This window comes from Salinispora pacifica CNR114, from assembly GCF_000514775.1.
In the GTDB taxonomy this organism is placed as follows: Bacteria; Actinomycetota; Actinomycetes; order Mycobacteriales; family Micromonosporaceae; genus Micromonospora; species Micromonospora pacifica.
Genome location: NZ_AZWO01000038.1, coordinates 1 through 50,409 on the forward strand (window position 1 = coordinate 1; position 50,409 = coordinate 50,409).

Below are 50,409 nucleotides of genomic sequence, written 5' to 3' on the forward strand. Positions count from 1 at the left end.
CAACAGCTGGAACATCGCCGCCGGCGCGTCCTGGTACGCCTCCAGCGCCGCCGTGCCCACCTGGATCACCGACTTCCGCGCCGACATCCCCAAGATCGACGTACCCAGCCTGATCCTGCACGGCACCGCCGACAACATCCTGCCCATCGACGCCACCGCCCGCGAACTGCGCAAGCAGCTACCCAACGCCGACTACGTCGAAATCGACGGCGCACCCCACGGCCTGCTCTGGACCCACGCCGACGACGTCAACCAGGCCCTGCTGACCTTCCTCGCCAAGTAGCGCCACAGCCGAGGCCGGCTCCGGCCGCTCCCTACTCGCCTGAAAGAGATCCGCTGATGTCCACGACCACCGCCCCCACCGTTGCGCCCACACCCACTCCCGGCAGCGTCGGCGGCATCCTGCAGCAGACCCTCATCGACCTACTCGACCTCGTCCTCCAGGCCAAACAAGCCCACTGGAACGTGACCGGGCCTCGGTTCCTGCCCCTACACCAGCAACTCGACGCCCTCGCCGACGCGGCACGTGAACACGCCGACACCATCGCCGAACGCGCCGCCGCCATCGGCACACCACCCGACGCACGCGCCACCACCATCGCCGCCACCAGCCGGCTACCCCAGTTGGACAACGGCGTACTACCGGACGACACCGTGATCGACAAGATCGGCGAGCTCCTCACCACCACCGGCACCGGAATCCGCCAAGCAATCGAGGCCACCGCCGACGACCCCGTCACCCAGGACCTACTCATCACCGCCGGCCACACCATCGAACACCAAGCCTGGCTCCTGCGCGCCCAGCGATAGCACGTCGACCGCTGCTCATCTCCGCGGTTGCGAGTTGAGTCGGGCAGCCTGCCGCGTGAGGTGGTCGCGCTCGGGGAGGCTCGGCGCCGAGCGGGCAGCCTCGGCGTAGAGCCGGGCTGCGGTTACCGGGTCGCCCGCCCGCTCGTGCAGGTACGCCGCGACGGCGGCGTACCTGGGCAGGGCGGGGTCAAGCCCTGCCAGGGCGGCCAGGCCGGTCCTCGGGCCGTCCGCCTCCCCGAGCGCGACCGCCCGATTAAGCCGGGCCACCGGGCTGTCGGTGAGGCGCACCAGCTCGTCGTACCACTCGACGATCTGCCGCCAGTCGGTCTCCTCGACCGTCCGGGCGTCGGCGTGCAGTGCGGCGATGGCGGCCTGAGCCTGGAACTCTCCCAGCCGGTCGCGGGCGAGGGCGTTCTGGAGCACCTCGACCCCCTCGGCGATCAGGTGGCGGTTCCACCGGCTGCGGTCCTGCTCGGCAAGGGGCACGAGCCGGCCGTCCGGGCTGGTACGCACCGGACGCCGCGCGTGGTGCAGCAGCATCAGCGCCAGCAGGCCCGCGACCTCCTCGTGGTCAATCTGGGCGGCTAGTTGACGAGTGAGCCGGATCGCCTCGGCGGCCAGGTCGACATCCCCGGAATGGCCCTCGTTGAAGACGAGGTAGAGCACCCGCAACACGGTGGCGACATCACCGGGCTGGTTGAGGCGGACGCCCGAGACCTTCCGCTTGGCCCGGCTGATCCGCTGAGCCATGGTCGCCTCCGGTACGAGGTAGGCCCGCGCGATCTGGCGCGTGGTCAGACCACCGACCGCGCGCAGCGTGAGCGCGACGGATGAGGCCGGTGTCAGGCAGGGGTGCGCGCAGAGGAAATACAGCTGCAGCGTGTCGTCCACCGCCTCGACCGGCCCGGGTACGGGCTCACCCTCGACGCGTACCTCGCGCTGCCGCCGGGAGGTGTCGGCGCGGGCGGCGTCGAGGAACCTACGCCAGGCCACGGTGATCAACCAGCCCCGGGGGTCCCGCGGCGGACTCTCCGGCCACCCGCGCACCGCCTCGACCAGGGCATCCTGCACGGCATCCTCGGCCGACGCGAAATCCGCACCACGCCGGACGAGAACCCCGATCACCGCTGGTACGAGGTCCCGCAGCAGTTCCCCGTTCACTCCGGCACAGCCGCCGGCACACCGTAGAACGGTCGGACCTCCAGCCACTCGTGGATCGGCCTACCGCCCGGCCCGGGGGCGGCCGAAAGCTCCCCCGCCAGCTCCACCGCGCGGTCCCACGACTCCACGTCGACGACGTACCACCCAGCGACCAGGTCCTTGGTCTCGACGAACGGCCCGTCGGTCACCGGCGGCCGCCCCTCGCCGTCGTACCGCACGAACGCGCCGTCCGGCGACAGTGCTTGGGCGTCAACGAGCTCGCCCGTCTCCTCCAGCCGCGCCCCGAAGTCGTGCATGAACCGCATGTGCGCGTCGACCTCGTCCGGTGTCCACTGGTCCATCGGTGCCCAGTCCACGGCGGGTGCCGGGCCACCCCGGTAGTGCTTGAGCAGCAGGTACTTGGCCATCAGCTTCTCCTGACGAGGCGACATCTCCGACAACAGCTCCGCGCGGGAGCGGGCAGAACTCCACGCCCCCGCGCGGACACTACTGCGAATCGATCGATCCGGCCTCCTGCCGCACGGGACCGGCAACCACCTCTTGCCGGCCAGCAGACGGTCGGTTCAGGCCGCCGGGCACCGCGCACCGGGGGCGGGCAACGTCAGGTCGACGAGGTAGCGGTCCACCGCGGCCTTCGTGCAGTCGGTGCGCTGGTAGATGCCGTGGCCCCAGCCCTCGTACGTCACCAGGCGCCCATGCCGGCCAAGGTGCTGGGCGACGTTGGTGGCCCAGTTGTAGCCGGTACGGGGGTCGTGCAGGGCGTTGAGCAACAACAGCGGAGTACGGGTCCGTACCTGCGGTACGTGCGGCGGGTTCCGGACCGGCGACGGCCAGCCGAGGCAGGTCTGCACCGCCAACAGCCCGCTGCCGTACCGGATGTCCGGCCCGGCGGCCGCGGCCTCCCGGACCAGGCCGGCGTACTCGGTGTAGTCGCGGACCGGGACGGGCCAATCCGCGCAGAAGGCGGCAGCGGAGAGTGAAAGATTCACCTCGGGGGGCGGGGTGCCGCCCTCCATGTCGCTCACGGCGACCGCCAGCTCCGACCAGCGCGGGCCGGCAAGCAGCCCGAGCGCCACGGCGGTGACGTCGAAGGCGGTACGCGGCGCGTACTCGCCCCGATCCGCGCGGGCCAGCACCTCGGCCCAGACCGCCCGGACGTCCCGGCCGTGCAGCACGCACTCGGTTGACCGGTCACACCAGGAGACGAACTCGTCGAACGAGTCCTGCAGCGCGGCTGCCTGGGTGCGGACGAAGGGGCGCAGTCCCAGGCTGTGGTCGAACACGCCCTCCAGCACGACGGCTCGCACCCGGTGCGGGTACTGCTCGGCGTACTGCTGACCCAGCAGGGTGCCGTAGGAACTGCCGTGGAAGGAGATCTGGCGCTCGCCCAGTGCGCGCCGCAACGCCTCCAGATCCCGCACCGTGCTGAGCGTGTCGGCGTGGTCGAAGACCGGGCTGGTTGGCCGGCACCGCTCCCAGAACGCCTGGTTGTAGGCCACCATGGCATCGAAGTCCGCCTGGCTGCCCAGCGGAATCGGCGGTTTGGGCAGCGTCGGGTCCGGGCTGCAATCCGGCGCGGCGCTGCGGGCCACCGTGCGCGGGTCGAAGCTGACCACGTCGAACCGGTCGAGCAACTCGTCGCTGAACCGCACACCTTTGCGGATCTTGTCCACTCCGGAGTCTGCCGGGCCGCCCGGCCCGAACACCAGCGTGCCCACCCGTTGCTGCGACTCCCGCGCTGGCCGGCGCGCGACGGAGAGCTCAAACGTCGGGCCATGCGGGCGGGACCAGTCCACCGGCAGCCGGAGCTGGGCACACTCCACCGTGCCTTCCGGGGCGGACGCTGGTGGCTCTTCCTGGCATTCACCCCAGGAAAGGGTGGGTGTCGCGGGGGTCGGATCGGCCCGGGCCGGCGCGGACACTCCGGCGACCAGGGTGAGCGCGGCGACCGCGGTGGTCAGGGTACGGCTGGGCATGGCGCCTCCTTCAGAACTATCATGCCGTCCATACTCGACTACCGATTCATCCTCGGCTATGGGTGTAACTCCGGATAGGACCCAGAGCTACACCCCTTAGGGGCCACCCCGCTCCGGCGGGCCCGCACTCCGCGGAAGCCGGCGGGCCGTCACGGCTCCAGGGTGAGCGTCTGCGCCGCCTCCGCCTCGATACTGGTTTCCTCCCAGCGCATCGGCAGGGTCTCCCCGGTACGCCACAGCTCCAGCTGGTCGTCGTAGTTGCGGTGGAAGGCATGGCCGGAGTTGCCGGTCAGCTGGATCCACCGGGAGGCGTCCAGGTCCGCCAAGTCAACGATCATCCTCATGGACGGAACGGCCTTGACCTCGTACCCGTCGGCGGCGTCCCAGCCGGTGGCGTTGACGATCGCGCTGCCGCCGGAGACGCCGACCGGGTCCGTGTTGAAGAGCCACTCGACGATCCCCACACCCGAGGTGCCGAAGGACTGGTTTCGCACGGTCAACGTGTGCATCCGGCCCCAACGCCAGTCGGCCGGCTCGTCGCCCTGGTCGCGGGAGAGTTCACTCGCCGCCGCTTCGGCCGCCGCGCGCAGCAGGTCGTCGCGGCCCTCGACGGCCTCGGTCTCCGGCCGGTCCCACCACGGCGAGTCGGGCTGGCTGAGCAGACCCCGCACCACCTCGTACGACTGGTCGTTGCCGTCGAGCCGGTAGTCCGCGGGCAGCTCGTCGAAGGTCGCCAGGAGCAGGTGCCGCCAGACGGCGTTGTAGTACGCCGCCGCGGCGGAGCGGCGCCCGTCCTCGGTGCCCGGCTCCCCCTCCGCCGGCTGCTGGTAGTCCCACTCCGTCCACAGCTCGGTGGCGGACCGGACCAGATCCGAGGCATCGGCGGCAACAGCCGCCTGGACCGCCGGGACGAGCGTCGGCGCGAAGCCGTTGCGGTTGTCGAACTGCATGGCCTGCACGTCCGCGACGGTGATCGCCCCGGCCTCCCGGGCCGAGCTGATCAACTCGTGGATGCGCTGGCTGCGGTAGCCGTAGTGCCAGTCGGTGGTGAGCAGGTGCGGGTACGAGGGGCCGATGACGGCCTCGTTGGCGGTGACCAGGTAGCCGGCGGGCGGGTTGAGGACATTCGGTAACTCCGCGAAGGGAAGGAAACCCTGCCAGTCGTATGCCGAGTCCCACCCGGGTGCCATCCATCGCCCGTCTCCGGTGCCCCGCACCGGGATCTGGCCGGGAGCCTGGTAGCCGATGTTGCCGTCGGTGTCGGCGTAGACCAGGTTCTGCGCGGGCACCTCGAACAGCGCCGCCGCGGCGCGGAAGTCGGTCCAGTTCGTCGCGGTGTTCAGTTTGAAGATGGCGTCGGCGGTCCGGCCCGGCGCAAGCGCGGTCCAGCTCAGCGCGATGGCGTAGCCGTCACGCTGCGCGCCGTCGGTGGGCGCCGACTCGTCGGTGGGCGCCGGCTCGTCGGGGCGCAGCTGCGGGGTGGCGGCGACCGATGCCGGCGAACCCGCCGGGTCGACCGGCGGCGCGAGACCGATCTCGCGTAGTTCGGCCGACGCGTCGGAGAGCAGGGGGCCGTGCCCGGAGGCCCGTACGGTGATCGACACATCCTCGCCGCCGGCGACCTTGATGGTTTCGGTGCGGGTCGTCAACGGCTGCCACGCTCCGTCGACCTGCACCCGGTCGCCGTCCACCCGCTCCAGGTAGAGATCGGTGACGTCGGGGCTCAGGTTGGTGAAGCCCCAAGCGATGTGGGCGTTGTGCCCGATGACCACGCCCGGTATGCCGGAGAAGCTGAAACCGGAGACATTGATGTCGCACGCACAGTGCAGGCCGTTCTGGTACCAGATGCCGGGCATGCTGGGACCGAGGTGCGGATCGTTGGCGAGGATCGGCTTCCCGGTGTTGGTCAGATCGCCGGCGATAACCCACGAGTTGGAGCCGATGCCCCGACCGGTGCCCACCATGGTCGGCAGCCGGGAGAGCCCGCTGGCCAGCGCGGTGGCCAGCTCCGTGGCAGCCGTGCCAGCGGTGGGGTCAGCCGGTTCCGCGACGCCGGCTGGTCGGGCGGTGGCTGGTTCGGCCGGGTTCGCGGGGAGCACGCCCCCGCCCGTTCCGGCAGTCTCGGTCCCGGCGGGAGCCGAGCGGTCATCCGGATCCGGGGAGGCCGGGTCGGCTTCCTGGTCGAAGGCACCGTCCACGATGCCGCCCGCGACGACGATCGGCTGGTGCCGGTCGAAGGGATACCCCGGATACAACTCCTCGACCTGCTGGCGGGTCAGGCCCGCGGCGAGGAGCGCCGCACGGGCGAGCTCGTCTCTCATGTTGCCGCGCAGGTCCCACGCCATCGCCTTCAGCCAGGCGAGACTGTCCACCGGGTGCCACGCCTCGATCGCGTAGCCCGAATTCTGCAGGCCGAGTACGGCGTACTCCAGACTCGCCCGGCTCCCGTCGTGCCCGTCAAGCCAGGCGTTCACCCCGTCGGCGTACACCTGTAGGTAGCGCTTGGTTTCCGCCCCGAGGAGGTCCCACTCCTGCTCGGCGACCCGACGCCACCCCATCGTCCGGAGGTAGACGTCGGTCTCCACCTGGCTCTCGCCGAAGAGTTCGGCGAGCCGGCCCGCGGTGAGATGGCGGCGGAAGTCCATCTCCCAGAACCGATCCTGCGCGTGGAGGTAGCCCTGGGCACGAAACAGGTCCTCGGCGGTCTCCGCGTACACCTGCGGGATGCCGTGCTCGTCGCGGTGCACGGTGACCGGTGCGGTGAGCCCGGGCAGCCGAAGCGCACCGTCGTGCTGCGGGAACGCTCGCCGCACCGTCCACACGGCGGTGAGGGTGAGCACGAGGGCCAGTGCGGTGAAAACCGCCACGGTCCAGAGCGCGATCTTACGTATCCGGGGCGAAAGAATACGTGCAGGATTCACGCCGAAATCCTAGAGGTTCGATGCGCCATTAGGTGATCTTGAAGCTCGGGTAACGTATTCCCGGCAGCAATTGACGCGTACGAGTGGCGGGAGCGGCTGATGAATCCGACGATCGCCCTCCTTCCCAGCGCGCTGCTCGGACCCGCCGTCTGGCAGCCGGTGCGGGAACGACTCCGCGCCGCCGGCCGGGAGGTCATCGTCGCCGGGGAGCCGGGGGCGAGTGGGACCTCCGTGGCCGACATCCTGCGGTGGTACCTGGACAGCCTGCCCACCGGCCGCGACTACGTGCTGGTACCGCAGAGCAACGCCGGCCTCTACGTCCCGGCCATCACCGCGCAGCGCTCGGTGACCGGGCTTGTCTTCGTGGACGCGATCCTCCCGCCCGAGCAGGGCACCACCCCGGTGGCACCGCAGGGCCTCCGGGAAATGCTGCAGACCCGGGCCGGGCCGGACGGTGAACTGCCGGTCTGGACCTCCTGGTGGCCACCGGAGGAGGTCGCCGCCCTCTTCCCCTCCGAGCAGGTCAGGGCGGAGGTGTCCGCACAGCAACAGCGCTTTCCGCTCAGCTACTTCGCGCAGCGGGTAACCGTCGCCCCCGGCTGGTCCGACCGTCCCGCCGGCTATCTCGCCTTCGGCGACGCGTACCGAGCCGAACGGGTCACGGCGGAGAGCTGGGGCTGGCGTTCGGCCCGGCTCGACGGTGGACACCTGCACATGCTGAACGCGCCGGGCGAGGTCGCCGCCGCGCTCGCCCGGCTGCTCTGACCAGCTCCGACGCCCACCACGTCACGGCGCGCTCCGGGCGGCGGCAGCGGTCTGGCGGGGTAGCGACACGGCAGTGTCGTAGCCGGCGGCTTGCAAAGTGAACAGCTCGGCGTACCGACCGCCGGCCGCGAGCAGGTCGTCGTGGGTGCCGGCCTCGACGAGCCGGCCGTGGTGCAGGACGTAGATGCGATCCGCGTGGCGGACGTTTGCCAGCCGGTGGGTGATGAGGATGGTGATCCCGTGGCCCTGCCGGTCGCGGATGGCCTGGAACAGGGCGTCCTCCGCGCGCGGGTCGAGTGCCGAGGAGGGCTCGTCCATGATGAGCAGGTCGGCGTCCCGCAGGAAGCCCCGGGCGGCCGTGATGCGTTGCCACTGCCCACCGGAGAGGTCCTGACCGCCGGCGAAGGTCCGGTCGAGCAGGGTCTCGTAGCCGTGCGGCAGTTCTTTGATCATGTGGTGGGCGACGGCACGATTGGCGGCGGCCTCGATGCGATCGGACCGCGGGGTGGTGGTGAGGTCACCGATGGCGATGTTCGTGGCGGCGGTGAACGGCCACTTGTGGTACTCCTGCGTCACCACCGCGATCCGGGCCCGTAGCGCTTCGGTGTCCCAGTCGTCGGTGGGCCGACCGTTGTAGCGGATGGTCCCGCCGGTGGGCGTCCGCAGGGTGGCGATCATTGTGGCGAGGGTCGACTTGCCGGAGCCGTTCTCCCCCACGAACGCCACCGTCTGCCCCGCCGCGATACTCAGGCTGACCTGTTCAACGGCGGCGGCGTCCCGGTCGGGGTAGCGCAGGCTGACCGCATCCACCGCGACCGCGCGCAACCGCTGCGGCACCAGGCGATCAGCGGCACCGGTACGGGGCTCGGGCAGGCGATCAGCGGCACCGGTACGGGGCTCGGGCAGGTAGTCGGCGGCGCGGGTCATGAAACCGGTGTAGTCGCGGAAGTGCTGGCCCTCGGTGTAGGCGCGGTCCATCTGGAAGGTGACCACCGCCAGGGATCGCTGTGCGGACTGCACGGCGATGACGCCGGTGGCCGCGGCGGCGAGGGGGATGTGCCCCTCGACCAGTAGGAAGCCGAGCAGGACGTAGACCACGGCGGTGGCGATCCCACCGATCATCGCGCCGACGGTGGTGGTCGTGGTGACCCGACGGGCCAGAGCGAGCTGGATCCCGGTCTCGACCCCCATCACCCGGTCGTACTGGTCGAGCAGGAAGGACCGCAGCCCGTAGGTGCGCAGCTCGGGGGCGGAGTCGCGTTCGGCCATCAACCGATGCAGCAGCCACAACCGACGCCGCCGCACCGACCCCGCCGCGTACGTCTGGTAGCGCAGGTGCCCGGCGCGCAGCGACGCCCACCCGTTCGGCACCGTGGCCACCAGCAGCGCGACCAGCAGCAGCGGGTGGATCACCACGACGGCGACCGCGACGGCGAGCACGCCGGTAAGGCCGGCGAGCAGGTTTATCGACGCCTGCACCAGGCCGGTGGTGGAGTCCGCGCCCCGGGAGGCCCGCTCCATATCGTCGGCGAAGGCGTCCGCGTCGAACGCCTCCAGCCGGACGGCCGTGGTCACCTCGAACAGGCCCCGTTCCACCTCCCGGTCGACCTTCGGGCTCAGACCGTTCTGGGCGTACCCCATCGCGGTGGCCATGCCGGCCCGCAACGCGGTCACCGCCGCCAGGGCGACCAGGGCGGGCAGCGCGGCGAGCACCTTGTCGGCGGTCGGGCCCCCGGCGAACAACTCCACCAGGACCCGCTGCGCGGCGAGGAGCCCGAAGGCGGCCAGCACTCCGGCGCCCACCGTGGTGCCCGCCACGATCGAGGTGCGGAGCCGGTCGGCCCGCCAGCTCACGGCCAGCGCCGCGCCCACCAGTCGGGGCAGCTCGGAGAAGACCGCGAAGAGACCGGCCTGCGCCCGCGCTCGCACCCCGGTCTCCCACCACATCTGGCGCAACTCCGGTAAGGCCGAGTCCCGCGCACCCTCGGCATCGGGGCGCAGGTCTCGCTGGGTCGGCTTTGGCTGGTCGGACGGGCGATCGGGCAGGTTGGTTGTCGACATGCGGGAAACGTAGGACTGGCCCGGGGGACACGCCCGCAGCACCGCGCGCCGACAATGTCGGTAGCGGCGACACCGATTCCGACATCACCCGAACGCGTCGGCGACACCGGGCGGAAGTGTCACCAGCGACAGCTACGGTGTTCGCTCATCGTGACCGCGACCCGGGGGTGGCAGCGATGCGCGACACCGACGACACCAGGACCGCCCGCCGCGCCCTCGGCCGTCGCCTCGCCGAGCTGCGCCGGGCCGCCGGGCAGACCCAGCACAGCCTCGCTCGGCTCGTCCAGTACGGACGCAGTTCCGTGGCGAACACCGAGACCGGTCGCCAGCACCCGGAACGGCCCTTCTGGGCCCGCTGCGACGAGGCGCTGCGCACCGGCGGGGTGCTCACCGCCGAATATGACCGCATCGCGTACCGGGAGCACCGCCACCGCGCGGTCCCGGCGCGCGGTGGCGGTGCCGCCCCGACCAGCGGCCCCCCAGCCACGTGGCGGGAGGCCGTGGACGACACCGAAGGCTGCTCACCGGCCGCTCTGGTGGACCGGCTCTGTCTCCTGCGCCACGATGTGGACCGCGCGATCGTCGCGCTGACCTGGCTCGGCTACCACCCCACCGCGACGATCAACCACTCCGGGTCGCCGGCGGAGATGAACGAGGACTGGTCCGCGACATCGTCGTAGGGGAAGCCGTAGGAGAGGCCGTCGATGGACTGCTCGTGCCAGAACTTCGCGTAGTAGTTCGCCGGTGCCTGCTGGTAGAAGAGGTGCGGGTCCTCCCACTGCGACCGGGGCAGGTGGGCGACGTGCCGGTTCAGCGCAGCACATCCGTCCGGGTTACTCGCCAGCGGCCCGGAGCACCCGAAGATCTGGGCGGTGGTGGCGGGGATCCCGACCGACGATGCGTACCCGCTCAGGTAGTCGGCGTACTGTCCGCCCGAGCGGAACTGGGGCGTGTTGCCGGGGGACGGCACACGATACGGCGCCTCGATTGTGGCGAGGTGCTTGAACTCGGCTGGCATCGCGTCCGAGAACCGCTGGAACGTCGTGTCACGACCCTCGGTGAAGATCGTCTCGGTCTCGCCGACGGCTCGGTCGTATCCGCCACCGGCGCGCAGCCGCATCGCCAGTGGGAGCCCGAACGCGTCCACTCGGGTGGTGTTGCCGTTGAAGCGGTCCGCGGCCACGGTGAACTCGACGAAGTCCCGGTATTGGCTGGTCGGTGAGCCGAGGTGGAAGTACATCCGGCCGGCCGAGTTCGCCGGCATGTCGAGGTACGGCTGTTCCGCGATGGAGCGGGTCTGGCCGCCGAAGCTCCAGTACACCTGGCTGTCGGGGTAACGGCCGTTGGTCCGGTTCAGGATCTTGACTGTGAGGACGTTCTGGGCGGGCGGGATCGTGCTGGTGTCACCCCAGAAGTCGTCGCTCGGCGGTGGTGGTTCCGACCCCGTCGTCCGCACCACGAACTCCCAGAGCGAGTAGCCGTACGGGGTGTTGCGGGCGGTGCCGTACATCCGCACGTACCGTCCCGCGCCGGAGACATCGAGCGTCTGCACACCGCCGGCGCCGGTCGTGGTGGCGTAGCGGGTGGTCCACGGTCCAGCCGGACTGTCGGCGGTCTGGAGCTCGAACGCCCGCGCGGCGGCCGCCTCCCACCTCAGGACGACCTGGCAGATGGTCCGGACCGCACCGAGGTCGACCCGCAGCCACTGTGGGTCGGCGAAGGCGCTCGACCAGCGGGTGGCGGTGTTGCCGTCCACGGCCGCCGTGGCCGGGGTGGTGGCGGACTCGACCGAGGAGGCCGTCACGTCCCGACCGAGTGCGGCATTACCCGTGCAGGTGGAGCCGCTGGTGCCGTAGACCTCGAACTCCCACAGGGAGTAACCCCACGCGGTGCCCCGGGCGGTGCCGTAGAGCCGGATGTGGCGTCCGGTGCCGCTGACCGTGAGGTTCTGGGTGTCACCTGTCCCGGCGGCCGTCTGATAGATCGTCTGCCAGGGGCCGGCGGGGTTGGCCGAAACCTGGATCTGGAAGGCACTCCCGTAGGCGGCCTCCCACCGCAGGGTTACCTGACTGATCGTGGCGGTGCCGCCCAGGTCAACCTGGAGCCACTGCGGGTCGCTGAACTCGCTCGACCAGCGGGTGTCCGGGTCGCCGTCAGTGGCGGCGGTGGCCGGAGTGTCTCCGAGTTCGACTGAGGAGGCGGTGGTCGGCTTGCCCTGGGAGAGCAGGACGGCTGCGGCCTGGGCCCGCTGGGCGGGAAGCGTCAGGACGGTGGCGAGCAGGATGAGCGGGACCGCGAACGCCAGCGCGCGGCGGTAGCGCGGCCGGTGGGAGATCAGGCGAGCTGTCGGCATGATGGGCTCCCGGACGGGTGGTGGTGGCAGAGAGCGCTCTCAGCGTTATCGACAGCCTCGAATTAGTCAAGCGGCCTGAGCTGCGCGGTCACCAGATGGTCCGTCTCCGAACCGCCGAGCACCTGCTGCCGTACGTCGGTGAAGCCGGCCTCGCGCAGCAGCCCGACGAGTTCGTCGTGGTCGTAGGCCCGGCCGCCCTGGGTGTGGAAGAGGTTCAGGCTGAACATCCGGACGAACGCCGTACCCAGCCCGGCAGTCGGCTGCTCCGGTGCCGTGGCGAGCGGTTCAAGCAGGGCCACCCGGCCGCCGGGACGGAGCGCGGCGGCGACCCGACGCAGCAGGGTCAGCGTCTCAGCCGCCTGATAACCGTGCACGACATTGAAGAGCAACACCAGATCGTGACCGGTACCAAAGTCGACCTCGAAGAGGTCACCCGCCCGGAGCGTGCACCGGTCGGTCAGGCCGGCGGCGGCGACGGTCTCCGCCCCCTGGGTCAGCGCACCAGCCAGGTCCACCACGGTGGCCCGCAGCTGCGGATGTGCGGTGAGGAAGGCAACCGGATAGCTGGCATGCCCGCCACCGACGTCAAGCAGGCTACGCGCGTCGGCCGGCACCGGCAGCAGTTCGACGATCTCCGCACTGAGCCCCTCGGCGAGTCGACGCAGCATGGTCTGGAAGTCCGCCAGGACCTCCGGTCGCTGCTCCAGCCAGGCGTAGAAGTCACCGGTCGGAGTGCCGGAGCAGATCGACGACTCCAGGTCGTGCCACCAACCGGTGAGCAGCGCCGACCAGAAGGCGAGCACCGGCGCGAAGCTGTCCGGGACGGCCCGCAGGAGCCAGCGGGTCGTGTTGGCGCTGTTGGCGTACCCACCCTCGGCGCGGATCAGGTAGCCGAAGCTGGTCAACGCGTCGAGCAGGATCCGCAGACCGAGCGGATCCGTGGCAGTACGGACGGCGAGCCGCTCGACCGGGAGCGGGCCGCCGGCCAACTCCTCGAAGACGCCCAGCCGGAGCGCGGCGCCGGCACTACGGAAGGAGACCGCGTCGAGCAGGTCGAGAAACGCGGCGGGGGCGGCGTCGGAGGCGTGGAACTGCCGCGCCTCCTCCGGGCTCAACGGCACCGGCATGGCAGGGCTCCTTCAGGTGGCGGGTTGACGGTCGGCGGATACAGCCCCGGGACCCGAGGCGTCGTCAGGGGGATCGTCAGGCCCCGGGGGGTCGGGGGGATCGTCAGGCCCCGGGGTGTCGTCGGGGAGCGCGTCGGGTAGATCGTCGGCGGCGCGCAGCACCGGCCGGGTCCAGGCGAGCGCGGCGAGGAGCACCATCGCCACCCCGGTGACCGCGAAGAGCAGCGCGATACCGCGGCCCTCCCCGGTGCCGATCACCTGGCCGACCGAATCGGCGAGCGCCCCCTCCGAGCGCAGCAGCGGCTCGAAGAGGCCATCGGCGATCGGCCCGGCCAGCACGTACGCCAGCGGCACACTGGCGTCACCGATCACCCGGGCGGTAGCGAGCACGCGGCCCAACACAGAGGGCTCGGTCTTGGTCTGGATCAGGGTCATGGTGGAGCTGTTCACGATCGGCAGGGTGAAGAGGAAGAGCGGGGCCACCACCCCGATCAGCCAGGCGGACGGGGCCGCCGCGTGCAGCGCGAGAGCCACTCCCCCGAGCGCGAGTCCACCGCAGACAGCGGTGACCCGACGGGTCGGCCCGCCCCACACCCCCATCACCAGGCTGCCGGCGAAGAGACCGGCGCCCCCCGCGGACATCAGCAGGCCGAGGGTGTCCGCCGTGGCGAACGAGAGGATCAGTGGTTGTACCAGGACCCCGGCGATGCCGAAGAGAAAGTTGAAGGCGCCGAAGACCAGCATGAGCGCAAGCAGGCTCGGCCGTTGCCGCAGATAATGCCAGCCGGCGGCGGCTGTCCGCAGTACCGCCTCGGCAGGACCGGGTGCGGCCGGGTGGGTCACCTCGGCGGGCAGCCGGACCAACAGCAGGGTCGCGGCCGCGACCACGAACGTACCCAGGTCGATCGCCATCACCCCGCCGATCCCGACGGTCACCACCAGTACCCCGGCGATCAGTGGTGCGGCGATCTGTACCGCCCGGGAGACCTGCATAAGCCCGTTGAACCGGCCCAACTGCCGCTTACCGACCAACGCCGGGGTCATCGCCTGGTAGGCGACCTGATGCACGGTGGACGCGGTGGCGCTCACCGCGGTCCCCAGGTAGATGTGCCAGACCTGGAGGGCATCGGCGACGACCAGCGCGGCGAGTGCCGCCGTACCGGCGGCAGCCACGGTGTCGGCGACCAGCATCAGGCTACGGCGGTCCCGACGGTCGGCCAGCGACCCGGCGAACGGCGCGAACAGGACCGCCGGCAGGGTGGCGGCGAGAAAGATCAGCGAGAACTGGGTGACCGAACCGGTGCGCTGATAGACCCAGACCCCGAGGACGAACGCGGTGAGGCTAGACCCGATCAGGGAGACGAGCTGGCCGAGCCAGATCGCGACCCACCGGGCGGTGGGCGCCGTACGCTCAGCCATGGCCCCTCCCGGGCGGTGGGGCGAGGAAGCCGGCGGCCACGAACGCCGACAGGTAGGTGTGCAGCAGCCCCTCATCGGCCGGCGGGCAGGTGATCCCGGCCGCCGCGAGCGTCGCCTCGGTGCCGGTGCAGTCGAAGTCCGGCTGCGTCCGGACCGGGGTGTCCACCTCGAAGAGCGGGGCGAGCCGGGCCAGCGCGGCGTCCGGCCGGTCCAGCAGCGCCGCCCGCCAGCGGGGGTACGGCACCGAGGTCACCGGGTAGCCGAAGCTGGCCAGCGCGGCGGCGAGGGCCGCGTACGACATGGTCTGGTTGTTGTAGTAGTGGTGGTCCGTCGTCGCGCCCGCCCGGGTCAGGTGCCCGATGCCGGCCCCGACGTAGTTGACCGGCGCGAGGTCGGCGGGGTCGTCGATCTCCGGTACGGCGCCGAGCTGCACGCAGGTCTTCAGCAGCCGACTGAAGTAGTCGTCGGTGTTACCGAGGCCGCTGCCGGCGTCCCCGGTGATCCGGGCGGGCCGGTGCACGCTGACCGGCAGCCCCCGCTCCCGGGCGGCCCGGACCAACGCGTCGGCCACCCACTTGCTGGCGTTGTAGCCGTCGGCGAGCCCGTCGCAGTCGCCCGGGATGTCGCCCTCACGCACCAGGGTGCCGCGGTGTGCCGGGGTGACGAAGACCCCGAGGGTGGAGACGAGGTGGACTGCGCTCGGGCGGCCGGCGCTGGCCAGCCGGAGCACCTCCACCGTGCCGCCGACGTTGGCCGGGCGCAGCGTCGAGTACGGCGCGACGAAGTTGACCACGCCGCCGTTGTGCACGATCGCGTCCAGTCCCTCGCCCAGCTCGGCGAAGTAGGCGCCGCTCAGGCCGAGTCGGGGTGCACCGAGGTCGCCGGGGACGCCGATCAGCCGGGCGTCGTACTCCGGCCGCCAGAGGCCGTACCGGCGCAGGTTGCCGCGGACCCGGTCTAGCGCGGCGGTCGGGGTGTCCGCCCGGACCAGACAGTGCACGGTGGCGGAGCTGTGGGCGAGCCAGTCCGCGAGCAGGTACGCCCCGAGGAAGCCGGTCGCCCCGGTGCAGAGCACCGACCGTGCCGGCGCAGCCGACCTCCCGGACGGTACGGCCAGGTCGGCGGGGAGTCGGGCCTCGGCGCGGAGCAGGTCGACGTCACCGTCCCGGGTGGGCCCGACTCCGTCGAGAACGGCGGCGAGACCGGCGAGGTCGGCGGTGGAGAAGAGCGCCCGCAGGGGCAGCTCCACCCCGAGCGCGGCCCGGATCCGGGTCGCCAGACTCGCCGCGAGCAGCGAGTGTCCACCGAGGTCGAAGAAGTTGTCGTGCCGGCCCACCGGGTCGGTGTCGAGCAGCTCGGCCCAGATGCCGGCGAGCGTCAGCTCGGTCGGGGTGGTCGGTGGCTCGTGCGCCACCCGGTCGATCTCCTCCGGTCGGGGCAGGGCGGCCAGGTCGAGCTTGCCGTGCCGGTTGGTGGGCAGGTCGGGCACCCGGATCAAGGCGGCGGGGACGAGGTACTCCGGCAGCCGGCGGCGCAGCGTGACCCGGGCCTGGGGGTCAACCGGGGTCGCGTCGTCGGCGACCAGGTAGGCGACGAGCCGGGGGCCGGTCGGGGCGTGGTCAACGACCACGGCGGTACGGCGCATCCCGGGCAGGGCGGCGCAGGCCGCCTCGACCTCGCCGAGCTCAATCCGATGGCCCCGGATCTTGACCTGCTGGTCGCTCCGGCCGAGGAACTCGAGGCTGCCGTCGGCACGGTGCCGGCCGAGGTCGCCGGTGCGGTATAGCCGCGACCCGGCGGGGCCGTACGGGTTCGGGACGAAGCGGTCCGCGGTCGCACCGGGATTGTCGAGGTATCCGCGGGCGGGGGCCGTGCCGCCGATCCAGACCTCACCGGCGAGGCCGATCGGCACCGGCCGCAGATCGGGATCGAGGACGTGCACCTGAACGTTGGGCACCGGGCGGCCGATCGGCAGCCGGGTCAGTCCGGGCAGGTCGGCCGCGTCCACGGTGGCGTGGGTGGTGGCGCAGACGGTCGCCTCGGTCGGGCCGTAGTGGTTGTGCAGCGTGACTCGGCCAGCGGTGAGTTCCGCCCAACGGCGCACCGTCGCCAGGTCCACGGGTTCCCCGCCGACCATCATGGCCCGCAACGCGCCGACGTCGAGCGCACCGGGCCGCGCGGCGAGGTCGGTGACCCAGCGGGCCCAGAGCGGCGCGGCGGTGTCGACCAGGGTGAGGCCGTGCGCCCGGCACAGCTCGACCAGGCCCGTGCCGGTGATCGCGGCCGGCTGCCGGTGCACCACGATCGTGGCCCCGCTGACCAGGGCCGGGAAGAGATCACCGACGGCGGCGTCGAAGCTCAGTGGGGGCAGCATGAGCAGCCGGTCACCGGGACCGATGCGGTGCAGGTCGACGAAGGCCAGGGCCAGGTTGACGGCGGTGCGGTGGCTGACCATCACCCCCTTCGGCGTGCCGGTGGAGCCGGAGGTGTGGATGACGTAGGCGAGCTGGTCCGGGTGAACCGGCCGGGGAGCAGCAGGTGGCGGCTTGCCGGTCGGGCCCACGTCGGCCGGTTGACCATCAGGACCAACAGCGAGCACGATGCCGACGTACGGCGGGTCGTCGTGCGTGTCCGGCCCGGCGGCCAGGGTGGCGGCGAGCTCGGCATCGGCCAGGCAGACCGGGGCGCCGGCGGCGGTGAGCAGGGCACGCAGCCGGGCTGGGGGGTGGCTGGGGTCCACCGGCAGGTACCCGGCGCCGGCCTTGAGGATCGCCAGGATGCCGGTGACGGCCGCTCGACCGGCGGCCAAGGCGAGCCCCACCGGCTGGTCGGGACGGACCCCACAGCGGCGTAGGTACGCGGCGAGCCGGTCCGCGTCGGCGTCCAGCCGGCCGTAGGTCAGGGCCGGCCGGTCCGGCTCGCCCGGGCTGATGTCCAGCAGGGCGGGCGCGTCCGGGTCGGTCGCCGCCCGTACGCTCACCAGCTCGTGTAGCCCCAGCCCATCCGGGTACGCCCGGTCGGTGTTGTTCCAGGAGGCCAGGTCACGTCGCTCGGCGGGGCCGACCAACTCCAGCGCGGAGAGTGGCAGTTGCGGCCTGGTGGCCAACGCCCACAGCACGGACCGGAACCGGTCGACGAACCGGGCGATGGTCACCTGGTCGAAGAGGTCGGTGTTGTAGTCGACCAGGGCGTTGAGGCCGGCCGGGGACTCGTACACCGCGACGGTGAGCTCCATCCGGGCGGTCTCCCGCAGCACCGGCACCGGACGGACGACGAGACCCGCCCGAGGACCGGCGGCACTGGCTTGGTTCAGCACCAGCATCACCTGGAACAGTGGGTTGCGGCTCGGGTCGCGGGGCAGCCGCACGGTCTCGATGATCCGCTCGAAGGGCAGCTCGGCGTGCGTCAGGGACTCCACACAGGTACGCCGGACCCGGGCCAGCGCCTCGGCCAGCGTCGGGTCCCCGGACAGGTCGGTGCGCAGCGGCAGGCTGTTGACGAGCAGGCCGACCAGCTGCTGCTGCTCGGGGTTGGCGCGCAATGTCACCGGGGCGGCGACGCAGACGTCGTCGGTGCCGGCGAGGCGGGCCAGCAGTACCTGCAGACCGGCGAGCAGGATCATGAAACGGGTGCAGCCGGTCCGCTGGGCCAGACCGTCGAGCGCCGCGATCAGATCATCGGTGAGGGCGAAGCCGTGGGTACTGCCGGCGAAGGTCAGCGTGGCCGGTCGCGGCCGGTCGGTGGGCAGGTCGAGCACGCCGGAGCAGCCGGCCAGCCGTTCGGTCCAGAACTCGCGCGCCCGGTCGGCGGCGGCGCTGGCCAACCAGTCCCGCTGCCAGAGCACGTGGTCGGGAAAGTGCGTGGCCGGCGGTGGGGTCGAGGCTGGTGCGGGTGGGGTTGCGTTGGACGTTGGGGCGGTGACCGCCCCGGTGCGCCGGCGGTGGTGGCCGTCGAGCAGCCCGGCGAGCACGATGTCGAGGGACTGCTCGTCGGCGATGATGTGGTGCAGGGCCACCACCAACAGGTGTTCGTCCCGGTCCAGCCGCCCCAACCGGACCCGCAGCAGGGGTGCCCGGCCCAGGTCGAACGGCGTTTCACTCTCCCGGCTGGCGACGGCGGTCGCTGCGGCCTCACGGGCGTCGGGCGCCACCGTGGTCAGCTCCTCCACGACAAGCTGACACCGGGCTGCCGGGTCGGTGGCGGGCAGGACGACCTGCTCCACCGCCCCGTCCCGCTGCACGAACCTGGTCCGGAGTGCCTCGTGCGCGGCGACGACATCGTCGAGCGCGGACTGCAGCGCGACGAGGTCCAACCGGCCGGTGACGCACACTGCCTTGCTGAGCACGTACGCCGTGTTTCCGGGCTGAAGTTGGTCGAGGAACCACATGCCCTCCTGCATCGGGGAGAGCGGCACCCGGGCACCCGGGTCCCGAGGGGGAATCCCGACCGGTTGCGCCCGGCGGGTCAGTCCCCGGCGGGCCATCAGCTCCCGGATCAGCTGTTCGCGGTCGGGCCCGGAGGCGTTCATTCCGGGCCGTCCAGCAGGGCCCGTAGCTCCGCGTCGGAGAGGTCGGCCGCCTCCATCCGAAGGGCGGCGACGGCGTCGGTCTGGCCGGCTGTCTCCTCGGTGGAGCGCAGCGCGCGAGCCATCGCGTCGATCGTCGGCGCCTCGAAGAGGATCCGGATCGGCACCTCCGTCTCCAGCGCGGCGCCGATCCGACTCAACGCCTGCGCGCCGAGGAGGGAATGCCCACCGAGGCGGAAGAAGTCGTCGTGCACACCGACCCGCTCGACGTGCAGTACCTCCTGCCAGATCCCGGCGAGTAACTGCTCCAGGGGGTCGCGGGGGGCGACCCGCTCCACCCGCGAGTCGGTCCAGGTGGGGGTGGGCAGGGCCGTCCGGTCGACCTTGCCGTTGCCGTTGAGCGGCAATGCGGTCATCGGCACCAGGGCCGCGGGAAGCATGTACTCCGGCAGCCGGCCGGCCAGGTCGGCACGGACCTGGTCAGTCAGGGAGTCCGGGGCAACGCCGTACGCCGGCACGGCGTACGCCACCAGGCGGGTGTCGCCGTCCCCGCCGGCCCAGGTGCCGACCACCGCGTCCGCCACCAGGTCGTGGCCCCGGAGCAGGGACTCGATCTCGCCCAGCTCGATCCGAAACCCGCGCACCTTGACCTGATGGTCGGTGCGGCCAAGGAACTCCAGCCGGCCGTCGGCGCGCTGCCGGGCCAGGTCACCGGTGGCGTAGAGCCGGGCGCCGGGGTGGTCGGCGAACGGGTCGGGGACGAACCGATCAGCGGTCAGGCCGGGTCGGCCGTGGTATCCGCGCACCACACCGGACCCGCCGATGTGGATCTGTCCCACCACGCCCACCGGCACCGGCTGGTACGCCTCGTCGAGCAGGTAGATCCGGGTGTTGGCGATCGGTGAACCGAGGTCCACCGCGGCCGGGGTCGGCCGCACGGGGGCGGCTGCGGACCAGACGGTGGTTTCGGTGGGCCCATAGCAGTTCCACAGGGTCCCGCCGTCGGCCTGCAGGGCGTCGGCAAGATCCCGGGACAGGGCCTCACCGCCACAGAGGCGCAGCCGCAGCGTCGGCGGTACCCCGCCGGACGCCTGCAGCAGTCGCCAGGTCGCCGGGGTGGCCTGCATGGCGGTGATCCCCGCTTCGGTGAGCCGACGACGCAGGGCCGGCCCATCGCCGACCTCGTCGGCGCCCACGACCAGCAGCGGGACGTCCAACAGCAGCGGCACCAGCAGTTCCAACACCGAGATGTCGAACGACAGGGTGGTGACCGCGGCGAACCGGTCCGCCGGCGTCAGGTCCAGGTCGTCGTGGAAGGAGGCAACGAGGTTGGTCACGCTGCGGTGCGGGACCGCCACCCCTTTCGGTCGACCGGTCGAACCCGAGGTGTAGATCAGGTATGCCAGTCCGTCCGGATGCGCCGGGACCGCCGGAAGTGGCTCAGCTGGGCCAGGCGTGTCGGTGGCATCGTCGAGCAGCACCGTCACCGAGCCCGCCAGCACCGGGTCGAGCCGCGCGACGACCGCCCGGTGGGTCAACACGACCCGGGTGCCGGAGTCGGCGAGCAGGTGGCGCAGCCGCTCCGGGGGCAGGGTGGGGTCGAGCGGCAGGTAACCAGCACCGGCCCGCCACACACCGAGCACCGCGGCGACCAGGTCGACACCCCGATCCAGGCAGATGCCGACCGGAGTGTCCGGGGCGACGCCGGCGGCGAGCAGCCGCCGGGCGATCTGTCCGGCCCGCCGGTGCAGCCCGGCCCGGTCCACCTGCCCGTCCGGACCGATGACGGCAGGTGGAGCGCCGGACTCGGCGGGTTCGGTGGGGAGCAGGTCCAAAAGGGTGTCGACCGGCAGGGTGCCCCGATCGGTCTGATTCCACTCGACCACGGCACGCCAGCGCTCCACTCCGCGCAGCAGCGGAATCCGGGTCAGGGGACGATCCGGCTCGGCGACCGCCGCGTCCAACAGAGTGCACAGGTGCCGGGCCAGCCGGTCGACGGTGCTGGCATCGAACAGATCGGTGTCGTACTCGAAGGCCAACCGCAGGGCGCCCTCAGCGGTCAGCTCACCGGCGAGGGTGAGGTCGAACTTGGCGGTGCCGCTGTCGACCCGCAGGGAGGTGGTCGTGCAACCGGCGAGCTGAAAGGCGTTCTGCGGCGCGTTCTGCAGGATCAGCTGGGCCTGGAAGATCGGCGCGTGGGCCAGGCTGCGTTCCGGCTGCAGCTCCTCAACCACCTTCTCGAACGGCACCTCGGCGTTGCCGAGACCGACGAGGGTGACCTCCCGTACCCGGTCGACGAGTTGCCGTAGCGAGGGGGAGCCCGCGGACGACACCCGCAGGGCAAGCGTGTTGACGAAGAAGCCGACCAGCCGCTCCAGGTCGGGATGCTCCCGACCGGCGACCGGGGCGCCGATCACGATGTCGTCCTGCCCACTGTGCCGGGACAACACCGCCTGGAACACGGCGAGCAGGGTCATGAACATGGTGACCCCCGCGCCCTGGTTGAACTCCTCTACCCGGTCAACGGCCGCCGCCGGGACCGTGACGTAGTGGCAGGCACCCCGATACGAGCGATTGGCCGGGCGGGGCCGGTCGGTGGGGAGGCTGAGCAGGGCCGGCGCCCCACGCAGGTGCGTAGTCCAGTGGTCGAGCTGTCGGCGCAGCGCATCGCCGGCGAGCCGCTCCCGCTGCCAGACGGTGAAGTCGGCGTACTGGGTGGGCAGGTCGGGCAGGTTGGCCGGAGCACCTGCCAGCGCAGCCGCGTAGGCGGTCTCCAACTCCTGGAAGAGCACCCCGATCGACCAGGCGTCGAAGACGATGTGGTGCACGCAGAACGCCACATGGTGCCGATCCGGGCCGGTCCGGATCACCATCACCCGCAACAGCGGACCCGCGGCCAGGTCGAACGGTCGCCCGGAGTGCGCCCGGACGAGCGTGGTGGCCTCGACCTCACACTGCTCCGCCGGCAGCCCGGTCAGATCCGTCTCGGTGAGATCCACCTCGGCGGTCGGCCGCACCACCTGCACTGGTTCGCCACCGGATTCACTGAATGTGGTACGCAGCGCCGGATGCCGGTTGACGAGCGTGGTCAGCGCGGTACGCAGCGCCGGGACGTCCAGTGGCCCGTCCACCTGGAAGGCGACCGGGATGTTGTAAACCGGGATGCCCCCGGTAAATCGGTCCAGGAACCACAGCCGCTGTTGGCCGAAGGAAACCGGGTAGCTGCGGGGCGCCTGGGCCCGCTCGGCGAGCAGGTGGGCCAGCAGGGCACGCTTGCCGCCGCTGTCGGGTGCGGTGGAGTCGGCGGTCGTCATCGAACCCCCTGGTTCGTGTTCGGGTGCGGGATGCCGACGTTGGCGCTGGGTTCGGGCATCGGCAGACCGTGCCGTTGGGCGGCCGCCCGGACCTGCCCACGCAGCGAGGCCGGGCCGCCGTGCCCGAAGTACCGCAGGTAGCTGGCGAGGGTCACCGGGTCGTCGGCGAGAAACGGCAGATCACTGGCGACCATGTACCGGACCACCAGCATCGGAACGGGGCTCCGCAACGGCCGGAAGTCCGGGTTCCACAGGCCGCCCTTGGCTGGCGGTCCGTCGTGGAACTCACCGAGCATCAGCCCCTGGTCGGTGTAGTGCGGTTTGAGCCGCAGCTGGGTCCGATCCACGACCTGTCGGGCAACGTCGCCGGGCAGGTCCGGTAGCGTCAGCAGGATGGTCTTGAACTGGGCGGACGGCCCGGTGAGCGGGTCCAGCTGGTGGAACCAGTCCCGGTAGACCGCCAGCACCTCGTCCAGCTCCGCCTCATTGACGGTCTCCCCACGATGCACGGCCAGGTAGAAAACATCCCGGTCCAGGGAGCCCTGGGCGTACGGACAGACCGGGCCCTTACGGCCCAGCTCCGGATGGGGTGCACAGAGGTACTCCCGGGCCCAGGCGGCCACGGCCCGCACCTGGTCAACCGCTCCGGCCAACAGCGGGTGCAGCGCATCGGCATCCAGGTCAGCCTGGGTGAACAAAATCTGTTTGGGGTCAAACGGAGCCCTCAGCACCGCCCTCACCGCCGGTTCGCGCGGCGGCGACGGCCGGCGCGTCGGGCGGCGGCGGTTACGGCAAGACCGGTGGCCAGGGCGAGCCCGACGCCGGCGCGGTGCAGGATACGGTCCTGACGGTTGGCGCGGGCCAGCGCGTCGGCGTACGGGATGGTGGTGTGCGCGACCATCGTGTACAGCGGCACCCAGCGTTGCGGCAACAGCCGGGCGAGCAGTCGATCGGCGGCAGCGGCGGCGCTGTAGCCGAACCGGTGCACCCGATTGCGCAGGTCCTCGAAGTTGGCGGTGGACAGGTCCGCGAGCACGTCGGTGTGCGGCTTTCGGGCCGCCTCGTAGGCGGCCAGCGCGGTGGCCCGGTCGGGGTGTGCGGTGAGACATTCGTCGAGCACCACGCAGTCCTCGAAAGCCGAGTTCATGCCCTGGCCGTAGAACGGGTAGACAGCATGTGCGGCATCACCGATCAGCACCACCCGGTCCGCGTACCGCCAGGGCGCGGTCCGGACGGTGACCAGGTGCCCGACCGGGTGCTCGGTGATCTCCCGGATCAGGTCGGGCATCAGCTCCTCCGCGTCGGGAAAGCGCTGGCGGAAGAAGTCCCGCACCGCCGCTGGGGTGTCGAGAGCGGCGAAGCTCACCGGGCCCTCGTACGCCATGAAGAGCGTGCAGGTCAGCGAGGCGTCCCGGTTGGGGTGAGCGACCATCATCGCCTCGTGGCCGGGCCAGACGTGCAGCGCCTCCAGTCGAACCCGGGGCTGACCGTCGGCGCCGACCGGGATGGTCAGCTCCTTGTATCCCCAGGGCAGGAACTCCTGGGCGTGGTTGGCACGCGACCCGTGCTGCAGCTGCTGCCGGACGGTGGAAAAAGCCCCGTCGGCACCGACAATCAGGTCCGCGGTGACTGTTCTCGGCTCGCCACCGGTGGTGGGGGCGACGTGCACGGTGCCGGTCTCCCGGTCGAGGCTGGCCAGGAGATGATCGAAGTGGAACCGTACCTCCGGTTCGGCTTCGGCGGCGGTCACCACCAGTGAGATCAGCTCCTCCCGGAGTACCGAATGGAGGATCTCGTGCTCGCGCACCCCGTACGGCTGGGCGCGCACCCCACCGTCCGGCGAATGCACCACCCGTTCGCGCATCGGCACACTGTGCTTGAGCACGTCGGCGAGGAGACCCACCCCGTCCAGCGCCCGCATGCCCCGGGCGGAGAGCCCCAGGTTGATCGACCGACCCTCCGGACGGGCCAGCGCGGAACGGGGGTCCGGTCGTCGCTCGAAGACGTCCACCTCGTAGCCCTGCCGGGCGAGGTACAGCGCGGCGAGCGAACCGGCCAGGCCGGCCCCGACGACGACCACACGTTCTCTGCGCCTGTTCATACGCCCTCCTCGGCGATCAGACTTTCCAGCAGCTCGTCCACCTCGCGGTCGGAGAGATCGTCGAGCGAGGCGAGCAGGTGCTTCCGGCTGGTGTCGGCCGGACCGATCCGGTGCGGTTCGCCGGGGGCGCCCGCGGCGGCGAGCTGGACCGCGAGTTCGGCGACGGTGGGCGCGGCGAAGAGACTCCGCAGCGCCAGCTCGACGCCGAAGCTGGTACGGATGCGGGCGATCAGCCGAGTCGCGGTGAGCGAGTGGCCACCCAGAGCGAAGAAGTTGTCGTGCACGCCGACCTCCGGGCGGCCGAGCACGTCCTGCCAGAGCGTGGTGAGCTGTGCCTCGACCGGGGTACGGGGGGCGGTCGGGCCGCTACCGGCGGTCTCCCGCCAGGTCGGCTCGGGCAGCGCCCGCCGGTCCAGTTTGCCGCTCGCGGTGCGGGGTAGCGCTTCGAGCAGGACCAGAGTGGCCGGCACCATGTGCGCCGGCAGCCGCCGGGTCAGACCGGCGCGGAGCACCGGCCAGACCACCGCCGGGTCAACGGCGGCGGTCTCGGTGACCGCGTACGCGGCGAGCCGGACGTCGTCGTCCACCCCCCAGGTGGTCACTACGGCGTCCCGGATGCCGGGCTGGTCCCGCAACGCTGACTCGATCTCGCCGAGTTCGATCCGGAATCCCCGCACCTTGACCTGCTGGTCGGCGCGGCCGTGGTAGACGAGACGCCCGTTCGGGAGCCGACGGGCCAGGTCGCCGGTGGCGTAGAGCCGCGCGCCGGGGCTCGGGCTGAACGGGTCGGGGCGAAACCGGGCCGCGGTACGACCCGGATCACCGTGGTAACCGCGCGCCACTCCGGTGCCGCCGATATGGATTTCTCCGACCACACCGTCCGGGACTGGCTGACCGGCGGGGTCGAGCAGCTGGATCCGGGTGTTGGCGAGAGGACGCCCGAGGTCGACCGGGCCGGTTTCCCCCACCAACCCCGCCGCGGAGTAGACGGTCGTCTCCGACGGTCCGTACCCGTTGATGACCCGGGCACCGTCGGCGCGCAACGCGTCGGCCAGGTCGCGGGCCAGCGCCTCGCCCCCGCTGATCCGCAACCGCACCCCGGCGGGTACGCCGGCGGCGGTGACCAGCATCCGCCAGGTCGCTGGGGTGGCCTGGACGACGGTGACACCTCGCTGCCCACAGGCCGCCCGTAACAAGGTGGCGTCCTGCGCGGTCGCCGCGTCGAGAATCTCGACCCGCGCCCCGGCCAACAGCGGCAGCACCAGCTCCACCAGGGAGATGTCGAAGGCCGGGGTGGTGATCGCCGCGACTCGGTCGTCGGCGGTGAGCCCGAGCAGGCGGTGGCAGCCGACCAGGTGGTTGATCACCGAACGGTGGGTGACCGCGACACCCTTCGGCGCACCGGTGGAGCCGGAGGTGTAGAGCAGGTAGGCGAGGCCGTCCAGGTGACCGACGACCGGTGGCGGGTCGGTCGGCAGGTCCGAGTCGAGCTGGTCGACCCGGAGCACCACCGGGGTGGTGCCGGCAGCGGCGATGGCGTCGCCGATCAGGGGTGCCCCGGCGGGGTCGGTGAGCAGCACCGGCGGGGCCGCGTCGGCCAGCATGGTGGCCAGCCGGCCGACGGGCAGTGCCGGGTCGAGCGGCAGGTACCCACCCCCGGCCCGCCAGACAGCGAGCAGCGCGGCCACCAGGTCGGTGTGCCGGCCGAGACAGAGCCCGACCGGGACGTCCGGCCCGACGCCGTGGGCGCGAAGCAGATGGGCGAGGCGATTGACGCGAGTGGCGAGGTCCCGGTGGCGCAGGGCGCCATCTGGGCCGGTAACCGCGACCGCGCCCGGGTCGGCCGGCGCGAACCGGTCGAGTAGTTCACCGACACTGGCCACGTCGGGCAGGGGCAGTTCGGTGTCGTTGCCCGCCCGCAAGAGCTGTGCCCGTTCGACCGGGTCGAGCAGGGGTAGCTCGCGGACGGGCGTGTCGGGCCGGTCGAGGGCCGCGGCGAGCAGGGTGAGGTACCGCTGCGCGATGCCGCGGATCCGGTTCGCCTCGTAGCGATCGGTGCGGTAGGTGAGGCGACCGCGCAGCCCGTCGGGGCGGTCCTCCATGGTCAGGGTGAGGTCGAACTTGACCGTGCCGTTCTCCCAGAGCCGGGGGGCGATTCGCAGCCCCGCCGCCGTGGTTTCCGGCGGTGGCTCGTCGAGGGCGAACATCACCTGCACCAGCGGGCTGTGGGCGAGGCTGCGGGTCGGGACGAGTCGGTCCACGATCCGGTCGAAGGGCACGTCCTGCCGCGTCTGTGCGGCGATGCTCGCGGCGCGGGCCTGGGCGAGGAGGTCGGTGAAGTCGGACCGATCGGTGAAGCGGGCCCGCAGGGCGAGGGTGTTGGCGAAGAAGCCCACCACGTTCCGGGTCTCCGGCCGGGTGCGCCCGGCCACCGGGACCGCTACCAGCAGGTCGTCGGCCCCGGTGAGCCGATGCAGGAGGGTCTGGAAGCCGGCCAGGAGCCGGGTGAACAGGGTGCCGTCCCGGCTCGCCCGCAATCGGGCGGTCAACTCGTCGGGGACGTCGAAGACCACCTCGCCGCCGGTATCGGTCTGCTCAGCCGGACCGGACGATGAGGATGGTGATGCCCGCGTTGTCGGCCATACCGGTGCGGTGGTGCGGTCGGCGGGGAGGTCGAGCAGGGTCGGGGCGCCGGCCAGCTCCGCGTGCCAGAAGTCGATGTCGGCCGCGAAGGCGCCACGGTCGGCCTGCTCCCGCTGCCAGACCGCGAAGTCCGCGTACCGCACCTGTGGGGCTGGCAGGTCAGCCTGGGCACCGGCGACCGCCGCCGCGTACCCGGCCGCCAGCTCGCGGAAGAGGATGTCGAACGACCAACCATCGGCGAGACCGTGGTGCACCACGATGGTGAGAACGTGCGTTTCCCGGCTGCGTCGGACGAGCCCGAACCGGGCTAACGGGCCGGTCGCCAGGTCGAAGGGTTCCCGGGCTGACGCGTTCACCAACTCCCGCCCGGCCGCTTCGGATGTGGCGTCCACCACCGACAGTCGGACCGGCGCGGCGGGCACGACCAGCTGTGCTGGCTCTCCGTCCACCGAGGTGAAGTGCGTCCGGAGGGTTTCGTGCCGGTCCACCAGCCAGCTCAGCGTCGACTCCAACGCGGCCACGTCGAGCGGGCCGGTCAGCTCGACCGCCCAGGCGATGTGGTACGTCGCCGCCCCCGGTGTCAGCTGGTCGAGCATCCACAATCGACGCTGGCCGAGCGACGCCGGCAGGAGGTGGGACTCGGTGCTCGGTTCCGCGCCGGGCCGCGTCGCCGTCGGTCCATCCGCCAGGCGACGGACTCCGGTGTTGGCCGACCGCGCCGGAAGCTGCCCGCCAAGGATGCCGGCCAGCCGGGCGAGGGTCGGGTTCTCGTAGACGAGACGTACCGGCAGGTGCACCCCGAACTGGTCGGCGACGACGAAGGTCAGCCGGGTGGCGAGCAGCGAGTTTCCGCCCAGCGCGAAGAAGTCGTCGTCAGCGGCGGAGGGGCTGCTGCCGAGGAGTTCCGCCCACAGGGCCGCCAGGCGTACCTGGACCGGATCGGTCACCTCGCGGCCGAGCCGAGCCGCGGGCGGCTCCGGTCGGGGCAGCGCCCGCCGGTCAATCTTGCCGCTGCGGGTCAGGGGCAGCGTGGGAAGGACCAGGTAGGCCCCCGGTCGGAGGTGGGCCGGGAGCCGGTCGGCCGCGTACTCGGCCAGTTCCTGGGAGGTCGGGGCCGGCTTGCCGGGGCGGGGCGTCAGATACGCCAGCAACCGGCGCCGCTCCCCCTCCCCGTCCACCAGAACAGCGGCGTCCCCCACGGCGGGGTGAGCCCGCAACGCCGCCACTACCTCGCCCGGCTCCACCCGGAACCCGCGGATCTTCACCTGCTCGTCGATTCGGCCGAGAAAGTCGAGGGTGCCGTCCGGCCGCCAGCGGACCCGGTCCCCGGTGCGGTACATCCGGGCCCCCGGGCGAGGGTCGAACGGGTCGGGTAGGAATGCCGCCGCCGTGGCTCCCGGGCGACCGAGGTATCCCCGGGCGACGCCGGCACCGCCGGTGTACAGCTCTCCGGGAACACCGACAGGCACCTGCCGCCCGGCCGGATCGAGAACGTACACGGTGCTCCCGGGCACCGGCCGGCCAATCGGCACCGGGTCCGGTACGGCCTCCGGATCGGTCATCGCGTGCACGCAGGTGAAGGTGGTGTTCTCCGTTGGCCCGTACCCATTGATCAGGACTGCCCCGTCGCGCGCTCGCAGTGCCCGGCGGACCGCCTCCGGAGCGAGCACGTCCCCGCCCGCGAGGAGCTGCCCGACCCCGGCGAGGCAGTCCGGGTCGAACTCCACCAGTTGATGAAAGAGCCCGGCGGTCAGCCAGAGGACTGTGATCCGTTCCCGGCGCAGCAGCTGCGCCAACTCGGCGAGTTCAAGCGCACCGGGTGGGGCCAGCACCAGCCGGGCCCCACTGGAAAGCGCACCCCAGATCTCCAGGGTCGCCGCGTCGAACGCGACCGGAGCGAGTTGAAGGACTGTCTCGGTGGGCCCCAGGCGCAGGTAGCCAGGCTGGTGGACCAGGCGAACCACGGCGGAGTGGGTAACGGCGACCCCCTTCGGCGAGCCCGTGGAGCCGGAGGTGAAGTTGACGTAGGCGAGGCTGGCGGGGTGAAGTCGCCGCGGTGCGGTGCCGGTTGACGCGGCCGGGTCGGTTGACGCGGCGGGGTCGGTTGACGCGGCGGTGCCGGGCTGGTCCAGGCGGAACAGCCGACTGGAACCCGGCACTTCGGTGCTGGCCAGCACCGGCGGCTCCCCGGCAACGGTGAGCAACTGCCGGATCCGCGCTGGTGGGTCGGCCGGGTCAAGCGGCAGATACGCACCGCCGGCCTTGAGGACGGCGAGCAGGGTGACGACGAGCTCCACCGAGCGGGGGAGGACCACCGCCACCGGCTCATCCGGACAGACGCCCCCGGCGACGAGCCGGTGGGCCAGGGCATCGGACCGCTCAGTCAGCTCACGGTAGGTGAGCGTCTCCCCATCGCCGCCGACCACCGCGACCGCGTCCGGCTGCCGCCGCGCCACGGCGGCCACGAGGTCCGGCACGGTGCCGCCGACCGCGGCGGTGGGTGTCGGGTCCGGGTCGTTAGCGGCGTGGCGGGGCCCTGCCCACACTGTGCACTCCTTCGCGTCGCAACACCGAAAGACAGCTACAGAACAGCGGAACGGAGAACTGCAAATTTCGCCGGCCCCGCGTCGAGGGCGCTCGTGGAACCGGAGATGAAAAGAAACTACGAGCAATATTCAGGACCTGTCAACCAACCAACAAGCCTGATCTGAGCCGCTCAACGGCTAGCCGACAACCGGCGAACGATCCGGCTATTTTCGGGACAATGTCAACCATCTCCCAGCCCGTCACTTGGGAGTATTCCCCGGTGAAGAAAGTGACTGCGGGGCGAAGAAAGTGACCGCAGGCGAAGATAATCGCCACGGGCCGAAAAATGGCCGCGGGCGCCCCGGTTGCCCGGTGCGCCCGCGGCGGTAGCCCGTGCGGCGCGGGTCAGCCCTGGGCCTTCAGCCACTCCCGCAGCCCGCGCGGGCGCAGGTCGGTCCAGACCTCGTCGATGTGCGCCAGACAGCTGGCGCGATCGCCACTGAAGCCCACCCGGCGCCATCCGGCCGGAAGCTCCGACCCGTCCGGCCAGATCGAGTACTGCTCTTCGTCGTTCATCACGACGTGGTAGGGGCGCGGATCCTCGGATTCTTCCATCGACACTCTCCACGGGAGACAGCCACAAGTTAGCCGGAAACTATACCGCCCAATTCGGTTGGACCGGGTTGACCGATCGTCGCCTATTCGGTCATCCGATCGCCCACGGAAATCAGGCCGATAATGCGAATGCGATCGATTAGGCGGCAAGATTCGGAAACGTAGCCATACGCCCACTTCAGGTAATTCGGGCGATTTACCAGTCAGTAGCAATTTGTCAGGCCAAGTGGGTGACGCGGGCGACGCGTCACCGCCGACAGCTACGCGTGTGCGCTCGCCGTGACCGCACCCCTGGGTGGCAGCGCCGCGCGACGCCGACGGCACCGGAACAGCCCTGCTGGGCCCCGCTCACCCACCACCCACCGCTGACCAAGTATTAGCGCACCCTTCGTACCAATGTTCTGGTGAGTTCCTCGGAGCTGTACAGCATGTAGTGATGGCACAGATGAGAAACAGTTCTCCGCACCCACGCCGCAATGCGGCCACTGTGGCCACAGCCCTGCTTGGGGCGGCCCTGCTCGGCCTCACCGCCACCCCCACGCCGGTCTCGGCGAACGAGGCCACTCTGCCCCTCGGCGACTCCGACCTGGTGGAGAGTCGCAGCAGCGAGACGCTCGCCCGGGGCGTAACGCTGACCCGGATCGTCCGTGGCACCGAGCCAGCACCGATCGACCAGATCGGCGACACCCCCCGGGGCCCGTGGGTGGTCAATGTCCTGACAATCGACCCCCGGCAGAGCCGGGGGCACCTCGCCGCCACCTACGGATCCGACCTGGCCGGAGTCGAGAAGACCACCGACCTCGTCCGCGGGTCGGACGCGCTGGCCGGAGTCAACGCCTCCTTCTTCACCTTCACCGCCAGCGCCGAGTACCCCGGCGACCCCGCTGGCCTCGGGGTGTACGGCGGACAACTGCTCAGCGAGCCAACCGGTGACGCCGCGGAGGTGGCACTGGTCCTAGACGCCAAGAACCACGAGGTGCTCATGGGCCAGCTGCGGTGGACCGGTAGCGTCCGCAACGCCCAGACCAAGGTCAGCCTGCCGCTGGAGTACGTCAACCACCCGCCGGTTGTCCCGGACGCCTGCACCGAGCTGCCAGACCCAACCCAGTGTGCCTACTCCGGCGACACGGTGCGATTCACACCGGAGTTCGCCGCCAGCACGCCGTCCGGACCGGGCGTCGAGGTCGTCCTCGACAGTAGGGGCTGCGTGGTCCGCACCACGACCACCCGCGGCACGACTCTCACCCCGGACCAGACCTCCCTCCAGGCGACCGGGCGGGAAACGGCGGATCTGCTCGCCGTGGCGCAGGGCTGCGTGAAACACTCCAGTACCCTGCAGGACGAGGCTGGCAAGAAGGTTCCGCTGCGCCCCGGGACGTTCGCGGTCAACGGCCGCTACCGGCTGATGAGAGACGGGCAGGTCGTCGCGCCCACCGACTCGGACGGCTTTTTCGCACGACACCCGCGCACCATCGCCGGAACCGCCCTCGACGGCAAAATCATGCTCGTGACCATCGATGGTCGACAGACCACCAGCGTGGGCACCACCATGACCGAGACCGCCACAGTCGCCGCCGCGCTCGGCATGCACAACGCGGTAAACCTGGATGGTGGCGGATCAACCACGATGTCCGTCGAGGGCACTTTGGTCAATCAGCCAAGCGGAGGCGCGGAGCGCCCCGTCGGCGACGCACTCGTCTACCTCGACCACAGGTTCAGTCACCGCTGACCGGCCAGGGGTCCGGCTGATCGCATCAGGAGTAATCCCCTCGGCCGGACTCCGCCGCTCCAGCCCGTCCCAGTCAGGCGCTCGGCCGGGTCGGCGCGGCGGCACCGACCGTCCGGGAGTGATCGGCGCGGTCAGAGCGAGCCCGTGGCACGGTCCCCGGACCCGTGGCACAGTCAAGGCGGACCCGTAGCACGGTCAAGGCGAGCCCGTGGCACGGGTCAGAGTGCACCGGTGGTGCGGGCGGATAGCCGCACCAGCAGCGCGCACCCCAGCACCGAGCTGGCCGCCTGCGCGAGCAGCCACGGCCAACCGAGCACCTCCGGCGCCGGCAGCAGCACCAGGCCGACCGAGACCGGCAGGGTCAGTACGGCGAGAACATCGACCCCGTTGATCAGCCAGAGCAGCATTCCGGCCGGAAACGCCCCGAGCGGCGTGTCGATCAGGATGGTGCCGAGCGAGGCGGCACTCGCCTTCGCCCGCTGGTAGGCACCCGCCGCCACGGCCGGCCCCGCCAGCAGACCGAGCGCCCACCACGGCCCGGTGAGCGCCCCGAGGCCCTGCAACACGGCCAGGGTGATCGCGAGCCAGCCACCACCGATGGCGGCGGGCACCACGAGTCGCGCGGCGGTCACGCGACGGCCCGTGACCCCGAGCAGCCGCAGTAGCGCCGGGTTCGCGGCGTCACTGTGCGTGGACTCCCCGGTAAAGCCGGCGGCGCCCAGCGCGCCGATCAGGACCACGCCGATCAGCAGCCAGACCGGACCCTCGGCGAGGTAGACCGGGACGGCTACCGCGCCAACCGGCCACCAGAGCCGCGGCGCCTTCCGACGCAGAATGATCAGATCCTGGGCGATGAGCGGAGAGAGCCAGCGGATCGGCAGCAGGCGCGTCGTCCGGACCCGGGTCCGGCTGCGCCAGAACCGGCGGGCACTCATCTCGGCCAGGTAGGAGGGTTCAACCGCGTAGGCGACATCGGCGTACGCGCCCGCGTTGATCGACGCCTCGGCGATCGGCGCGGCGGGCCAACCCTCCACCGTCCGCAACGTCAAACCGACCAGGAACACCCCCGTGACCAGGGCGGCGACACCGGTGGCGAGCACCACCACCGGTGGTATCGGCAAGGCGGGCAGGCGGTAACCGCCGGTGGCGCTCAACGCGGCGGCCACGACGAGGCTACCCGCGCCGACCGCGACGCCCCCGCCGTCCGCGAGGCGGGCCGCGGCGGGCCGGGGCTGGCCGGCGATGGCGAGCAACGCCACGAAGACCGCGGCAGCCGCGCCGGTGGTGGCACCCGCCCACAGTGCCAGGGGCTCGGCCGGGCGGGCGACGACGCGCCCGGTCACCGCGATTCCCATGGCAGCGCCGACGACGAGCGCGGCGACGGTGGTGAGGGCGAGCGCCGGCGCGAGCAGCGTACGCCGGGGTATCGGCGCAAGCAGCAGCCAGGTGGCGTCGCCGCGGCTGACCGAGAGCGGGCCGAGTTGGCGCAGCACGACGAAGAAGGCGGCGAGGACCGCCACCGCTGCGACGAACGGGGACACCGCCGGGGCACCGAGCGGATCCGGTGGCCAGACCACCCGCACCACCGGCTGCCCGACCAGCGCGAGGGCCATCAGCACCGTGAGGGTGACGACGTAGACAGCGCCGAGGTCGACGCGGCCCTCGGCGGCGATCCGGCGGCGGCGTACCCAGCGGCGGGCATTAATCGGGGCCGGGGCCGCCGGCCGGGCCGGGGCCGCGACCGGGGTCACTCCGCCTCCGGCTGGATGAGTACGACCTCGCCGGCGCCGACGCCGACCCGGAACCCGTCGTCGTGGCTGGCCATGACGAGCGTGCCGCCGGCCGCCACGTACGAGCGCAGGTGGGCGGCGACCGCACCCTTGATCCGGGTGTCGAGGCGTTGCTCGGGCTCGTCCAGGACGAGGAGTCGGCTGGGCCGCACGAGGGTCGCGGCGAGCAGGAAGCGCTGCCGCTGCCCGGAGGAGAGGGTGCTGGGCAGGCTGTCGGAGAGCCCGGCCAGACCGAGGGTGACGCAGAGCTCGGCGATGTGTCCATCGTCGGGGTCGCCGCCGTTGACCACCCGGACCAGGTCGAGATGTTCCCGCACGGTCAGGCCCTGGTACCAGCTCGGCGACTCCACTGTGGTGGCCACCTGTCGCCAGAACTCCGCACCGCGGCCCGGCACCGCCGCGAAGACGGAGATCTCACCGGCGGTTGGCTCCTGCAGGCCGGTGACGCACCGCAGCAAAGTGGACTTTCCGGCGCCGTTCTCGCCGACCAGTGCGACGGCGCCGCCCTCGGGGACCTGGAGGTCGATCCGGTCCAGAACCAGCGTCGAGCCGTACCGGACCGTAACCTGCCGAACGTCAACCACCATGGTCATCGGCGCGATCTCACCGTCATGCCTCCACCCCCGTCGCGCGAGTTCGCGCGCTTCGCCCGGACATCATGGCAGAAGTCCGGTGACCGGAACAGATCAGCGGTGATGACGGCCAGATCCGCGCGACGCCTGCCTGAAACAGGCTTTCATCACCTCTTCTCGATCCCGAAGCGACATGGTTACATCGGTACATGCCATTGCTTGGAGCGCTCCCAGGGCACCCCGAGACAAGGAGGTACGACATGAGACGCCTGTTCCAGGCCCTGACCGTGCTCGCGGTCGCGGCCACCGCCGCGCTGGTCGCCGCAACGCCGGCGCAAGCAGCGACGATCTGCGAGCAGTACGGCACCACCACCATCCAGGACAAGTACATCGTCCAGAACAACCGCTGGGGCAGCGCCGCCGAGCAGTGCATCGAAACCACCAACAATGGCTTCCGGATCACCTCACAGCAGGGATCCACCTCCACCTCCGGGCCGCCGCTCTCCTACCCGTCGGTGGTGCTCGGCTGCCACTACCAGAACTGCTCACCCGGGACCAACCTGCCGGCGCAGCTCAGCCAGGTCAGCAGCGTCCCGTCCGCGATCAACTACGGATACGCGGGCGGCGCCTACAACGCCACCTACGACATCTGGATGGATCCGACTCCGAAGACCGACGGAGTGAGCCAGATGGAGATCATGATCTGGTTCCACCGACAGGGTTCGATCCAGCCGATCGGCGGTCCGGTCGGCAACACCTCGGTGGGGGGACGTAACTGGGAGGTCTGGCGAGGTAACAACGGCGGCAACGACGTCGTCTCCTACCTCGCACCGGCGACCATCAACAGCTGGTCGTTCAACGTCAAGGACTTCATCGACGACGTTGTCGCGCGGACCCAGGTCACCAACGACTGGTACCTGACCAGCCTGCAGGCGGGCTTCGAACCGTGGAACGGCGGGGTCGGGCTGGCCGTCAACAACTTCTCCGCCGATGTGAACATCGGAACGAGTCCCCCACCCCCACCGCCGCCGGGTGACGGCGGCACCATCGTCGGCCAGGCCAGCGGACGATGCCTGGACCTCCTGGACCTCGGCACCGCCGACAGCACCCCGATCCAGCTCTGGGACTGCACCGCAAACTGGAACCAGCTCTGGAGCCGTTCCGGCAACACCTTCGTCAACCCACAGACCGGCAAATGCCTGGACGTCTCCGGCGGGTCCACCGCCAACGGCGCCCGGGTGCAGCTCTACGCCTGCAACGGCACCGGAGCCCAGAGTTGGCAGGTCAACGGCGACGGCACCATCACCAACCCGCAGTCCGGCAAGTGCCTTGACGCGGTGGAGCAGGGCACCGGCAACGGCACCCGACTCCAAATCTGGGACTGTTTCGGCGGCGGCGGCACCCAGCCCAACCAGGTCTGGATAGTCGGCGGCGGCAGCACGCCCCACCTCCGGGCGACGACCAGACCCCGTTGGCGATCAACGGCCAGTTGTACGTCTGCGGGGTGAACCTGTGCAACCAGTACCACCAGCCGATCCAGCTGCGCGGCATGAGCACCCACGGCCTGCAGTGGTTCAACAACTGCTACAACGACGCCTCGCTCAACGTACTGGCCGACGAGTGGCGGGCCGACCTGTTCCGGATCGCGATGTACGTGCAGGAGGGGGGCTACGAGACCAACCCGCCGTGGTTCACCAACCGGGTCAACGAGCTCGTGGACGAGGCCGAGGAACGCGGCCTCTACGCGATGATCGACTTCCACACGCTGACACCGGGCGACCCGATGTACAACCTCGATCGGGCGAAGACCTTCTTCGCCGCCGTCGCTTCTCGCAACGCCGACAAGAAGAACGTCATCTACGAGATCGCCAACGAGCCCAACGGGGTCGGCTGGGGCACCATCAAAAGCTATGCCGAGCAGGTTATCCCGGTGATCCGGGCCAACGATCCGGATGCCGTGATCATCGTTGGCACCCGTGGCTGGTCCTCGCTCGGCGTCTCCGAGGGAGCCAACGCCGACGAGGTCATCAACAATCCGGTCAACGCCAGCAACATCATGTACGCGTTCCACTTCTACGCCGCGTCGCACCAGGACCTCTACCGGGCCGAGGTGCAGCGCGCGGCGGCGGCACTCCCGCTGTTCGTCACCGAGTTCGGCACCGTCGACTACACCGGTGACGGTGGGGTCGACGTGGGCAGCACCAACGCCTGGATCAACCTGCTCGACCAGCTGAAGATCGGCTACGCGAACTGGACCTACTCCGACGCCAACGAGGGCAGCGGAGCGTTCAACCCCGGAACCTGCAACAGCGGCGACTTCTCCGGGACATCGAACCTGACCGCCTCCGGCAATCTCCTCCGCAGCCGGATCAGCACCCCCGACAACTTCCCGACGAGCTGACCTCGGCCGGGCTCCGGTTGACTCGTGGCCGGCGGCGGGAGCTCTCCCCCAGCCTCACCCGCCGCCGGCCACGTCGGCGCCACTGGCTACCCGTGATGGGCCCGGATCGGGGGGCGGGGCGCGGCCAGCGTGGGCGTCAGCGCGGCAGCGACTTCTTCGGCGAACTCCTCGTGGACGAAGAGCTTGCCGCGCCGCACTTCGTGCAGGCGAACGTCACCCCGGAACCCGGACATCATCGTGCGGGTCCAGGCCACCGGGAAGTAGGGGTCGTCGGCGCCCCAAACCAGCTGGACGGGAACGGTGATGCGGGAGTGCAGGCCAGCCAGAGCTTCGAAAGCCGAGAAGTCGAAGTTCCGGGGGAACTGGCCGAATGCCCAACGCAGATCGGCGCTTTCCTTGAGGGGCCGCAGGAAGAACTCCGCGAAATCTCCGTCCAGCAGTTTTCGGTCCTGGAAGGCGTCGCCGAGAACGAACCGGTTTCGCCGCAGTAGCCGATTGTTCAACGCGAACGTGAGCAGACGCTCGAATCCGGGTAGGTGGCGGGTGGCGAACAGCAGCGAGAGGCGCCAGTGGGCCCCCTGCGGCTGCTCGGTGTCGATCAGACCCCAGGAGCGGACGCGAGGATCCCCGGCCAGGGCACATCGCGCGATGAGCCCACCGCTGTCATGGCCCACCACCGCCACATCCTTCAGGGCAAGGTTGTCCAGGACGTGCCGTACCGCCGCCGCGTGCGTGGCGACATCAATGCGAACGGCCCGGTCGAAGCGGCTGTCGCCGGCCCCAACGAGATCAATAACGTGGCATCGAAAGCGCGGAACGAAAAAGGGCAGCAGGCTACGGAACGTTGCCCCGCTGACCGGCCAGCCATGCACGAAGAGCACGTCTGGCCCTTCGCCAATACTGCGGACCGCAACCTGACCTTGACCCACATCGACAAGGCGGTCCGGCCGGGCACGGAAGAGATCGGCGGCCTGCGCGACGGTAAAATCAGGCATCGATTCACTCCTTTCGACATCACGTGGCACGTGGAGCCACCGGAGGAGGGCACGCCCCGCCACTACCACCGGCAGCACGCTCTTCATGACTCGACAGTGACAGCCCAATAACACCGTGTCGATTACCTATCAGGTAGCGAACCCCGCCCCGCCGCACACCATTGCCGCGCCACACCATTGCCAAGCCACACCATTGCCGCGCCACACTGTCGAGCTGCCCACCCATCAGACCGTTTCCGGGGCGACCCCAAAGATGCCCGACACGGGAAGGCGGCGGCCAGAACCACGAGCCATCACCTCACCCACGGAGCCGACGCAGCCGGACAGCTGAGGGCTGCCTGGGCGAAGGCTCTGGCCAGCGCGGACCGCAGGGCCAGCCCTCAGCCGGAAGCCGAGCGCCGGCTTCTCAGCTCTCGCGCGGTCTCCTCGTCGGCGGGATAGAACGACTCGATCGACAACTCGGAGAGGGTTACGTCCAAGGGCGTACCGAAGGTTGCCACCGTGGTGAAGAGGTTGAGCACCCGGCCGTCTCGGCGCAGTCGCACCGGCACCACGATGTCGTTGGTCATCGGGCCGACGGCATGGGCTGCACCGCCGGGGTAGCCCCGCAGCTCCTCCTCAAGGTCAGCCAGATCGGGGTCACCACTGAACTCCACCTGCCGGCCCAGCCGATGCAACAGGTGCCACCGCCACTCACCCAGGTTCACGATGTGTGGGGCCAACCCTGCCGGGTGCAGACTCGCCCGGAGGACATTCGCCGGCGGCATGAGCAGCTCGGGTGCCACCAGATCGGTGAGCACCGACAGGCTCTCGTTGGCCGCCACCAGGTTCCAACCCCGGTCAACGACGACGGCGGGGTACGGTTCGTGCCCGTCGAGCACCTGTCGAATAGCAGCGCGGATGACGGTCATGGGCGGAGCGTCCAGCGCGTTCTCTGGATAGACCGGCGCGAACCCAGCGGCCAACAGCAGCCGGTTCCGCTCCCGCAACGCCAGGTCCAGCCGATCCGCCAGCTGCAACACCATCTCCCGGCTCGGCGACGAGCGACCAGTCTCCAGGAAGCTGAGGTGTCGGGTGGAGATGTCGGCCCGGATAGAGAGCTCCAGCTGGCTGAGTCGGCGCCGACGGCGCCAGTCCCGCAGCATCACCCCAACGGCGGGTCTCGTGACGGTCATCCCAGCATCGTCCGTCGCCGACGTCTCGCTGTCCATTACCTGCGAGGTAGGGCCGGCGCCGGGCCAGCCCACGGCCGGCTACCAGGCAACCAGGAGTTCGGCGGGGCCGTGCGTGCGGAACGTCGGGCGCCACCGGACCGGCGCCCCGGGTACGGCGAGTGCCAGGCCTGGCAGCCGCCGGGCCAGCACGGTGATCGCCTCCTCGGCCTCGACCCGGGCCAGGGCCGCACCGAGGCAGTAGTGGGGGCCGTTGCCGAAGGCGAGCCGCGCGGGGTTTCCATCCGCCCCCCGGGTGGCGGCGGCGATGCTCAGCAGCACCGTGTCGCCGGCCGGAATCGTGGCGCCCCCGATGGTCATCTCCTCGGTGGGGAAGCGACGGATCGCGGCGGGTGCAGGCGGTTCGAGGCGCAGCGTCTCCTCGATCGCCTCGGAAACCCGCACCCCACGGAGGCTGCCATGGTCAAGTAGGCGCAGCACGGTCGAGGCGATCAGGTTGGCGGTGTTCTCGTACCCGGCGAACAGGATCAGGAAGGCCAGTGAGGTCAGTTCGTCCCGGGTAAGCCGGTCCCCCTCCTGCTCGGTGGCGACCAAGGCGCTCAGCAGGTCGTCGCCGGGTCGCTGTTGCTTCGCCTCGATCAGGTTGACGACGTAGCCGTGTAGTTCGACGACCGCCTGCCGGATAGCATCCCGATCCGGCGGGTAGCTGGTGAGCATCGTGTCGGTCCAGGCCCGCAGATCGGTACGCCCAGCGTCCGGTACGCCCAGCAGGTCGGCGATCACCTGGACGGAGAGCGGCGTGCAATAGCCGGTGACCAGGTCGACGGGGCTACCCGTGGCGACCATCGTCTCCGCCAGCTCTTCGGCGGTTCGTTGGATCCGGGGACGCAGTGCGGCGACCCGCTGTGGGCTGAAGGCCGGGCCGACCAGGCGGCGCAGTCGGGTGTGATCGGGTGCGTCCAGGTTGAGTAGGTTCGCGTCGAGGGCCGGCGGCAGCGCGAATCCGGACCAGCCGCCCCGGCTGTGCTTTCGGTTGAGGGCCAGGCGGGGGTCGGCCAGCGCCCGGGAGACCAGGTCCGGGCTGGTGACCAGCCAGGCCATAGAGGTATCCGGCAGCAGCACCTGATGCACGTCGCCGGTCTTTCGAAGCTGGTCGTACTCCGGCCCGATGCGCGCGCCGGAACGGGGAATCGGGGCCAACTCCGCCCGCGTCGGTTGGTCTTGGGACATCACGCCAGGGTAGCGGCGATCCGCCGACAGTCCGAAGTGGCAGAAAGTCGGCCGGCGAGTCGACGTGGTGGTGGGCAGCTCGGCGAGCCGAACTGGTCAGGATCAGCGCGCCGAGCCCTCCGCCCACCGACCTCAGCGGTCAGGTGTCGATCGGTCGATCACGGTACGAGAAACATGCGCCGGGCGATGCCGGGATCCCGTAACGGCTTGACCGCCAACCGTACGAGGATCAGTGCGTTGTCGTCGCCGGCGATCCGGTTGGCGCTGAGCTCGCCGCAGGAGCGGCACTGGTGGATGATCATCCATTCACCGTCGGGCCGCACCGACATGCTCAACGCCTCCATCCGGCCGCGGCAGGTCGCGGCTCGGTCGCCGGGGATTCGCCGGTCCACGTGCAGGCTGGCCAGGCAGTTCGGGCAGTGATTGCGGTGCGTGGTGCCGGGCGCCTCGGACGACACGTCCAGCCGGCAGCCCACGCATCGGAAGTCGTTCGCCCGATGCCCACCCTGCCGGTGGAGAACGTCCTTGTGTCGCTGTGGCCGCCGGTTGGCTCGCGCCCGCTCGTACGCGCTTCCGCTACGCCTTGGCATCGTCGATACCTCCAGTCGATTCAGAGGTCGCCGAAGGTTTCGAGCGGAAACGGGGGCTGCGCCAGTGGGCGCACGGCGATACGCATCAAGATGAGCTGGTTGTCGTCGGCGCAGATGGGGTTGGCGGTCAGCTCATCGCAGCGTACGCAGCGGTGGATGACCATCCAGTCGCCAGTGCGGAGCACGGCGATGGCGATCGGCGACATCCGGCTCCGACAGTCACTGGGACCGCCCTCGACGTGATCGTGAACGTGCTGGGAGTGCAGACAGGACGGGCAGTGATTGCGCCGGACACCGTCTCCGGCGGCGGCGGACACGGTGAGGCCGCACCGGATACAGGAGAACGTGTCGATCTTCAGGATGTTCTGCGACGTACGCGAGAGAGTCTTCTTGGTGTTGGACACCCGGGGTGCTCCTTGCTGAAATGCTGGTAGGGACAGCAAGAGCAGGCCGAGCAAGCCTCGCCTCGACCCGTCGTGGCATACGCACGCCGGGCATGGGTGGCGGAGTCAGGCACCGGAAGATAACGTCCGGTCACTTACCGCTCGGAAGGAGCGGCATCGAGAAGCGGACTACTGAACGGTGCAGCGAGGCGCACTCGGCGCGGGCTGGATCATAAAATCTCTCTCCCAGGGCAGCGGCCCAGAGCAGGGTACGGAACCTCCGTCAGGGTAGGCAGCCCACACCGCCGCTGTCACCCGGATTATCGAGCACCAGCCCACCCCCACGGGCTGGGCCCGCAGGAGAGCGGCTCACGGATCACACCTGACGTACGGCGACGCCGAGGGCTTTCAGGGCGTCCACCTCCTCGTCGGGGGCGTCAGCGGTGGTTACGACAGCGTGCAGCGCAGCGGCGGGAGCGACCAGGGCGAGGGCGGTACGGGAGAGTTTGGCCGCCTCGGCTACCACGATGACGCGGTGGGCCGATGCAATCGCGGCGCGCTTGATCGCGGCGTCAGCCAGGTCGTACGCGGTCAGCCCGTTCGTGGCGGTCAGGCCGCAGCAGCCGATGACCGCGGTGTCGAAGCGCAGCGTGGCGAGGGACGCCTCCGCCAGAGGGCCGGTCAGCGCCAACTCGCCGGGGCGGGGCTCCCCACCAGGCACGAGCAGCCTCAGTTGGGGTGCGCCGACGAGGGCGTTGGTCGCGTGCAGGGACAGCGGCATGACGGTCAGGCGGCGACGCGCCAGTGCGCGGGCCACCGCAAGGCAGGTGGTGCCAGCGTCGATGACGATCGCCTCGCCGTCCGCGATCATCTCGGCTACCGCCGCGGCGATTCGTTGTTTGACCTCCGCACCCTCGCTCGCCCGAAGCGCGAACGGGGGTTCGTCGCCGCGCAGCAGCACGCTTCTGGCCCCACCCCGGTAACGCTCAAGCAGGCCCTGCTCGGCCAGGAGCTCCAGGTCTCGGCGGACGGTCATCTCCGAGGTGCCGGTTCGCTCCGCCAGCTCCGCGACGCTGAGCCGCCCGGCCCGGCGTACGGCATCGGTGATCTGTCGGTGTCGGTCCACGCTCGCCATCCCCCTATTGAACACCAGTTGCGTTCAAATTTCGATGTTAGAACAAAAAACATGTTTGCTATGTTCGCTTGCATGTTTGAATCGCTACGGGCGGCTCGGCTGGCCACCTTCGCCTACTTCACCCTCAACGGCTTCATCCTGGGGATCTGGGTCGTCCATATCCCTGTCATCGAGCACCGGGCCGCCATCAGCCACGCCACACTCGGCTGGCTCCTGCTCCTCCTCGGTGCCGGCGCTTTCGTCGGGATGCAGGTCGTGGGACCCCTCACCGACCGCTTCGGCGCGCGTCGGGTCGTCCCGCTGAGCGCGGCCCTGTGCAGCGCGACGCTGATCCCGCCCGCCTTCGCTGGGAACGCCGGGACACTGGGCCTGGCCCTACTGGTGCTGGGCATCGGCAACGGCTGCCTGGACGTCAGCATGAACGCCCACGCGGTGCAGGTCGAGGCTGGATACAAGCGCCCGATCATGTCCGCGTTCCATGCCATGTTCTCCGTCGGCGGCGTCCTCGCCGCACTGGCCGGCGCGCGGACCCTCAGCTGGGGCTGGGGCCCCACAACCACGCTGACCACGGTCAGCCTCCTCGGCCTGGCAGCCACCGCGGCCGCCGCGCCCGCACTGCTGTCGTTGCCGGCGAACACCGGCGCGCGGACCCCAGCCAGCACCACCAGGAGCCGCCGGACCAAAGCTCCGCTGCGCATCTGGGCGCTCGCCGGGCTCGCACTGATCCTGATGCTCACCGAAGGCGTCGCCAACGACTGGAGCACGTTGTCCATGCGCGACGCGTTCGACACACCCGCCGCCACCGCCGCGCTCGCCTACGGAGCCTTCGCCGCCGCCATGACGATTGGACGCTTCCTCACCGACACCATCGTCGCCCGTTTCGGCCCGGTGGCCATCGTCCGGTACGGCTGCGCGCTGGCCGCGCTCGCCCTCACCACCATCGCGCTCGCGCCGTCGATCCCACTCGCTCTCGCCGGGTGGACGCTGCTCGGAATCGGTCTCTCCGGCGCCGTCCCGCAGCTCTTCAGCGCGGCCGGTCACACCGACCCGGATGCTGCCGGCACCAACGTCTCCCGCGTCGCGGGCCTCGGCTACCTCGGCATGCTTGGCGGACCCGCCGTCATCGGGCCGCTCACCCAGCTGATGCCCCTGAACTACACGTTCGTCCTGCCCGCGATCCTCTGCCTGGTCGCCGCGCTCGTGGCCCGCGTCCTTCACCCCCAGGAGGAGGAGACCCGGCTCGACGTCGAGGCTCCGCAGCCGGCCACCGCCCGATCAACAGCAAACGGGCCCGGGGCGCAGCGGAGCTGAAGAGCTATTTAGATAACTCTCTAGGTTGACAGTCTTCAAATCAGGGAGCAGACTGGAGTTTGCTTCGAGAAACATCGAGACAGCGAAGCCGGCGTCGCTCCATCCACGCCGACAACCAGATGATCGAACCCAGCAGGAGGAAAACCATGTCCCGGGTACAGCTCGCGCTCCGCGTCTCCGACCTCGAAGGCTCAATCGCCTTCTACTCGAAGCTGTTCAACACCGAGCCAGCCAAGCGCCGCCCCGGCTACGCCAACTTCGCCGTGACGAACCCGCCGCTGAAGCTCGTACTCCTGGAAGGTGAGCCGGACCAGACCACCGCGCTGGACCACCTGGGGGTCGAGGTGCCCAGCACCGACGAGGTAGACGCCGCGACCAGGCGACTCGCCGACTCCGGTCTTACCACCCTGGAGGAGCAGAACACCGAGTGCTGCTACGCGCTCCAGGACAAGGTCTGGGTGCACGGCCCCGGCAAGGAGCCGTGGGAGGTCTACACCGTCAAGGCCGACTCCGACCAACTCCAGAAGGCGACCGAGAGCGCGTGCTGCACCCCGACCGGGGCGAAGGAAACGGCGGGCAGCGGCAACCAGGCGAGCTGCTGCTGACCGCCCGTACGCATCGAGGCAGTGACCGCCGGCGCCTCACTCAACGACCGCGCCGGCGGTCCTGCCGAGGTGCGTTGGGGCCGGAACTCAGTGCGTCGACTGCCGCATGATCCAGGTGGGCAGGGGCTCCTCGAAGGTGCTCGCCACCTCCCAGCCAGCACGCCGGTACACCTCGACGTTGTCGGGGTTGCTGGTTTCCAGGACCGCCGGAAGACCCGCTGCGGCGGCGTGTCGCAGCCCCATCGCCATGACCGCGTGGCCCCATCGACGACCCATACTCTCAGGATGGGTGCCCAGGACGCTGAGGTACCAGAACGGCTCTGTGGGCAGCGCCGCGTCCATCGCCCGATGGAAGGCATCGAAGCGACTCAGCGCCTCGGCGGGGAGGTGAGTGGCGAGAACGCCGTCCAGTTCCTCGCCTTCCACCCCAGGCGCCTGCCAGATCGCGACCGACGCTCCGCGCTCGATCGTCCAGATCGTTTGTTGCTGCACCTGCTTGTCGAAAAGGTACCCAAAGAAGACAGTGGCGTACTCAGGGTAGGTCGCCTGGTCGGGGAAATAACATCGCAGCAGGGGGTCCTTCTCGAAGGCGGCGACAAGTGAGCCGACGACGCGCTCACGGTCTCCCGGCATGGCAACGGTGATCTCAGGTGCTGTCACGGGATGCAAAACTACCGCAGCTCAACGCGACTACCCGATACGTGTAAGCAGGCTCGCATCTCATTTGGGGGCTTTTGTTCATATATCGCCTCTTACATACCCTATGCCGGATTTTACTCGTGTTGGTTGCCTCCTACCTGGTAGCCCGAGGAGCGCCACACCGCACCGCCCTGGGTGGCTCCTCGTCCGTAAACGGGGAAGGACAGCGGAGCGCGATGGACCACGCGATGGACCAGCAGCACCACAAACACGAACCGAGCCGGCTGCGCCAACGCCGCCCAAAGCCACGATGGTGGGCGGTCGGACTGGCCGGGATGACGGGCTTGGCCCTCACCACCGTCGGGGTTGCCGCCGCCGCGGACGCCGCCCGGCCTTTCCCGACCAGCGCCGAGGACCGCCCTGGCAAGACCGCGGACCATCCCGGGACGCCGGACAAGCCCGCCACCGGTGGCCACCGCGGCGAATCCGACGAGCAGGGCAAGGGCAAGAAGGAACCCAAGGGCATTCCCGTCCCCTGCGACACGGACAAGCTGATCGCCGCGATCACCCTCGCCAACGCCCGCGGCGGCGCCACCCTCAACCTCGCCAGCAAGTGCACCTACCTACTCACCGCCCCCATCGACGACGCCGGCCTCCCCGACATCACCACCCCCATCACCCTCAACGGCGGCAAACACACCACCATCGAACGCGCCGCCGCCGTCGAACAATTCAGAATCCTCACCGTCGACACCGGCGGCGACCTCACCCTCCACCACCTCACCATCACCGGCGGACAAACCGACNGCGACGGCGGCGGCATCCTCGTCAACACCGGCGGCGCACTCACCACCAACCACAGCACCATCACCCGCAACATCTCCGGGGGCAGCGGTGGCGGCATCCGCAACAACGGCGTGGCCACCCTCAACCACTCCACCGTCAGCCGCAACACTGCCGTATTCGGCGGCGGGATCTTCAACTCCGGCCTGCTCACGTTGACCAAGTCTCAGGTCGAGTCGAACAACGGAAGTGAGGCGGGCGGCATCTTCAGCCTTGACAGCATGAGCGCCACGCACAGCGTCATCGCTCACAACCAGGCCAGCGACGCCGGCGGTGGGCTGCTGCTGGGTTCGGGAACGCATACCCTGACGCACACCCGAATCTTGAACAACACCGCACCCCAGGGTGGCGGTTTCCTGATCAACTCCCCCGGCCAGGTCACCCTCGAAAAGGTTCTCCTCGCGGACAACACCGCGACGAGCCAATCTGGTGGCGGGGCGGCGGTCTCCAATGGCGCATTCCTCGTCGTCAGGGACAGCACCATCAAGAAGAACACCGCCGCCACCAACGGGGGCGGCATCAGTAACTCCGGAGAGACCGTCCTCCAGCAGACGGAGGTCATCGGTAACCAGGCGGGCAACCAGGGCGGCGGCATCAACAACGAAGCCACCGGCACCCTCGACCTCATCGCGACAAAAGTCATCAAGAATGTCGCCGTCACCGACGGCGGGGGGATCTACAACGACAACGGCACGGTGAACCTGAACACCGCCACCGGCACGATCGTGGTCAAGAACCGACCCAACAACTGCGTCAACGTCCCCGGCTGCGCCGGCTAGAAGACCAAACGAATCGGCCCCACAGTGGCCCCGCTCCCGCCGAACTCCGGTAGGGGGCGGGGCCCGGTCCGTTCGACGCGGGTGGCGAGCCAGGGTTCCGGCGCCCATCGCGCCGGGATGCCCTCAGCTCCCGGGGAGACCGCGCGCTATTCGGGAAGGTCCCGCGGCAGAGTGTTGTACCGGTCCAGAGTGGCCTTGCTGGTCGAGTTGTCCTGGAACACCAGCTCCCATGGGCCAGTGTTGATATCCATGGCTTTACCGAAGCCGACCCACTTGCCGGTCATGCGTCTGCCGGTCGGCTCGACGAGCAACTGGATCGCTCCGTGATAGCGGGCGCCTCGGTAGTAGCCCTCCTCGGCCGTCTGCTCGGTCCACGTCCCGGTGATGACGCTGCCGTCCACCGTGAGATCCAGCGCCAGCGAGGAGGAGGCGGAGTTCGGGAGGCTGCGTACGGTCAGCCGGTCACTGTGCTGCAACAGCACCACGTAGTGCTGCCCGGCGTAAGACTCACCGCGGCCGCTTGAGTAGTACTGATAGCGACTGAGCCACACGCCCACGTAAGAGCCGTGCGGGGTGCCGGGGCGAGCCGCCGGCTCTGGGGTGGCCAGATCCGACATCGACGAGGTCAGGTCGTGGCCTCCCTCGCGATCGGCCTTGACCTGAGCGCCCGGCAGCGCGGCGAAGCCGAGTAGCTCGATGGGGAGGCCGGTAACGACCTCCAGCGCACGGAGGTAGACGGGCCTGGGAGCAGCGATCGCGCCAGACTCCCACCGCTGGACAAGCCGCTTGTTGGCGTCGTTCGGTTCTCCGGCCCGGTGCCCGGCGGCCTGCAGCGCGCGGGCGAAGTCGTCCTGGCTCATCCGCATCCCGGCACGGACAGCTCGGAGCGCGGTGTTGGGGGTAGTCATGGTCATCACCATAGCTATCTGTCGCCTGAATGTCGCCGTGAATGGTGGTGGTTTGCCATGTGCTGTGCCGCCGCGCCCGGCGACACAGCAGCGACATCATGACGGGAGCCAACCGCTATAGCAGCACCGAGGGAGGGCGATCCTCATGCGAAACATCCGTAGTGCCTGGCGGCGACTCATCGGCCAGTCCGTACCCGCACGGCCTGCCGCCACGCACCGCTTCGGCCGTCGGCCCGCGCACATGGATGCGACCGGACCTGCGAACCGGTACGCGACACGGGCGGGTGCCTACAACCCACTCCGCAACCAGCCAACGGTGATCTTCGATACTCGGCCGTTGATGACCCCGCTGGCCCGACAGCGGGCCAACTCCCAGTGATGGCCACCGATGCCTGATCGCGCCCGTGACCGGCTGTCGGCAGCCCAGTTGCGCAACCGGATGCTCCTGTCCGCTCGGCGAATCATCACCGAACACTGGCCACGCGTGGACCGGTGCCCGGTCTGTGGCTGTGGGTGGCCGTGCCCACCCACCGAAACCGCCTACGATTACCTAACCTCGGCGGGGCAGGGCTGCTGGGCGCCCCCGAAGCGGGTGCGGGGCTGGCGGTGACACCAACCCTCAGATTCTTCCTGACGGCTGGACCGGACTGCTCCGCGGTGACCTGATCCGAGCACCACCACTCGTCCGGGTTGGCCCGGTCCGCCCGGATCAGTCAGGGTCCGGCCGTTGTCCTGACTCGCACCGCATCTCTGTCTTATTTAAGCGTTTTCTTCGTTTTTATGGCTGTCTGGGGGCTGTGTCGGAGTTAGCTGAAGGTGGTCGCTATCGCCTGCCCGGTAGCCGAGGAACGGCCACCGCAGGTGGTGCGTTGCTCGCCGTTCACGGAGAAAGGAGACCAAGACTGTGATGGCCCAACCGCACCACGACCACGAACCAGACAAGCCCCGGGCGCGCCGAGCCAGAAACCGGTGGTGGGCCGTCGGGTTGGCCGGCATGACGGGCTTGACCCTCAGCACCGGCGGCGCGGTCGTCACCCCGGCCGCCAGCGCGATCAGTCACGACGTCGCTGCCGCCGGCGACGCCCCCTCCGTTGACGACCGCCGCGGTAAACGCGACGACGGCAGGGGCAAGCACACCGGCAGGGGCAGCGGGGTGAAGGGGAAGCAACCCAAGGGCGCCCCCGTGCCCTGCGACGCCAACGCCCTCATCGCCGCTATCACCCTCGCCAACGCCCGCGGCGGCGCCACCCTCAACCTCGCCAAAGACTGCACCTACCTGCTCACCACCAACCTCGACGGCGCCGGCCTGCCCACCATCACCCTCAACGGCAGCAAACACACCACCATCGAACGCGCCGCCGCCGCCGACCAGTTCCGCATCCTCACCATCAACGTCGGCGGCGACCTCACCCTCAACAATCTGAAAATCACCGGCGGACAGACCATCGGCGACGGTGGCGCAATACTCGTCAACACCGGCGGAAGACTCACCACCAACGACAGCGCTATCACCCGCAACATCGCCGACGGCAACGGCGGGGGCATCGCCAACAACGGCATTACGGCTCTTCGAAGTTGAGCGGGGTTCGTGGCTGGCGGTGACCCGGATGTGAAGGGCTCGCAGCTCATCGGTGATCATCTGAGTGTCTAGTTCGGATGTCACAAGTGAAGAGCTGCGAGCATGGTCAACGATACGACCCGGCTGCTGGGTCTGGACGGCCTGGTGGCCGAGCGAGTCGAGCTGGACGCCGCCGGCGTCCCCGTGGTGAACCTGTCCACCAGTTGTGAACAGGCACGATGCTGCCCGCAGTGCGGGCAGCGAGCAGCGCGGGTGAAGCAGTGGACCACGACGCGGCCGCGGGACCTGCCGGTCGCTGGGCGGCCGGTGAGGCTGCGCTGGCGTAAACGACGCTGGTACTGCCCGACGCCGGCCTGTCCGCGCAGGTCGTTCACCGAGCAGGTCGCCCAGGTGCCGGCCCGTTCAAGGCTGACCATCCGGTTGCGGCAGGCGGCTGGGGCGGCGGTCGCCGACGGCGGGCGCACGATCGTGCAGGCCGCCCGCGACCACGGTGTCTCGTGGCCGATCGTCGCGGCCGCGTTCACCACCCACGCCACTGCGGTGTTGCCGGCCGAGCCCGAGCCGGTCGCGGTGCTTGGCATCGACGAGGTCCGCCGGGGCAAACCGCACTGGATCTGGGACGAGCAGGCCGCCTCGTGGACCACGACCGCGGACCGGTGGCACGTCGGCTTCTGCGACTTGTCCGGCGGCCAAGGGCTCCTCGCGCAGGTCGAAGGCCGCACCACCGCCGCTGTCACCGGCTGGCTGGCCGCTCGCCCACCGGCCTGGCGCGAGCAGATCCGCGCGGTCGCGATCGACATGTGCACCGTGTTCAAGGCCGCGATCCGGCAAGTGCTGCCGCACGCGGTGCTGGTCGCCGACCACTTCCACGTCGTGCAGCTGGCCAACCGGGCCGTGACCGAGGTCCGCCGCCGGGTCACGCTCACCCAACGCGGGCGTCGTGGCCGCGGTAACGACCCGGAGTGGCGGATGCGCAACCGGCTGACCCGCTCGGCGGCTCGCATGCCCGGCAAACACGTCGACCGCCTGACCGACACCCTCGACGCCCTACCCGCCAAGATCGGCACCCCGATCCTCGCCGCGTGGAACGCCAAGGAAGACCTGCTCGACCTGCTCGCGACCGCCCGCACCCAGCCCGACCGCGAACACGTCCACCGGCTGCTACGCCGCTTCTACACCCGCTGCGCTGCCACTGACCTGCCCGAACTACACCGACTCGCCACCACCATCGAGACCTGGTGGCCGCAGATCCACGCGTTCCTGACCACCGGCATCACCAACGCCGGCTCAGAAGGAACCAACCGGGTCATCAAGACCGTCGCCCGCGACGCCTACGGCTTCCGAAACCCCGAAAACCAGCGCCTACGCACCCGCACCGCGACCACCCGACGCCACCGCGGACACCTCAACCTCGCCTAACTTCGAAGAGCC

Annotated in this window: 36 protein-coding genes and 2 pseudogenes; 14 read left to right on the forward strand and 24 right to left on the reverse strand. The window is 70.3% G+C overall.

Features of this window, described 5'->3' with window-relative positions; all coding sequences use genetic code 11:
- Together B118_RS0120305 and B118_RS0120310 are read left to right on the forward strand one after the other, a co-directional pair.
- On the forward strand, positions 1 to 283 hold a 283-nt coding region (locus B118_RS0120305; protein ID WP_027648340.1), incomplete at its 5' end, for an alpha/beta fold hydrolase.
- A 56-nt stretch (positions 284 to 339) separates the two neighbouring features.
- Positions 340 to 810: a Dps family protein gene (locus B118_RS0120310; protein ID WP_028188662.1), complete on the forward strand. Its 471-nt coding sequence runs from the start codon at positions 340 to 342 to the stop codon at positions 808 to 810.
- Positions 811 to 825: 15 nt separating this feature from the next.
- Here the strand turns inward: B118_RS0120310 and B118_RS0120315 are convergent, their stop codons facing one another.
- From B118_RS0120315 to B118_RS0120330, 4 genes are all read right to left on the reverse strand, one after another.
- The gene (locus B118_RS0120315) at positions 826 to 1,971 is read right to left on the reverse strand and encodes an RNA polymerase sigma factor (protein WP_028188661.1); all 1,146 of its coding nucleotides are present in this window, start codon (positions 1,969 to 1,971) and stop codon (positions 826 to 828) included.
- On the reverse strand, positions 1,968 to 2,378 hold the full coding sequence (locus tag B118_RS0120320) for a YciI family protein (RefSeq protein ID WP_027646861.1): 411 nt from the start codon (positions 2,376 to 2,378) through the stop codon (positions 1,968 to 1,970). The genes B118_RS0120315 and B118_RS0120320 overlap by 4 nt, the downstream gene beginning before the upstream one ends.
- Positions 2,379 to 2,534: 156 nt before the next feature.
- Positions 2,535 to 3,947 carry an alpha/beta fold hydrolase gene (locus B118_RS0120325; protein ID WP_028188660.1) on the reverse strand — a complete coding sequence of 471 codons (1,413 nt, stop codon included), beginning with the start codon at positions 3,945 to 3,947 and terminating at the stop codon, positions 2,535 to 2,537.
- A gap of 149 nt (positions 3,948 to 4,096) precedes the next feature.
- On the reverse strand, positions 4,097 to 6,868 hold the full coding sequence (locus B118_RS0120330; RefSeq protein WP_028193322.1) for a penicillin acylase family protein: 2,772 nt from the start codon (positions 6,866 to 6,868) through the stop codon (positions 4,097 to 4,099).
- 99 nt (positions 6,869 to 6,967) lie between these two features.
- Between B118_RS0120330 and B118_RS0120335 the strand changes: the two genes are divergently transcribed.
- Positions 6,968 to 7,633: a hypothetical protein gene (locus B118_RS0120335; RefSeq protein ID WP_018812132.1), complete on the forward strand. Its 666-nt coding sequence runs from the start codon at positions 6,968 to 6,970 to the stop codon at positions 7,631 to 7,633.
- Between the two features lie 21 nt (positions 7,634 to 7,654).
- Here B118_RS0120335 and B118_RS0120340 read toward each other — a convergent pair whose 3' ends face one another.
- A complete protein-coding gene (locus B118_RS0120340; RefSeq protein ID WP_043541690.1) occupies positions 7,655 to 9,694 on the reverse strand; it encodes an ATP-binding cassette domain-containing protein in 2,040 nt (679 codons plus the stop codon).
- Positions 9,695 to 9,870: 176 nt separating this feature from the next.
- Here B118_RS0120340 and B118_RS0120345 point away from each other — a divergent pair, with 176 nt between their 5' ends.
- Entirely contained in the window at positions 9,871 to 10,374 is a 504-nt protein-coding gene (locus B118_RS0120345; RefSeq protein ID WP_026185595.1) for a helix-turn-helix domain-containing protein, read from the forward strand.
- On the opposite strand, the gene B118_RS0120350 is transcribed toward B118_RS0120345, so the two are convergent.
- From B118_RS0120350 to B118_RS0120390, 9 genes are all read right to left on the reverse strand, one after another.
- Positions 10,296 to 12,047, reverse strand: a complete 1,752-nt coding sequence (locus B118_RS0120350) for a discoidin domain-containing protein (protein ID WP_027658431.1) — start codon at positions 12,045 to 12,047, stop codon at positions 10,296 to 10,298. The two genes, B118_RS0120345 and B118_RS0120350, sit on opposite strands and share 79 nt — an antisense overlap.
- A 62-nt stretch (positions 12,048 to 12,109) precedes the next feature.
- A complete protein-coding gene (locus B118_RS0120355) occupies positions 12,110 to 13,174 on the reverse strand; it encodes a methyltransferase (protein WP_018812130.1) in 1,065 nt (354 codons plus the stop codon).
- A gap of 12 nt (positions 13,175 to 13,186) precedes the next feature.
- Complete coding sequence (locus B118_RS0120360; protein ID WP_028188653.1) at positions 13,187 to 14,593, reverse strand: MFS transporter; 1,407 nt, start codon at positions 14,591 to 14,593, stop codon at positions 13,187 to 13,189.
- Positions 14,586 to 19,121 (reverse strand): non-ribosomal peptide synthetase, encoded by a 4,536-nt coding sequence (locus tag B118_RS0120365; RefSeq protein WP_028193324.1) that lies wholly within the window; start codon positions 19,119 to 19,121, stop codon positions 14,586 to 14,588. The genes B118_RS0120360 and B118_RS0120365 overlap by 8 nt, the downstream gene beginning before the upstream one ends.
- Positions 19,118 to 22,432 (reverse strand): non-ribosomal peptide synthetase, encoded by a 3,315-nt coding sequence (locus tag B118_RS0120370; protein WP_028193325.1) that lies wholly within the window; start codon positions 22,430 to 22,432, stop codon positions 19,118 to 19,120. Before B118_RS0120370 ends, B118_RS0120365 begins: the two co-directional genes overlap by 4 nt.
- Entirely contained in the window at positions 22,429 to 23,163 is a 735-nt protein-coding gene (locus B118_RS0120375) for a DUF6875 domain-containing protein (RefSeq protein WP_028193326.1), read from the reverse strand. The genes B118_RS0120370 and B118_RS0120375 overlap by 4 nt, the downstream gene beginning before the upstream one ends.
- Before the next feature lie 5 nt (positions 23,164 to 23,168).
- Positions 23,169 to 24,533, reverse strand: a complete 1,365-nt coding sequence (locus B118_RS0120380) for an FAD-dependent oxidoreductase (protein ID WP_028193327.1) — start codon at positions 24,531 to 24,533, stop codon at positions 23,169 to 23,171.
- The gene (locus B118_RS0120385; RefSeq protein WP_028193328.1) at positions 24,530 to 29,722 is read right to left on the reverse strand and encodes a non-ribosomal peptide synthetase; all 5,193 of its coding nucleotides are present in this window, start codon (positions 29,720 to 29,722) and stop codon (positions 24,530 to 24,532) included. Before B118_RS0120385 ends, B118_RS0120380 begins: the two co-directional genes overlap by 4 nt.
- A 385-nt stretch (positions 29,723 to 30,107) precedes the next feature.
- Positions 30,108 to 30,317, reverse strand: coding sequence for an MbtH family protein (locus B118_RS0120390; RefSeq protein ID WP_018222052.1), 210 nt, complete (start codon positions 30,315 to 30,317; stop codon positions 30,108 to 30,110).
- 487 nt (positions 30,318 to 30,804) lie between these two features.
- On the opposite strand from B118_RS0120390, the gene B118_RS0120395 reads away from it, so the two are divergent.
- A complete protein-coding gene (locus tag B118_RS0120395; protein WP_018812124.1) occupies positions 30,805 to 32,046 on the forward strand; it encodes a phosphodiester glycosidase family protein in 1,242 nt (413 codons plus the stop codon).
- 218 nt (positions 32,047 to 32,264) lie between these two features.
- Here B118_RS0120395 and B118_RS0120400 read toward each other — a convergent pair whose 3' ends face one another.
- Together B118_RS0120400 and B118_RS0120405 are read right to left on the reverse strand one after the other, a co-directional pair.
- Positions 32,265 to 33,797 carry a DUF6297 family protein gene (locus B118_RS0120400; RefSeq protein WP_028193329.1) on the reverse strand — a complete coding sequence of 511 codons (1,533 nt, stop codon included), beginning with the start codon at positions 33,795 to 33,797 and terminating at the stop codon, positions 32,265 to 32,267.
- Positions 33,794 to 34,429 carry an ABC transporter ATP-binding protein gene (locus B118_RS0120405; protein ID WP_028193330.1) on the reverse strand — a complete coding sequence of 212 codons (636 nt, stop codon included), beginning with the start codon at positions 34,427 to 34,429 and terminating at the stop codon, positions 33,794 to 33,796. Before B118_RS0120405 ends, B118_RS0120400 begins: the two co-directional genes overlap by 4 nt.
- Positions 34,430 to 34,668: 239 nt before the next feature.
- On the opposite strand from B118_RS0120405, the pseudogene B118_RS33095 reads away from it, so the two are divergent.
- Positions 34,669 to 35,850 (forward strand): annotated as a pseudogene (locus B118_RS33095) (GH12 family glycosyl hydrolase domain-containing protein); the annotation flags it as partial.
- Positions 35,851 to 35,879: 29 nt separating this feature from the next.
- Positions 35,880 to 36,809 (forward strand): glycoside hydrolase family 5 protein, encoded by a 930-nt coding sequence (locus B118_RS33100; RefSeq protein WP_238324059.1) that lies wholly within the window; start codon positions 35,880 to 35,882, stop codon positions 36,807 to 36,809.
- Between the two features lie 86 nt (positions 36,810 to 36,895).
- Here the strand turns inward: B118_RS33100 and B118_RS0120420 are convergent, their stop codons facing one another.
- From B118_RS0120420 to B118_RS0120445, 6 genes are all read right to left on the reverse strand, one after another.
- Positions 36,896 to 37,804, reverse strand: a complete 909-nt coding sequence (locus tag B118_RS0120420) for an alpha/beta fold hydrolase (RefSeq protein ID WP_026270834.1) — start codon at positions 37,802 to 37,804, stop codon at positions 36,896 to 36,898.
- Between the two features lie 380 nt (positions 37,805 to 38,184).
- Positions 38,185 to 39,015, reverse strand: coding sequence for a helix-turn-helix domain-containing protein (locus tag B118_RS0120425; RefSeq protein WP_018812120.1), 831 nt, complete (start codon positions 39,013 to 39,015; stop codon positions 38,185 to 38,187).
- Positions 39,016 to 39,057: 42 nt separating this feature from the next.
- Complete coding sequence (locus B118_RS0120430; protein WP_018222044.1) at positions 39,058 to 40,206, reverse strand: cytochrome P450 family protein; 1,149 nt, start codon at positions 40,204 to 40,206, stop codon at positions 39,058 to 39,060.
- A 158-nt stretch (positions 40,207 to 40,364) separates the two neighbouring features.
- On the reverse strand, positions 40,365 to 40,796 hold the full coding sequence (locus B118_RS0120435) for an RNHCP domain-containing protein (RefSeq protein WP_026185590.1): 432 nt from the start codon (positions 40,794 to 40,796) through the stop codon (positions 40,365 to 40,367).
- A gap of 20 nt (positions 40,797 to 40,816) precedes the next feature.
- A complete protein-coding gene (locus B118_RS0120440) occupies positions 40,817 to 41,200 on the reverse strand; it encodes an RNHCP domain-containing protein (RefSeq protein WP_018222042.1) in 384 nt (127 codons plus the stop codon).
- 355 nt (positions 41,201 to 41,555) lie between these two features.
- The gene (locus B118_RS0120445; RefSeq protein ID WP_018812119.1) at positions 41,556 to 42,314 is read right to left on the reverse strand and encodes a DeoR/GlpR family DNA-binding transcription regulator; all 759 of its coding nucleotides are present in this window, start codon (positions 42,312 to 42,314) and stop codon (positions 41,556 to 41,558) included.
- A 60-nt stretch (positions 42,315 to 42,374) separates the two neighbouring features.
- On the opposite strand from B118_RS0120445, the gene B118_RS0120450 reads away from it, so the two are divergent.
- The gene (locus tag B118_RS0120450; RefSeq protein ID WP_018812118.1) at positions 42,375 to 43,625 is read left to right on the forward strand and encodes an MFS transporter; all 1,251 of its coding nucleotides are present in this window, start codon (positions 42,375 to 42,377) and stop codon (positions 43,623 to 43,625) included.
- A 146-nt stretch (positions 43,626 to 43,771) separates the two neighbouring features.
- On the forward strand, positions 43,772 to 44,230 hold the full coding sequence (locus B118_RS0120455; RefSeq protein WP_018222039.1) for an ArsI/CadI family heavy metal resistance metalloenzyme: 459 nt from the start codon (positions 43,772 to 43,774) through the stop codon (positions 44,228 to 44,230).
- Between the two features lie 87 nt (positions 44,231 to 44,317).
- Here B118_RS0120455 and B118_RS0120460 read toward each other — a convergent pair whose 3' ends face one another.
- Positions 44,318 to 44,863 (reverse strand): GNAT family N-acetyltransferase, encoded by a 546-nt coding sequence (locus B118_RS0120460; protein WP_018222038.1) that lies wholly within the window; start codon positions 44,861 to 44,863, stop codon positions 44,318 to 44,320.
- A 341-nt stretch (positions 44,864 to 45,204) separates the two neighbouring features.
- On the opposite strand from B118_RS0120460, the gene B118_RS31915 reads away from it, so the two are divergent.
- Positions 45,205 to 46,491 (forward strand): hypothetical protein, encoded by a 1,287-nt coding sequence (locus B118_RS31915; RefSeq protein ID WP_028193331.1) that lies wholly within the window; start codon positions 45,205 to 45,207, stop codon positions 46,489 to 46,491.
- 146 nt (positions 46,492 to 46,637) lie between these two features.
- Here the strand turns inward: B118_RS31915 and B118_RS0120470 are convergent, their stop codons facing one another.
- The gene (locus B118_RS0120470; protein WP_018812116.1) at positions 46,638 to 47,411 is read right to left on the reverse strand and encodes a helix-turn-helix domain-containing protein; all 774 of its coding nucleotides are present in this window, start codon (positions 47,409 to 47,411) and stop codon (positions 46,638 to 46,640) included.
- A 133-nt stretch (positions 47,412 to 47,544) separates the two neighbouring features.
- On the opposite strand from B118_RS0120470, the gene B118_RS0120475 reads away from it, so the two are divergent.
- From B118_RS0120475 to B118_RS0120485, 4 genes and pseudogenes are all read left to right on the forward strand, one after another.
- Positions 47,545 to 47,778 (forward strand): hypothetical protein, encoded by a 234-nt coding sequence (locus B118_RS0120475; protein WP_026270832.1) that lies wholly within the window; start codon positions 47,545 to 47,547, stop codon positions 47,776 to 47,778.
- A 9-nt stretch (positions 47,779 to 47,787) separates the two neighbouring features.
- Positions 47,788 to 48,009 (forward strand): hypothetical protein, encoded by a 222-nt coding sequence (locus B118_RS33105; protein WP_026270831.1) that lies wholly within the window; start codon positions 47,788 to 47,790, stop codon positions 48,007 to 48,009.
- Positions 48,010 to 48,306: 297 nt separating this feature from the next.
- Positions 48,307 to 48,963, forward strand: a pseudogene (locus B118_RS28770) (right-handed parallel beta-helix repeat-containing protein); the annotation flags it as partial.
- Positions 48,964 to 49,080: 117 nt separating this feature from the next.
- Positions 49,081 to 50,397 (forward strand): ISL3 family transposase, encoded by a 1,317-nt coding sequence (locus B118_RS0120485; protein ID WP_018812113.1) that lies wholly within the window; start codon positions 49,081 to 49,083, stop codon positions 50,395 to 50,397.
- The last annotated feature ends 12 nt before the right edge of the window (positions 50,398 to 50,409 follow it).

Coding starts and splice junctions, on each gene's coding strand:
- B118_RS0120345 (WP_026185595.1), top strand. CDS start 9,871: ATGCGCGACACCGACGACACCAGGACCGCCCGCCGCGCCCTCGGCCGT.
- B118_RS0120380 (WP_028193327.1), bottom strand. CDS start 24,533: ATGAACAGGCGCAGAGAACGTGTGGTCGTCGTCGGGGCCGGCCTGGCC.
- B118_RS0120360 (WP_028188653.1), bottom strand. CDS start 14,593: ATGGCTGAGCGTACGGCGCCCACCGCCCGGTGGGTCGCGATCTGGCTC.
- B118_RS0120445 (WP_018812119.1), bottom strand. CDS start 42,314: ATGGCGAGCGTGGACCGACACCGACAGATCACCGATGCCGTACGCCGG.
- B118_RS0120420 (WP_026270834.1), bottom strand. CDS start 37,804: ATGCCTGATTTTACCGTCGCGCAGGCCGCCGATCTCTTCCGTGCCCGG.
- B118_RS0120335 (WP_018812132.1), top strand. CDS start 6,968: ATGAATCCGACGATCGCCCTCCTTCCCAGCGCGCTGCTCGGACCCGCC.
- B118_RS0120435 (WP_026185590.1), bottom strand. CDS start 40,796: ATGCCAAGGCGTAGCGGAAGCGCGTACGAGCGGGCGCGAGCCAACCGG.
- B118_RS0120460 (WP_018222038.1), bottom strand. CDS start 44,863: ATGCCGGGAGACCGTGAGCGCGTCGTCGGCTCACTTGTCGCCGCCTTC.
- B118_RS33105 (WP_026270831.1), top strand. CDS start 47,788: ATGCCTGATCGCGCCCGTGACCGGCTGTCGGCAGCCCAGTTGCGCAAC.
- B118_RS0120355 (WP_018812130.1), bottom strand. CDS start 13,174: ATGCCGGTGCCGTTGAGCCCGGAGGAGGCGCGGCAGTTCCACGCCTCC.
- B118_RS0120455 (WP_018222039.1), top strand. CDS start 43,772: ATGTCCCGGGTACAGCTCGCGCTCCGCGTCTCCGACCTCGAAGGCTCA.
- B118_RS0120340 (WP_043541690.1), bottom strand. CDS start 9,694: ATGTCGACAACCAACCTGCCCGATCGCCCGTCCGACCAGCCAAAGCCG.
- B118_RS0120370 (WP_028193325.1), bottom strand. CDS start 22,432: ATGACGACCGCCGACTCCACCGCACCCGACAGCGGCGGCAAGCGTGCC.
- B118_RS0120425 (WP_018812120.1), bottom strand. CDS start 39,015: ATGGACAGCGAGACGTCGGCGACGGACGATGCTGGGATGACCGTCACG.
- B118_RS0120470 (WP_018812116.1), bottom strand. CDS start 47,411: ATGGTGATGACCATGACTACCCCCAACACCGCGCTCCGAGCTGTCCGT.
- B118_RS0120450 (WP_018812118.1), top strand. CDS start 42,375: ATGTTCGCTTGCATGTTTGAATCGCTACGGGCGGCTCGGCTGGCCACC.
- B118_RS0120430 (WP_018222044.1), bottom strand. CDS start 40,206: ATGTCCCAAGACCAACCGACGCGGGCGGAGTTGGCCCCGATTCCCCGT.
- B118_RS0120320 (WP_027646861.1), bottom strand. CDS start 2,378: ATGGCCAAGTACCTGCTGCTCAAGCACTACCGGGGTGGCCCGGCACCC.
- B118_RS0120325 (WP_028188660.1), bottom strand. CDS start 3,947: ATGCCCAGCCGTACCCTGACCACCGCGGTCGCCGCGCTCACCCTGGTC.
- B118_RS0120365 (WP_028193324.1), bottom strand. CDS start 19,121: ATGAACGCCTCCGGGCCCGACCGCGAACAGCTGATCCGGGAGCTGATG.
- B118_RS0120390 (WP_018222052.1), bottom strand. CDS start 30,317: ATGGAAGAATCCGAGGATCCGCGCCCCTACCACGTCGTGATGAACGAC.
- B118_RS0120310 (WP_028188662.1), top strand. CDS start 340: ATGTCCACGACCACCGCCCCCACCGTTGCGCCCACACCCACTCCCGGC.
- B118_RS0120350 (WP_027658431.1), bottom strand. CDS start 12,047: ATGCCGACAGCTCGCCTGATCTCCCACCGGCCGCGCTACCGCCGCGCG.
- B118_RS0120405 (WP_028193330.1), bottom strand. CDS start 34,429: ATGACCATGGTGGTTGACGTTCGGCAGGTTACGGTCCGGTACGGCTCG.
- B118_RS0120475 (WP_026270832.1), top strand. CDS start 47,545: ATGCGAAACATCCGTAGTGCCTGGCGGCGACTCATCGGCCAGTCCGTA.
- B118_RS0120485 (WP_018812113.1), top strand. CDS start 49,081: ATGGTCAACGATACGACCCGGCTGCTGGGTCTGGACGGCCTGGTGGCC.